Genomic DNA, 53713 nt, shown 5'->3' with positions numbered 1-53713 from the left:
GTTCAGCACCCACTCGTCCTTGGCCTCGTCGTAGACGGCCCGGGTGCGCATGGCGGCGACGTCGGAGCCGGCGTCGGGCTCGGAGGAGCAGAAGGCGGCGACCTTGACGTCGTTCGCGTCGCCGTACATCTGCGGCACCCAGGTGCCGATCTGCTCCTCGGTGCCGTTGGCGAGGACGCCGACGGCGGCAAGGCCGGTGCCGACGATGGAGAGGGCGATGCCGGCGTCGCCCCAGAAGAGCTCCTCCATGGTCATCGGGACGCCGAGGCCGGTCGGGTCGAAGAACTGCTGGGCGTAGAAGTCGAGGGAGTAGATTCCGAGCTTGGCCGCCTCCTGGATGATCGGCCAGGGGGTCTCCTCACGCTCGTCCCACTCGGCGGCGGCCGGCCGCATGACGTCCGCGGCGAAGCCGTGGAGCCAGTCACGGACTTCCTTCTGGTCGTCGTTGAGCTCGAACGTGAACTCGGCCATGTTCCCTCCCAGCAGTACGTTACTTGCGGTAACACCCAGTCTGTTACCGACGGGTACAGCTGTCAACCTGCGGGTCCTCCCGGGCGAAGGGGGCTCGGGCGGTTCGGCACAGCATGCCGGTCGGGTGTTACGTTGCGACAGCCTCAGGTCATCGCACGGGCGGGGAGACACGCTTATGGACATCGCACACCGGACCACCGACCAGCAGAAGAGCGCCGAGCAGCGGCGGCGCGAACTGCTGGAGGCGGCGGACCGGGTCGTGCTCCGTGACGGCCCCAAGGCATCCATGAACGCGATCGCGGCCGAGGCGGGCATCACCAAGCCGATCCTCTACCGCCACTTCGGCGACAAGGGCGGCCTCTACCGCGCCCTCGCCACCCGTCACACCGACGCCCTCCTCGCCTCGCTGCGGGCCGCGCTCGACGCCCCCTCCGACCGGCGCCGCCGGGTCGAGTCCACCCTCGACACCTACCTCGCCTCCATCGAGGCGATGCCGCAGGTCTACCGCTTCCTCATGCACCCCGCCGAGGAGTCCCACCAGGCCGAGCAGGGCTTCGACGTCGGCCGCCACTCGGCGCCGCTGCTGCGCCGGATGGGCGAGGAGCTCGGCCAGGTCATCGCCGAGCGCGTCGACCTCGGCCCGGCCGCCGAGGCGCAGGCCCGGATCTGGGGCCACGGCATCGTCGGCATGATGCACGCCGCCGGCGACTGGTGGCTCGGCGAACGCCCCTGCTCCCGCGCCGAACTCGTCCAGGCCCTCGCGGACCTCCTCTGGGGCCGCCTCGCCGACGCCGACGACCGCGCGGACGGCCCGGGCTTCTGACCGCACCCGCCCGGCCCGAAGGGGCACCCGGGCGGTACGGCCCCGGGCTACGCCTCCAGCGCGGACGCGCCCTCGCCCCAGGGCTGCTTGCGGATCGCGCGGAGCAGGCGTGATCTGCGCCACCCCGTGACGTGCTCCGCGTAGACGTGGCCGTCCAGGTGGTCCATCTCGTGGAGGAGGCAGCGGGCGAAGAACCCCGTGCCCTCGATCCGGACCGGGGTGCCGTCGGTGCGGACGCCCTCGACCACCGCGCGGTCGAAGCGGGCCACCGGCGCCTCCAGACCCGGCAGCGAGAGGCAGCCCTCGGGGCCGCGGTACACGTCGCCGTCCGCCTCGACCAGACGCGGGTTCACCACGTGCCCCAGGTGACGGACCTCCTCGTCGTCCGGGCAGTCGTAGACGAAGACCCGCAGCCCCACGCCCACCTGGTTCGCGGCGAGACCGACGCCGTGCGCCGCGTACATGGTGGCGAACATGGACTCCACCAGCCGGTCGAGTTCGGGGCCGAACTCGGTGACGGGGGCGCAGGGCCCGTGCAGCACGGGATCGCCGAGCAAGGTCATCGTCCGGACGATGCCGGAGCTGCCGGGGATGGGGCGGTTTCGCATGGCCGTAAGCGTACGGTCCGCCGTGACCTCCTCATTTCATACGGTCGGCAGGGGTGCCGTGGTTCGGGCTCCTGGCCGGTTCTCGATAGGCTGAGCCCCGACCGACGCAAGGAGGATCAAGGACGATGTCAGGACACCCCGGTAATCCAGAGCCGCTGTCGCCGCGTGCCAAGCTGGCCGTGACCGCGGGCAAGGCGGCCGCCGCGGTGTCGCGGGCGGCCGGACGCGGCAGCGGATCGGTGATCGGCGGCCGGGTGGCGCTCAAGCTCGACCCCGACCTGCTGGGGCGGCTCGCGCAGCACCTGGACGTCGTCCTCGTGTCCGCCACCAACGGCAAGACCACCACGACCCGGCTGATCGCCGAGGCGCTCCGGGCCGCAGGCCCGGTGGTCTCCAACGCCCTCGGCGCCAACATGCCCGCGGGCATCACCTCCGCCCTCGCCGGCGGCGGTGACGCCAGGTACGGCGTGATCGAGGTCGACGAGAAGTACCTCGCCGGCGTCGCCCGCGACACCACCCCCAAGGCGATCGCGCTGCTCAACCTCTCCCGCGACCAGCTCGACCGCGCCGCCGAGACGCGGATGCTCGCCGAGAAGTGGCGCGAGGGCCTCAACGGCTCCAAGGCCGTCGTCATCGCCAACGCCGACGACCCGCTGATCGTGTGGGCCGCCTCCTCCTCCCCCAACGTGGTGTGGGTCGCGGTCGGCCAGGAGTGGAAGGACGACGCCTGGTCGTGCCCCTCCTGCGGCGGTGTGCTGCAGCGCCCCGGCGACGACTGGTTCTGCGGCGAGTGCGGCTTCCGCCGTCCCGCCCCGAGCTGGGCGCTCAGCGGCGACCACGTGCTCGACCCGCACGGCTCGGCCTGGCCGATCCGGCTGCAGCTGCCCGGCCGCGCCAACAAGGCGAACGCCGCCACCTCGGCCGCCGTCGCCGCCGTCTTCGGCGTGCCGCCGCAGGTCGCCCTGGAGCGCATGTACCAGGTCCAGGCCGTCGCCGGCCGCTACGACGTGGTCACCTTCCAGGACCGTCAGCTGCGGCTGCTGCTCGCCAAGAACCCGGCCGGCTGGCTGGAGACCTTCTCGCTGATCGACCGGCCGCCGACGCCGGTGATCCTCTCGGTCAACGCGCGCGGCGCCGACGGCACCGACACCTCCTGGCTGTGGGACGTGGACTACGGGCGGCTCGCCGGCCACCCGATCATGGTCATCGGCGACCGCCGGCTCGACCTGGCGGTCCGTCTGGAGGTCGCGGGTGTCGACTTCCGCGTCTGCGAGACGCTCGACGAGGCCGTCGCCATGGCCCCGCCCGGGCAGATCGAGCTGATCGCGAACTACACCGCCTTCCAGGACGTCCGCCGCCGTGTGGGCAACTGACCCCGCCCCGACTCGCAGAAGGACTCGCAACATGAGTGACAGCAGCCTGCGTGTGGTCTGGGTCTACCCGGACCTGCTCAGCACCTACGGCGACCAGGGCAACGTCCTCGTCGTCGAGCGCCGCGCCCGCCAGCGCGGCCTGGCCGTCGAGCGCGTCGACGTCCGCAGCGACCAGCCCATCCCCACCTCCGGCGACATCTACCTGATCGGTGGCGGCGAGGACCGGCCGCAGCGGCTCGCGGCCGAGCGGCTGCGGCGGGACGGGGGCCTCCCCCGGGCGGCCTCCAACGGCGCGATCATCTTCTCGGTCTGCGCCGGCTACCAGATCCTGGGCCACGAGTTCATCAACGACCTCGGGGAGCGCGAGCCGGGCCTCGGCCTGCTCGACGTGACCACGGTCCGCGGCGAGGGCGCCCGCTGCGTCGGCGACGTGCTCGCCGACATCGACCCGCAGCTGGGCCTCCCCCAGCTGACCGGCTTCGAGAACCACCAGGGCGTCACCCACCTCGGCCCGACGGCCCGCCCGTTCGCGCGGACCATCCTCGGCCGGGGCAACGGCACCGGCGACGGCACCGAGGGCGCGTACAACGACACCGTCTTCGGCACCTACATGCACGGTCCCGTGATGGCCCGCAACCCGCAGATCGCGGACCTGCTCCTGAAGCTGGCCCTCGACGTGAACGCGCTGCCGCCCACCGACGACCGCTGGTACGAGGCGCTGCGCGCCGAGCGCATCGCCTCCGCCTCGCAGCCCGCCTGACGAGCCGTCGGCAGCCCTCCGGAAGCGCACTTCTGAGCGGGCTAGCGCACATTGGATTCGTAAGTAAATACGGTGTCCAATCTGCGGACATCCGGTTCGGCCCCGCCACCCGGCAACGATAGGGTGGCGGGGATCCAGCCGGACGACGTGGTCCGGGAGTCGGCCCACGTTGCAAAGGTTTTTGGGCTATGCGCATTGGTGTGCTCACCTCCGGCGGAGACTGCCCCGGTCTGAATGCCGTCATCCGGTCCGTCGTGCACCGGGCCGTGGTCGACCACGGGGACGAGGTCATCGGCTTCCACGACGGGTGGAAGGGCCTCCTGGAGTGCGACTACCGGAAGCTCGACCTCGACGCGGTGGGCGGCATCCTCGCCCGCGGCGGCACCATCCTCGGCTCCTCCCGGGTCCAGCCCGCGCACCTCGTCGACGGCGTCGAGCGGGCCAGGGGCCACGTCGCCGACCTCGGTCTCGACGCGATCATCCCGATCGGCGGCGAGGGCACCCTCAAGGCCGCGAACCTCCTCTCCGAGGCGGGCCTCCCCATCGTCGGCGTCCCGAAGACGATCGACAACGACATCGCCTCGACCGACGTCACCTTCGGCTTCGACACCGCCGTCACCGTGGCCACCGAGGCCCTCGACCGGCTGAAGACCACCGCCGAGTCCCACCAGCGCGTCCTCGTCGTCGAGGTCATGGGCCGTCACACCGGCTGGATAGCCCTGCACTCGGGCATGGCCGCAGGCGCCCACGCGGTCGTCGTCCCCGAGCGCCCCTTCGACATCGACGAGCTGACCTCCCGGGTCGGCGCCCGCTTCGCGGACGGCAAGCGCTTCGCGATCGTCGTCGTCGCCGAGGGCGCCAAGCCGAGCGAGGGCTCCTCCATGGACTTCAAGACCGCCGGCACCGACATCTACGGCCACGAGCGGTTCACCGGCGTCGCCAACCAGCTCTCCGTGGAGCTGGAGCGCCGGCTCGGCAAGGAGGCCCGCCCGGTCATCCTCGGCCACGTCCAGCGCGGCGGCACGCCCACCGCGTACGACCGCGTCCTCGCCACCCGCTTCGGCTGGCACGCCGTCGAGGCGGCGCACCGCGGCGAGTTCGGCATGCTGACCTCGCTGCGCGGCACCGACATCGTCATGGTGCCGCTCGCCCAGGCCGTGGAGACCCTGAAGACGGTCCCCGCGGACCGCTACGCCGAGGCCGAGTGCGTGCTCTGAGCGCCCTCGCGCCCTCCGTGCGCACCCCGTGCGTCTGACACCCGCCCCCGGTCGCGAGCGCGACCGGGGGCGGTTCTAGTCTGGTGCGGACAACAAGCGCGAAACGGGCTCGGCGCGCAATGGGCTCCAGGAGTAAGCGATGGATCACAGCGGGCACGGCATGACCACGGATCTGCCGCCGTTCACGCTGGGGCGGGGCCTGGAGTTCTCTCCCGACCTGTTCTTCCTCGTCGGGTGCCTCGTGGCGCTCGGCCTGTACGGGTGGGGGGTCGCCCGGCTGCGCGGGCGCGGGGACGCCTGGCCGGTCTCCCGGACCGTGCTCTTCACCGTCGGCGTGCTGACCGTCGCCCTGGTGATGTGCACCAAGCTGAACGACTACGGCATGGTCATGTTCAGCGTGCACATGGTGCAGCACATGGTGATCTCCATGGTCTCGCCCATCCTGCTGCTGCTCGGCGCGCCGGTGACGCTGGCGCTGCGGGCGCTGCCGGTGGCCGGGCGCGGCTCGCTCGGCCCGCGCGAGGTGCTCCTCAAACTGCTGCACAGCCGGTACATGAAGATCATCACGCACCCGGTCTTCACCATCGGCATCTTCATCGCCAGCCTCTACGGGCTCTACTTCACCCCGCTCTTCGACACCCTGATGGCGTCGAAGCCCGGGCACATCGCGATGATGGTCCACTTCCTCGCGGTGGGCGTGGTCTTCTTCTGGCCGATCATGGGCGTGGACCCGGGCCCGCACCGGCCCGGCTATGTGATGCGGATGCTGGAGCTCTTCGCGGGCATGCCGTTCCACGCCTTCTTCGGCATCGCGATGATGATGGCGTCCCAGCCGATGGTGAAGGCGTACGAGAACCCGCCGGCCTCGCTCGGCATCGACGCGCTCACCGACCAGCACGCGGCGGGCGGCATCGCCTGGGCGTTCAGCGAGATCCCCTCGGTGCTGGTGCTGATCGCGCTCGTCTACCAGTGGTACCACTCCGAGCAGCGCCAGGCGGTCCGCAAGGACCGGCAGGCGGACCGGGACGGCGACAAGGAGCTGGCGGAGTACAACGCCTACCTGGCCTCCCTGCAGGCGCGCGGCCGCTGAACCGCCCCTCCCGGATCCCGCGCGGGAGTAGCGCCCGCCCCCCGCGGGGAGTCACCATGGCAGGGAGGCTTCCCTGGCCCCGGTCGGGAGGAGGGCGGGCAGATGTCCGGTTCCACGAAGGCGATGACGGTCGTCACCTGTGCCGTGCTGGTTCTGATCAGCGCGTACACGGTGGCGCTCGGGAGCAGCGGCTGGCTCTGGTTCGGCTGGATCGTGCTGATGGTGGCGACGATCGGGATGGCGGCGGCGGACAGCGCCGACTCGGTCGCGGGGCCGCGCCGGCCGCGCGCGGGCGGGGCGGGCCCGGCACCGCGCTGACGGCCCGGTCCGCTCTCACATGTGCCGGTTCGCGTAGTACTGCTCGACGAGCCGGATGAAGGTGATGTCGTCCTCGTTCTGGCCGGCCTCGAAGTCGGGCGACTCGCGGACGTGCTTCTTGGTGCAGTTCACGTGCACGGTCTCGTTCTCCCGGTCCACGCGGTCGACGAGACCGGCGGGCAGGACGACCTTGTGGCCGAGGATCCACGGCCCGGTGTCCACGACCAGGTAGGACCGGTCGACGTCCTCGGTGTGCCGGTCGACCTTGCCGATGCCGCCGTCGGTGGCCTCCACCGCCTAGCCGATCAGGGTGTCGCCCGGCACGTGGCCGGAGGATTCCGCGTAGCCCCACATGCCGGTGCTCATGACGTGCCTCCTCGCCGGGGGGATTGCCTCGTGTGGCGCGACTACCCCCGTCCGGCGCGTTCATCCGCCGGTCAGCGCGGGGCGAGGACGATCCAGACCTGTCCGGGCGCGAAGGCGAGGGGCCGGCCGTCCGGGGTGGTGAAGGAGGTGCCGGCGGCCGGGTCGGGGCGGGACCAGCGGGCCTCGTGGGCCCGTCCGTCGCGCAGCACGGTCGCCGTGCCGGAGCCGGTGGTCTCGGTGTACGGGGAGACGGCGCCGTTGACGTCGTGGAAGGCGGAGGGGCGGATGGTGACGCGCTGGACGACGACGGTGGCGGGGGCGAGCGGGCCGTCGTCGGTGGTGGCGGCGGCGCGGCCGTCCATGGCGACGCGCCAGCCGCGGTCGGCGGCGGACCAGGTGAAGGCGTAGCGGGCGGCCGGGAAGCGGACGGTCTCGGTGGTGGTGGCGGTGCCGCCGGCGGGCGCGGCGCCGAAGCGGAAGCCGACGGGCCGGACGTCGGAGGCGTCCGGTGCGGCGGCCAGGGCGCGCTCGGGGCGCAGGTAGAGGTTGTGCGGGGCGGGCCGGTCCGGGGAGCGGCGGAAGGCCGCGGGGGCGGAGGACTGGTGGACGAGGTCGAGCGGGGCGGCCTCCAGGAGCGGGTTCAGGGCGCGCTGGGCGCCGGAGTAGGCGAGCGCGGGGTTGCCGAAGGGGCGCAGCAGGGCGATGTCGGACTCGCGGGCGCTGCGCACGGGGCCGATGCCGTCGGGGAGGCGGGAGGAGTAGACGGCGAGCAGCCGGGTGACTCCGCCCTCGACCTGCTCGACGTAGACGAGGTCGGCGGCGCCGAGGCCGGTGTGGGGGCGGGCCGCGGGCACGTTGTCGATCTTCACGGCGAGGACCGGGCCGGTGCGGGCGGGCAGCCCGGTGAGCGGGGAGACGCCGCTCGGGGCGGTGGGCCGTGTCGGGGCCGGGTCCTGCGGGCCTGATTCCGAGCAGCCGTACAGTGCGGCCGCCGCCACCGCGCAGAGCAGGGCGGTGAGCAGTCGGCGGGGTCCCCGGGGTGCGGGCGCGCCTGGCATTTTCGGCCTCCCGGGCGAGTCGGGCCACTCCGACCAGTGGACCACGGGCGGGCGGGGGGCTACAACGGGCGGGACGGACGACGAACGGGGGTTTCCGGTGTTCTACCGGCTGCTGAAGCACGTACTGCTCGGGCCGCTGCTCAAGCTGCTGTTCCGGCCGAGGGTGGAGGGGATCGAGCACGTCCCCGAGGAGGGCGCGGCGATCGTCGCGGGCAATCACCTCTCCTTCTCCGACCACTTCCTGATGCCGGTGGTGCTCGACCGGCGGATCACCTTCCTGGCGAAGCAGGAGTACTTCACCGGGCCGGGGCTGAGGGGGCGGCTGACGGCGGCGTTCTTCCGGGCCGCGGGGCAGATCCCGGTGGACCGCTCGGGCAAGGAGGCGGGGCAGGCGGCGATCCGCGAGGGGCTCGGGGTGCTGGCGAAGGACGAACTCCTCGGGATCTACCCGGAGGGCACCCGCTCGCACGACGGGCGGCTGTACAAGGGCAAGGTGGGGGTGGCGGTGATGGCGCTGACGGCCGGGGTGCCGGTGGTGCCGTGCGCGATGGTCGGCACCTTCGAGATCCAGCCGCCCGGGCGGGTGGTGCCGCGGATCCGGCGGGTGACGATCCGCTTCGGGAAGCCGCTGGACTTCTCGCGCTTCGCGGGCTCGACGGACGAGCGGGCGGTGGTCCGGGCCGTCACGGACGAGATCATGTACGCGATCATGCGGCTGTCGGGGCAGGAGTACGTGGACGAGTACGCGGCCGTGGTGAAGGCCGCCGGGTCCTGAGCACGGCGGAGGGGCCGTCGCCGGGTGGCGACGGCCCCTCCTACGTCAGACGAGGGCTACGGCCGCGGGGCGGCGTGCGGGGCGCAGGTCTGGTCCGTGGCGTCGAGCTTCCCGCTCAGCAGGTAGGCGTCGACCTTGGTGTTGAGGCACGGGTTGACGAGGCTGGTGATGCCGTGCGAACCGGCGTCCTTCTCGGTGATCAGGCGCGAGCCCTTGAAGCGCTTGTGGAGCTCGACGGCGCCCTCGTACGGGGTGGCGGCGTCACGCTCGGCCTGGGCGATGAGCACCGGCGGCAGGCCCTTGCCGGTCTTCACCTGCACGGGCTTCTGGCTCGGGACCTTCCAGGTGGCGCAGGGGAGGTTCATCCAGGCGTTGGCCCAGGTCATGAACGGGTACTGCGCGTGGAGGCGGGAGTTGTCCCGGTCCCACTTCTTCCAGCTGGTCGGCCAGGGGGCGTCGGCGCACTCGACCGCGGTGTAGACGGCGTTGCCGTTCTCCGAGGCGATGTTGCCGGCGGTGTCGGTGAGGTCCGCGGCGGCGTTGTCGATGAGCGGCTGCGGGTCACCGGCGGCGTACGCGCTCCACGCCTGGGCGACGGGGGCCCACATGGAGTCGTAGTACGGGGCGCTCTGGAAGAAGCCGATGAGCTCGGCCGGGCCGACCTTGCCGCCGAGCGGCTCCTTCTTGGCGGCGGCGCGCAGGGTGTCCCACTGCTGCCGGACCTCCGCCAGGGTGGAGCCGAGGTGGTAGGTGGCGTCGTTCTGGGCGACCCAGGTCATCCAGTCGGTGAGCCGGCCCTCGAAGGCGATGTCCTGGCCGAGGTTGGCCTCGTACCAGATCGAGCGGGTCGAGGGGTTCACGACGCTGTCCAGGACCATGCGGCGGACGTGCGTCGGGAAGAGGGTGCCGTAGACGGCGCCGAGGTAGGTGCCGTAGGAGACGCCGACGAAGTTGAGCTTCCGCTCGCCGAGGGCGGCGCGGATGACGTCGAGGTCGCGGGCGGTGTTCGGCGTCGTCATGTACGGGAGCATGTCGCCGCTCTTCTCGAAGCAGCCCTCGGCGTACTCGGCGGCGAGCTTGCGCTGCGCGCGCTTGTCGGCCTCGCTGTCGGGGACCGGGTCGAGCTTGGGTCCCTTGACGAACTCGGTCGGGTCGACGCAGGAGATGGGGGCGGACTTGCCGACGCCGCGCGGGTCGAAGCCGACGAAGTCGTAGGCCTTGGCGACGTTCGTCCAGACCTTGTGGTTCGTGGTGACGCGGCGCGGGAAGCGCAGGCCGGAGCCGCCGGGGCCGCCGGGGTTGTAGAGCAGCGCGCCCTGGCGCTCGGCGGGGGTGCCGGTGGCGCCGATCCGGTCGACGGCGATCTTGATCGTCTTGCCGTCGGGACGGGCGTAGTCGACGGGGACGGTGACCCAGCCGCACTGGATCGGCTTCTCCAGGCCCCAGTCCTCGGGGCAGTCCTGCCAGTCGATGCCGGCGCGGGCGGCCCGGTCCGCGGCGAGCGCGACTCCGTAGGCCTCGGCGTCGCGGCCGTGGCGCTCGCCGCTGTCGGCACTGGCCGCCGGAGCCGCGAGCGCGCCCGCGACGAGCGTGGCGGCGATGAGCGTGCCGGCGGAGCCGAGCACTGCCGTACGTCGTCTCAAAGGTCCTCCCCCTGTAGGTGGTCGTCTGTTCGAGTGATCCTTTCGTCAACGAGGGCGCCACGTCAGTCCGAACACAGGTTTCTTTGCCGAACCCATAACCGGATCGGGGTGTCCGCTGAGCGGTACACCCCGATCCGTCTCATTCGGGGGCGAGTTCGGCCAGGGCGGCGTCGAGGATCCGGCGCAGGGCGAGCGCGTCGGGGGCCACGGCCGTGACGAGCGCCGCCGGACCGGCGAGCGGGGTCAGCACCGCGTGCGCGCCGAGCGGACGCGCCGCCGGCGGCTCCTTCCCGTAGTCCGGTTCGACGACCAGGAGCTGGCCGGTGGCGCGGTGACCGGCGAGGACGGCGCCGCCGTCCCAGCCGCCGGGCGCGCCGGGGCCGTACGCCAGCTCCTGGTCGAGCAGCGGCCGGCCGGCGCGGCGGACGGTGAGCCGGGAGAGCAGGGTGCCGGGCGGCTCGCCGTGCCGGCCGAGGACCTGCTCCTCGCGCAGCACCAGGCGGGCGGTGGGGGCGAGCTCGACGGTGGTGCGCACCCGCAGGTGGGAGCCGTGGGCGCTGACGAGCTGTTCGGGCAGCCAGCGCAGGGTGGCGTCCGCGCCGACCCGGAGCCGGATCCCGTACTCCGCCGGCGCGGGGTCCCGGCCCGGCAGGGCGAGCGTGGCGGCGGCCGAGTCGACCCGCAGCCGCGCCCCGTCCCGTACCTCGGTCTCGAGGGCGAGCCGGTCGCCGCCGAGCGGGGCGCTCATCGCGCCGACCACCGTCACCCGCGACCAGCCGGGGGCGGCGCGGGTGCGGCGCACGGCGAGCGGCCCGTCGCTCTCCAGGACCGGCAGGGAGCCGTCGGCCCCGGCGGCGATCCGGGCGGTGGCGCGCAGGCTCATGCGGTGGGCGCCGGGGCGGCCGTCCAGGCGGCGAGCCGCTCGCGCAGCCACGCGGCGACCGGGCCGACGCCCTCCTCGGACCGCAGCGAGGTGAAGACGACGGGGAGTGCGCCGCGCTGCTCGGCCGCGTCGCGGGCCATCCGGCCGAGGTCGGAGCCGACGTACGGGGCGAGGTCGGTCTTGTTGACGACGAGGAGGTCGGCGGTGGTGACGCCGGGGCCGCCCTTGCGGGGGATGTCGTCGCCGCCGGCGACGTCGATGACGAAGACCTGCGCGTCGACGAGGCCCCGGGAGAAGGTGGCGGTGAGGTTGTCGCCGCCGGACTCGACGAGGATCAGGTCGAGCGGGCCGACCGTGTCCTCCAGCTCCTCGACCGCCTCCAGGTTGGCGGAGATGTCGTCGCGGATGGCGGTGTGCGGGCAGGCGCCGGTCTCGACGGCCTGGATGCGTTCGGGCGGCAGCACGGCCTCGCGGAGCAGGAACTCGGCGTCCTCCCGGGTGTAGATGTCGTTGGTGACGACGGCGAGCGAGAGCGTGTCGCGCAGGGCGCGGCAGAGCGCGGCGACGGTGGCGGTCTTCCCGGAGCCGACCGGGCCGCCGAGGCCGACGCGCAGGGCGCGCCGGGTGCCGTCGGGCCGGTGGGCGTCGGCGGAGACGGCGCCGTGGTGGGTGTGTCCGTGGTCGAGGTGCATGGGGGTACTCCCGTGTTACGAGGCGAAGAGGCGGACGGGCCAGGCCGCGTGCTGTTCGGCGGTGATGTCGAGGAGGGGCGCGGAGGCGGCGGGCAGCGCGTCGACGCCCTCGCGGGCGGCGGCGGTCGCCCGGGCGGCGACCTCGTCCATCTCCGGGGCGAGCCGGGCGAGGACGGCGGTCGCCTGGTAGGGGTCGAGGCCCAGGAGCCGTACGGTCGCGGTGGCCGGCCCGCCGACCGCTTCGTACGCGGCGCAGTGCGCGGCGTCCTCGGGGCCGAGCCCGGCGGCCCGCGCGGTCGCGCCGAGGACGACGGGCTGGTGCGCGCCGCGCGGGAACGCGGCGGCGAGGGCGTCGAGTCCGGGTCCCGGCCAGGTGGCCCGGGCGGCCCGCATCAGCTGCCGCCCGAGCCGGCGGGCGGCGGCGCGCAGCGCGGGCGAGGGGGTGCGGGCGTCCGCGGCGGCGTCGAGCTCGTACGGGTCGAGGCCGAGGGCCGCGCCGGCGGCGAGGCCGGCCGCGGTGAGTCCCGCGGTGTGCAGCCGCCCGCGGCAGAAGGCCTCCAGGCTCGCGGCGTCGCGGACGCGGCCGGCCTTGACGGCGGCCTCGGCGCCGCCGGAGTGGGCGTGCCCGCCGGCGGGGAACCGTCCGTCGGCGAGCACGAGGAGGGCGGAGCGCGTCATCAGAAGAGGAAGTAGCGCTGGGCCATGGGCAGTTCCGCGGCGGGGGCGGGTTCGACCGCTTCGCCGTCGATGGTGACGGTGAAGGTGTCGGCGTCGACCTCGACGCGGGGCACGGCGTCGTTCTCCCGCATGTCCGCCTTGGTGACGCGGCGGGTGGAGCGGATCGGGGTGAACTCCTTGGCCAGGCCCAGCTTCCGCGGCAGGTCGTCCTCGATCGCGGCCTCGGCGGTGAAGTTGACCGATCCGGCGGCGGCCGCCCGGCCGAGCGCGCCGAACATCGGCCTGGGCAGCACCGGTTGGGGCGTGGGGATGGAGGCGTTGGCGTCGCCCATCTGCGCGTACGCGATCTGGCCGCCCTTGAGGACGACGAGCGGCTTCACGCCGAAGAAGGCGGGCTCCCACAGGACGAGGTCGGCGAGCTTGCCCGGTTCCACGGAGCCGACGAGGTGGTCCATGCCCTGGGCGACGGCCGGGTTGATCGTGTACTTGGCGACGTAGCGGCGCGCCCGGTGGTTGTCGGCGCGGCCGTCGCCGGGGAGCGCGCCGCGCCGCCGCTTCATGACGTGGGCGGTCTGCCAGGTCCGCAGGATCACCTCGCCGACCCGGCCCATGGCCTGCGAGTCGGAGGAGATGATCGAGATCGCGCCGAGATCGTGGAGGACGTCCTCGGCGGCGATGGTGGAGGGCCGGATCCGGGACTCGGCGAAGGCGAGGTCCTCGGGGACGGCGGGGTTGAGGTGGTGGCAGACCATCAGCATGTCGAGGTGTTCCTCGATGGTGTTGACGGTGTGCGGCCGGGTCGGGTTGGTCGAGCTGGGCAGCACGTGGGGCTCGGAGACCACGGTGATGATGTCCGGCGCGTGCCCGCCGCCCGCGCCCTCGGTGTGGTACGCGTGGATGGTCCGGCCCGCGATGGCGGCGAGGGTGTCGCCGACGAATCCGGCCTCGTTGAGGGTGTCGGTGTGGATGGCCAGCTGGACGCCGGTCTCCTCGCAGACGCCGAGGCAGGCGTCGATGACGGCGGGGGTGGCCCCCCAGTCCTCGTGGATCTTGAAGCCGAGGGCGCCGCCGCGCAGCTGGGAGTGCATCGCCTCGCGGGACATGGTGTTGCCCTTGCCGAGGAGGCCGATGTTGACGGGGAAGGTGTCGAGGGCCTCGAACATCCGGGCCGTGTGCCAGGGGCCGGGCGTGACCGTGGTGGCCTTGGTGCCCTCGGCGGGGCCGGTGCCGCCGCCGACGAGGGTGGTGATGCCGGTGGCGAGGGCCTGCTCGACCACGGTCGGGGAGATGAAGTGGATGTGGGTGTCGACGCCGCCGGCGGTGACGATCCGGCCGTTGCCGACGATCACCTCGGTCTCGGGGCCGATGACGAGGCCGGGGTGGACGCCGTCCATGGTGTCGGGGTTGCCGGCCTTGCCGAGGGCGGTGATCCGGCCGTCGCGGATGCCGATGTCGGCCTTGACGATCCCCCAGTGGTCCAGGACGACCGCACCGGTGATCACCGTGTCGGGGGCGCCCTCGGCGCGGGTGGTGCGGGCCTGGCCCATGGACTCGCGGATGACCTTGCCACCGCCGAAGACGGCCTCCTCGCCGGCCCGGCCGGGTCCGCCGCAGCGGTCCTCCTCGATCTCGACGAGGAGGTCCGTGTCGGCGAGCCGGATGCGGTCGCCGGTGGTGGGGCCGAACAGGTCGGCGTAGACGGCACGGTGGAGGTCAGGCACGGGCGTCTCCGTTCGGGACCGCGGCGGCGAGGGGGCCGGTCGCGGTCGTCGCGTCCAGCGGGCCGGCGGTCTCGCCGCGCAGGCCGGGGACGATCCGGTGACCGGCGATCGGCACGAGCTCGACCTCGACGGGGATGCCGGGCTCGAAGCGGACGGCGGTGCCGGCGGCGATGTGCAGGCGCAGGCCGCGCGCGGCCGCGCGGTCGAAGTCGAGACCGGGGTTGACCTCGGCGAAGTGGTAGTGGGAGCCGACCTGGACGGGCCGGTCGGCGGCGTTGAGGACGGTGAGGCGGGTGACGGGGCGGCCCTCGTTGAGGGGCACGGGCCCGTCCGCGTACAGGATCTCTCCGGGGATCATCGGCGCGGCCCCCGTCAGACGATCGGGTCGTGGACGGTGACGAGCTTGGTGCCGTCGGGGAAGGTGGCCTCCACCTGGACGTCGTGGATCATCTCGGGGATGCCGTCCATGACGTCCTCGCGGGAGAGCACCTTGCGCCCGGAGGCCATGAGCTCGGCGACGGTGCGACCGTCCCTGGCGCCTTCCAGGATGTGCGCCGTGATGAGGGCGACGGCCTCGGGGTGGTTGAGCCGCACCCCGCGCGCACGGCGCCTCTCCGCCACGTCGGCGGCCACGTGAATGAGCAGGCGCTCCTGCTCGTGCGGGCTCAGCTGCACTCTTCCACCTCACAGTCGTCCACCGGGCCGCACCCGGACAGCTGCGGACCCTACCGACCGTCAACACGCTGTTGAACGGCGGAGATGCGGTGGACGGCCGGACATTGCACGTTAGGGCGGAAGTTTTTCCGGCGCGTTAACTCCGGCTTTGCGATTCCATGATCGTCGGACCGGTCGGCCGGCGGCGGACCGACGGACCGGTGGCGTCGGAACGGTGCCGCGTCAGCCGGTGCCGGGGGCGCGGTGGTGGGCGGCGATGCCGAAGCGGCGCTGTTCACCGGTGGCGGAACCGAGACCGCCGGAGAGCCCGGTCCCGGAGACGGAACGGATCACCGGCTCCTCGACGGCGTCCCGCGCCTCGGCCTCCAGTTTTTCGAGTCGCTCCAGGTCGGCGGCGGAGACCAGGGCGACGAGCGGCTTCCCGTGCCGGGTCACGACCACGCGCTCGTCGCCGTACACGACGCGGTTGATGAGGTCGGCGAGCTCCGCCCGCGCTTGCGTCACCGGGATCTCGTAGGTCATGCTCCTCAGCTTACGGCCTGTACGTCCTGTACATTTTTTACAGAAGGAGGCACCCCTGATGGACGCACGTCACGTACTGCCGGAGTTCTCGGAGCGGACCTCGTACGGCACCCGGACCCTCGATCCCTACGCGAAGCTCCTGGAGAACCGGATCGTCCTCCTCGGCACGACCGTCGACGACGTCGCCGCGAGCGACGTGATCGCCCAGCTCCTCCACCTGGACCACGCGGATCCGGGGCGGGACATCGCGCTCTACCTCAACTCCCCCGGCGGCTCGATCACCGCGACGACCGCGATCCACGACACCATGCGCAGCCTGGCGAGCGACGTGGAGACCACCTGCCTCGGCCAGGCCGGCTCCACGGCGGCGGTCCTGCTCGCCGCGGGCGCGCCCGGCAAGCGCATGATGCTGCCCGGCGCCCGGGTCACCCTGCGCCAGCCGATCCTCGACGAGCCGCTCGCCGGCCGGCTCTCCGACCTGGACCTCCAGGCGCGCGAACTGCTGCGGCTACGCGACGTGATGACCGGACTCCTCTCCGCGTACACCGGCCGGGAGGCGGCCGAGGTCGCCGCCGACACCGAGCGCCTGACCGTCCTCGACGCGCCGGCGGCGCTCGCGTACGGCCTGGTCGACTCGATCGTCGGCACGCGTCGGGCCGACTCCGGCACGCCGACGGCACGGTGAGACCGCGATGGTGCCGGAGCTTCCGCCGCTGCCCGCCCTGACGCGCGCCGAGGGGCAGTTGATCGACGCCTACCTCGAAGTCGTCGACCTTCTGGGGAAGATCAATCCATCCAGGGGATCGCATACCTATGGGGCCCTGCGGGCCGCGCAGGCCCTGGTCGGGCGGGCGGAGGCGCTGCGCGAGGCCCTGACGCTCATGCATATGCGGGGCGAGAGCGAGGTCCACTCCGAGACATTGGCCTGCGCGCTGCGGGTGTTGGACGGCGAGCGGCGGGCCGCCCGCGTCACCGTGCCCGGCACGCGGGCCAGTTGACATTCCGACGTGTCGTGTCGAGCCCCGGACGGCCGACACGGGACGCAGGATCCATCCCCCGTCCGGCGTAGTCGCGCGACCGACAGATGAAGTGTGCGAGTTGCGCAACAGGTGTACGCATTTGGCGGAATCAGGCATTCCGATGCTGGTACGGGGCTCGTCGGCCAAACCTACGACGATCACGAAACCCTCTTGTCCACCCGTATGGATCAGTCGTGAGGAGCCTCACATAACGTCGTTTCCGCTCGGTTTTCGACCGAACCGTGGGTCAAGATCCTCGACGACGACAAGCCCCCGCCATCCAGGCGGGGCGGTCCGGGCGGACGCCGAGTCCTGCCGCCGTCCCGGACGTCTGGTCGACAGGATTGGACCGGCAGGAGTGGAGGACCCGAGCAGTACGGGTCGATCGCGCCGTATCCCCGGCGCGGCCGTCCCTTGGGGTGAAGCCGCAGCCGCGGCCGGGCATCTTCGCCTGCCCGAACCCGACAGGTCATCCTTCACAGGCGGCTGACGAAGGGTTGCGCATGACTGCGCAGATGCATGTCCCGTCCCTGCTGTCCCGGGCCGGAGCCGTCTCGGCTCTCACCCTCGCCGCCGTCGGCGGCACGCTCCTCGCACCGGGAGCCGCACCCGAGGCCCAGGCGGCCACCTCCCACGCGACGCAGGCCCTGAACGTGGCGGCGTCCAAGAAGGGCGCGCCCTACCGGTACGGCTCGGCGGGCCCCACCCGCTTCGACTGCTCCGGGCTCACGCTCTACGCCTACAAGAAGGCGGGAAAGACGCTGCCGCGCACCGCGCAGCAGCAGTACAACAAGACCCGGCACATCTCCGCCGCCGGCCGACAGAAGGGGGACCTGGTCTTCTTCCACTCGGGCGGCAGGGTCTACCACGTGGGGATCTACGCCGGCAGCGGCAAGATCTGGCACTCGCCCAAGACCGGCTCCTGGGTGAAGCTCGACCGGATCTGGTCCTCGAAGGTCTACTACGGCCGCGTGCGCTGACCCACCGGGCGCCCGCGGTGGTGTCCCCGGGGTGCGGTGGCGCCGCCGCACCCCTCACCGCGGGCGCTCTTCCCGCGCACGCCTCCGGAAACCGGGACGCCCCTTCCGGGACCCGGCTCCTAGGATGCGGCCATGACACTCGATCAGGAACTCGTCGACGCCGCCGTGGCCCAGCTGGACCGCCGCTGGTCCCCCGAGGAGCCCGGCGGGGCCGCCGCCGTCCGTCTCGACGACGGGCGGATCCTGACGAGCGTCGGTTTCGACAACATCCACGCGAGCGTCACCCTGTGCCAGGAGACCGGCGCCTACTGCCAGGCGTACACCCTGGACCGCGCGGTGACCGCGTCCGTCTGCGTCTTCCGCGACCCGGAGGACGGCCGTTACGTCATCCTGCCGCCGTGCGGCGTCTGCCAGGAGCGCCTCGCGCTCTGGGGGCCCGACGTGGAGGTCGGCGTGCCCGACCCCGAGGACCCCACCCGCTGGATCGCCCGCAGGCTCGAAGAGGTCAACCCCTACTACTGGGCTCCCCACTTCGCCGGCGGCTCATGGCCCTCGACGCGGCAGCACGCCGAGTGAGCGGTCCGGCCCCGGCGAACCGGTTCAGCAGGCCGGAACGGCCGCCGCGGCCCAGGGCAGCGTGATCCACACCGTCTTGCCGCCCTCGGCGGTCGCCGTCACCGAGAGCCGTCCGCCGGCCTCGGCGGCGAGGACCCGGATGATCACCATGCCGCGGCCGTTGTCCTGCTGGACGGCGGCCGGGAGCCGGCGCGGGAAGCGCGGATGGCTGTCGGTGACGCCGATCCGCAGCACCTCCTCGCGGTCGAGGCGGAGCTCGACGGTGAAGGTGGGCGACTGCCCGAAGGTGTGCAGCACCGCGTTGGTCGCCAGCTCCGAGACCATCAGCCGGATCGAGTCCGCCGTGTCGCCGCCGTCGTCCAGACCCCAGCGGCCGAGCGCCTCCGCCACGAACCTCCGCGCCGTGGCGACCGCGCCGGGCTCGCTGGGCAGAGTGACGGATGCTTCCTGGTGATCTGCCATGGCGACGTCGTCCCTTTCCCGCCGGGGGCGTCGCCCCGGCTCGCGCTCCGCGTCAGCCTGCCACCGATCGGGCACCCGGGTGGGTCGTTCTCCCGAGATATGCCCCGTTCTGTCGCCCGAAGCGGTGAACTCCGGGCCTGTCGACGGCGCGTGGGCGGGATCGGGAGCCCGCTGTGTGCGGGTGGTCAGCGCGCCCCGGCCGGCGCGGTCCGCACGATCGTGGCGACCGCGCGCCCGATCTCCGCGTCCGTGAGGTCCGCGCGGGCCGTCAGCCGCAGCCGCGAGATGCCGTCCGGCACCGACGGGGGCCGGAAACAGCCCACGGACAGGCCCTGTTCGCGGCAGTCGGCCGCCCAGCGCAGGGCCTCCTCGGGCCCCGGCGCGTGCACCGAGACCACGGCCGCGTCCGGACGGGCCGAGACGAACCCGGCCTCGGTGAGCGTCCGGTGGAGCGTGCCGGCGACCGCCCGGGCCCGTGCGGCGAGCCCCGGGTCCGCGGCGATCAGCCGCAGGCTCGCGAGGGCCGCGCCGGTGGCCGCCGGGGCGAGCCCGGTGTCGAAGATGAAGGTGCGCGCCGCGTTGACCAGGTGCTCGATCACCCGGGCCGGGCCGAGGACCGCGCCGCCCTGGCTGCCCAGCGACTTGGAGAGGGTGAGGGTGGCGACCACGTCCTCGTCGCCCGCGAGTCCGGCGCCGTGGAGCGCGCCCCGGCCGCCCGCGCCCAGGACGCCGAAGCCGTGCGCGTCGTCGACCACGAGCCCGGCGCCGTACGCGCGGCAGGCGGCGGCGAGTTCCTCCAGCGGGGCGCGGTCGCCGTCGACGGAGAAGACGGAGTCGCTGACGGCGAGGGCCCGCCGCCCCTCGTGCGCCTCCAGCGTCTTGCGTACGGCCTCGGGGTCGGCGTGCGGGACGATCTCGGCATCGGCGCGGGCGAGCCGGCAGCCGTCCACGATCGAGGCGTGGTTGGCGGCGTCGGAGACGATCAGCGCCCCGGGGCCGCCGAGCGCGGTGAGTGCGGCGAGGTTGGCGGTGTAGCCGGAGGAGAAGACGAGGGCGGCCTCGAAGCCGCAGAAGGCGGCCAGTTCCTCCTCGAGCGTGGTGTGCAGCCGGGTCGTGCCGGTGACGAGCCGCGAGCCGGTCGCGCCGGCGCCCCAGCGGCGGGCGGCCTCGGCGGCCGCGCCGGTCACCTCGGGGTGCCGGGTGAGACCGAGGTAGTCGTTGCTCGCCAGGTCGAGGAGGTCCGACTCGGCCGGGCGCGGACGCAGGGTCCTGACCAGGCCCGCCTCGGCCCGGCGGCGGGCCTCCGCCCCGGTCCAGTCGAAGGCGGCGCGGCGCGCGGGCGGGGTCGGCTGGGCCTGGGGCATGCGGCGTTCCTTCGGTCGGCACCTGGTGCGGTCGCCTCGGGCCGCACCCGTACGGCGCCTGGGGTCGACGCCTTTTGTAGGCAGCGCACAGACCCTAACGGCAGAACGCCGAGGTCGGGATGTGGTCATACACACACCTCGATCACGCCCGTTTGTTCAGATCCTCCTTGGCCAGGGGGTGTGCCGTAGGCAAGGATCAACCCTTATGGACCTGCTGAACACGCTGGTGGAGAAGGGGCTGCGGCGCGAGACGCCGACCCGTGAAGAAGCGCTCGCCGTCCTGGCGACCTCCGACGACGATCTGCTCGATGTGGTGGCGGCCGCCGGGAAGGTGCGCCGTCAGTGGTTCGGGCGGCGGGTGAAGCTGAACTACCTCGTCAACCTGAAGTCCGGGCTGTGCCCGGAGGACTGCTCGTACTGTTCTCAGCGACTCGGTTCCAAGGCCGACATCCTCAAGTACACCTGGCTGAAGCCGGACGAGGCGTCCGAGGCCGCGGCGGCCGGCATCGCCGGCGGCGCCAAGCGCGTCTGCCTGGTGGCGAGCGGCCGCGGTCCGACGGACCGCGACGTCGAGCGGGTCGGCAGGACCATCGAGGCGATCAAGGAGCAGAACGAGGGCGTCGAGGTGTGCGCCTGCCTCGGTCTGCTCTCCGACGGCCAGGCCGAGCGGCTGAAGACGGCCGGCGCGGACGCGTACAACCACAACCTCAACACCTCCGAGGGCACGTACGGCGAGATCACCACCACCCACACCTACGCGGACCGGGTGGACACCGTGCAGAAGGCGCACGCGGCGGGCCTCTCGGCCTGCTCGGGCCTGATCGCGGGCATGGGCGAGACCGACGAGGACCTGGTCGACGTGGTGTTCGCGCTGCGCGAGCTGGACTCGGACTCGGTGCCGGTCAACTTCCTGATCCCCTTCGAGGGCACGCCGCTGGCGAAGGAGTGGAACCTGAGCCCGCAGCGCTGCCTGCGGATCCTCGCCATGGTCCGCTTCGTCTGCCCCGACGTGGAGGTCCGGATCGCGGGCGGCCGTGAGGTGCACCTGCGGTCGATGCAGCCGCTGGCGCTGAACATCGCCAACTCGATCTTCCTCGGCGACTACCTGACCAGCGAGGGCCAGGCCGGCAAGACCGACCTCGACATGATCGCGGACGCCGGCTTCGAGGTGGAGGGCGCGGGCACCACCACGCTCCCCGCCCACCGCGCCGACGCGCTCGCGGCGGCCGGCGGCGGCTGCGGTTCGCACGCCCAGGGCGGCGGCTGCGGTTCCGAGGCGGCGGCCGGCTGCGGCGGCCACGGGGAGGCGGCCGGCGGCTGCGGCCCGTGCGGCGGTCACGCGGCGGCTCCGGCCCTGACTCCGGCCGAGGTGCCGGCCGAGGTGCCGGCCTCGGCGTCGGAGGCCCGGACCGACCTGGTGGCGGTGCGCCGCCGCGGCGCCGGCACGGACCTCGCCCCGAACGCGTAACGGGTGACGATGCGCAACGACGAACTCCTCGCCCTGGACCGGGCGCACGTGTGGCATCCGTACGGCCCCATGCCGGGCCGTGCGGAGCCGCTGGTGGTCGCGTCCGCGTCCGGGGTGCGGCTGCGGCTCGCCGAGCCCGCCGAGGGACACGCCGAACTGATCGACGGCATGTCCTCGTGGTGGTCGGCCGTGCACGGCTACAACCACCCGGTGCTCAACGAGGCGGCGCGCGGGCAGCTCGACCGGATGAGCCACGTCATGTTCGGCGGGCTCACCCACGAGCCCGCGGTACGGCTCGCGGCGCGGCTCGTCGAGATCACGCCGGAGCCGCTGCGGCACGTCTTCCTCAGCGACTCCGGCTCCGTGGCGGTCGAGGTCGCCACCAAGATGTGCCTGCAGTACTGGCGTTCGCTCGGCCGCCCCGCCAAGCGGCGGCTGCTGACCTGGCGCGGCGGCTACCACGGCGACACCTGGCAGCCGATGTCGGTGTGCGATCCCGAGGGCGGGATGCACCAGCTGTGGTCCGGCGTGCTCCAGGAGCAGGTCTTCGTGCCCGAGCCGCCGGCCGTGTACGAGGAGTCGTACGCCGAGCTCCTCCGTGCCGCCGTGGCGCGGCACGCGGACGAGCTGGCCGCGGTGATCGTGGAGCCGGTCGTGCAGGGCGCGGGCGGCATGCGCTTCCACGACCCCGGGTACCTGCGGGTGCTGCGGGAGGCGTGCGACGCGCACGACGTGCTCCTCGTCTTCGACGAGATCGCGACCGGCTTCGGTCGCACGGGCACGCTGTTCGCCGCCGACCAGGCCGGGGTCTCCCCCGATGTGATGTGCCTGGGCAAGGCGCTGACGGGCGGTTACCTCTCGATGGCCGCGACGCTGTGCACGGGCGCGGTGGCCGACGGCATCTCGCAGGGCGAGGTGCCGGTGCTCGCGCACGGGCCGACGTTCATGGGCAACCCGCTGGCCTCGGCGGTCGCCTGCGCCTCCATCGACCTGCTCCTCTCCCAGGACTGGGCGCTGGAGGTCAAGCGGATCGAGGGCGGGCTGCGCGAGGGCCTCGCCGGCGCCGAGTCGATCCCGGGCGTCCGCGACGTGCGGGTGCTCGGCGCGATCGGCGTCGTCCAGCTCGACCACGAGATCGACATGGCGGCGGCGACCCGGGCGGCGGTCCGCGAGGGCGTGTGGCTGCGTCCCTTCCGGGACCTCGTCTACACGATGCCGCCGTACGTGACCGAGGACGCCGACCTGGCCCGGATCTGCGCGGCGGTGCGCGCCGCCGCGGCCGCGGGCTGAGCGGCAGGAGAGGAACAGCATGAGCATCGTCGTCGTCAGCGGCACGGGGACGGAGATCGGCAAGACGGTCGTCACGGCGGCCGTCGCCGCCGCGGCGGTCGCCGCCGGTCGTTCGGTGGCGGTCCTGAAGCCCGCGCAGACCGGGCTGGCGCCCGGGGAGCGGGGCGACGCGGACGAGGTCGTACGGCTCTCGGGCGCGAAGACCGCCGCCGAGCTGGCCCGCTACCCGGAGCCGCTGGCCCCGGGCACGGCCGCCCGGCGCGCGGGGATGGCCCCGGTCGGTCCCGAGCGGGTCGCGGAGGCGGCACGGGCGCTCGACGCCGAGCACGACCTGGTGCTCGTCGAGGGCGCGGGCGGGCTGCTCGTCCACTTCGACGACGACGGCGCCACGCTCGCCGACGTCGCGCGGCTGCTCGGCGCACCGGTCCTCGTGGTGGCACCGGCCGGGCTCGGGACCCTGAACTCGACCGCGCTGACCGCCGAGGCCCTGCGGGCGCGCGGCATCGGGCACCTCGGCGTCGTCGTCGGCAGCTGGCCGGCCGAGCCGGACCTCGCCGCCCGCTGCAACCTCGCCGACCTCCCGGAGGCGGCCGGAGCGCCCCTGCTCGGCGCGGTCCCGGAGGGCTCGGGCGCCCTGTCCCCGGCGGCCTTCCGCGCGGCGGCGGCCGACTGGCTCGCCCCGGCGCTGGGCGGCACCTGGGACGCGGTCGCGTTCGCCCGGGAAGCCGGCGCCTGACGTGAGCGCGCGTCCCCTCGTCCTAGGGTGAGGGGATGCGCGCACACGTACAGGAGCTCGTCTACGACTGCGGCGATCCGGCCGTGCTGGTCCGGTTCTGGGCGGGGCTGCTCGGCGGGGAGCCCGTGGACCGGAGTCCCGACTGGTCGTATGTGGAGCCGCCCGGTTTCGTGCGGGTCGCCTTCCAGCGGGTGCCCGAGGGCAAGACGGTGAAGAACCGGCTGCACCTCGACGTGGAGGTGGAGGATCCGGAGGCGGCGGCCGACGAGGTGGCGCCGCTCGGGGCGGTCCGCGTCGGCGGTCTCGTCACCGACGAGCAGGGCTCCTTCCAGGTCATGCGGGACCCGGAGGGGAACGAGTTCTGCTTCGTCACGGGGTGACGGCCGAAGTGACGCCGGGGTGCCGGCGGGGGTGCCGGCCGGGCGCGTCCACGGTGCGGAATGTGCTGGCTCGGCTCCGTACCCGCGTGATGGGATCGGGCCGTGATCGACATAGAGCTCCGTGCCGCCGTGCCCGCCGACGCCGAGGCCGTCCTCGCCTTCTGGCGGGAGTCCGCCGAGGGCACCTCCATCACCGACGACCTCGCCGGGGTGAAGCGGCTGCTCGACCGTGACCCCCAGGCGCTGATCCTCGCCGTCGACGGCGACCGGATCGCCGGTTCCGTGATCGCCGGCTGGGACGGCTGGCGGGCCTCGCTCTACCGGCTCGCCGTGCTCCCCTCGTACCGCAGGCGCGGGATCTCCAAGGCGCTGCTCGCCGCGGCGGAGGAACGGTTCGCCGCCCTGGGCGGGCGCCGCGCGGACGCGATGGTCCTGGAGGAGAACGAGCGGGCGCACCACGCGTGGGGCGCGGCGGGCTACGGGCGGCAGGACCAGTGGCGCCGCTGGGTCAAGCCCCTCACCGACTGATCGACCAGCCGCTTTGCCGATCCTTTACCATGGGATCTCCCTCGGACGGCAAGAGACCGACCGGGACGACCGAAAGGTGTGAACGTCCGCCCATGGGCGAGCCTCCCAGTAGCCGACATCGACACAGACGCGATCGACACAGCCGAGATCGCGCACTCCGTGCCCCGCTGACTGATCATGGGACGGAGGTGAACCGATGACCGAAGTGCTTCTGCTCCTGGTGGCGCTGCTGCTGTCGCTGGCGTGCGGCGCGTTCGTGGCGGCGGAGTTCTCGCTGACCACCGTCGAACGGGGCGAGCTCGAAGCGGCCGTGGAGCGCGGCGAGCGCGGCGCCGCCGGCGCCCTCAAGGCCGTCAAGTCGCTCACGTTCCAGCTCTCCGGCGCCCAGCTCGGCATCACCGTCACCAACCTGGTCGTCGGCATGCTCTCCGAGCCCTCGATCGCCGCGCTGATCAAGGGCCCCGTCGAGGCGCTCGGCTTCTCCGAGTCCGTGGCCTCCTCGATCGCCCTGGTCATCGGCACGGCCCTGTCCACCGTGGTCCTCATGGTGGTCGGCGAGCTGGTCCCCAAGAACTGGGCGATCTCCTCGCCCCTGGCGGTCGCCAAGGTCGTCGCGACCCCGCAGCGCGTCTTCACCGCCGCGTTCAAGCCGCTGATCAGCCACCTCAACAACACCGCCAACCGGATCCTGCGCCGCCTCGGCATGGAGCCGGCCGAGGAGCTGGCCTCCGCCCGCTCCCCGCAGGAGCTGGTGGCGCTCGCCCGCCACTCGGCGAAGGAGGGCGCCCTGGAGGCGGACACCGCCGAGCTGTTCGTCCGCACCCTGAACCTCGCCGAGCTGACGGCCGAGAACGTCATGACCCCGCGCGTCCAGGTGACCGCCCTGGAGGTCCAGGCCACCGCCGAGGACGTCGCGAACGCCACCCGCGCCACCGGTCTCTCCCGCTTCCCCGTCTACCGGGGCAACCTCGACACCGTCGTGGGCATCGCCCACATCAAGGACGTCCTGGCGATACCGGCGGACGAGCGGCGGCTGCGCCGCGTCGGCGACATCGCGCGCGAGCCGCTGCTCGTGCCCGAGACGCTGACCGTGGACAAGCTGCTCGACCGGCTGTCCGGCAAGCAGACGATGGCCGTCGTCATCGACGAGTACGGCGGCACGGCCGGCGTCGCGACCCTGGAGGACATCGTCGAGGAGGTCGTCGGCGAGGTGCGCGACGAGCACGACCCGCACGAGACCCCCGACCTGGCGCGCGCCGGGACGGACGAGGACGGCCGCCTGCTCTGGTCGGCCGACGGAGCCGCCCGCACCGACCAGCTGGAGCGCATCGGCCTGCGGGTGCCGGACGGGCCGTACGAGACGCTCGCCGGCGTCCTCGCCACCGGCCTGGGCCGCATCCCGGCCGTCGGCGACACGGTGGAGATCGACGGCTGGCGCCTCGACGTGGTCGACGCCTCCGGGCGGCGCGCCGCGCGCGTCCTGATGCACGCGCCGCTCCCCGAGGACCGGGACGAGACGGGGGAGGACCACCGATGACCGCGATCCAGCTTCTGATCGGTCTGCTCACGCTGGTCGTGAACGCCTTCTTCGTCGGCGCCGAGTTCGCCCTGATCTCGGTCCGGCGCAGCCAGATCGAGCCGCTCGCCGAGTCCGGCGACCGCCGCGCCCGCAGCGTCGTCTGGGGCCTGGAGCACGTCTCCGCGCTGCTCGCGGCGGCGCAGCTGGGCATCACGCTGTGCACCCTGGTGCTCGGCATCGTGGCCGAGCCGGCCATCGCGCACCTCCTGGAGCCCCTCTTCGACGCCGTCGGCGTGCCGCACGGCCTGGTCCACCCGATCTCCTTCGTGATCGCGCTGGCCGTGGCCACCTATCTGCACATGCTGCTCGGCGAGATGGTCCCGAAGAACATCGCGCTCGCCGAGCCGGCGAGGACGGCGCTGCTCCTCGGCCCTCCGCTGGTCGCCCTGGCCCGCGCCCTGCGGCCGGTGATCTTCACGATCAACGCCTTCGCCAACACGCTGCTCAAGCTGTTGCGGGTGGAGGTGAAGGACGAGGTGTCGGCGACCTTCTCGGACGACGAGCTGGCCAGGATGGTCACCGACGCGAGCGACGCCGGGCTGCTCGACGACCGTGCGACGGAGCGCCTGCACGACGCCCTGGAGCTGGGCCGCCGCCCGGTCAGGGACGTGGTCATGCCGGTGGAGAAGGTGCGGTACGCGCGCGTGGGCACCACTCCGGAGGAACTGGAGGCGCTCTCCGCCGAGTCCGGCTTCTCCCGCTTCCCGGTCGTGGACTCCGACCGCCGGATCCTGGGCTACCTCCATGTGAAGGACGCCCTGGACATCACCCCGCGCGACCTGCCGTTCCCGGTGTCGGCGCTGCGGCCGATCGCCCGCGTGCGGGCGGCGACGCCGCTGGACGACGTGCTGACGGCCATGCGCCGCAGCCGGACGCACCTGGCCGGCGTGCTCGACGAGGACGGCAAGCTGGCCGGTCTGGTGACGATGGAGGACGTCCTCCGCGAGCTGGTGGGGCGCCCCTTGGCGCCGTGACGCCTGCCCCCCTCGTACGAAGGGCCCCGGGAACTCGGTTCCCGGGGCCCTTCCCGTCGCGCGGCGCGGGCCGGGGCGCGCCGGTCGGGGCGCCGGTCAGAGCGCGCCGGCCGCGAGCCAGTCGTCGAGGAGGCCGCGGTCGCCGGCGAGGGTGAAGCGCGGGTCGTCGGCGCCGTACCGCCGGTGCAGCAGGAGCAGCAGGTCGCCCGTGTCGGCCGTGACCGTCGCGGTCGGCCCGGTGCCGCCGCCGCCCCGGCTCCAGGCGAAGCCGCCGCCGCCCAGCACCAGCGTCCAGACGGCGCCGCTGTCACGGGCGTCCAGGCGCAGCACGGCGCCGTCGCGGTCCAGGTGGGCGAGCGGCTCGGCGATCCAGGGGATGTGGGGCGCGGTGGCGAGGTAGTGGTCGAGGGCCTCGGCGGCCGTGCCGGGGGCGAGCGGCCGGGCGGTGCCGGTGAGCGCGATCTCGGCGTCGGCGAGGTGGACGACGGTCTCGGCGAGGACGTGGCGCGGGTAGTGGCGGACGTACGGCTCCGCTCCCGGTGACCAGACCGGCGCCGCGGGGTCGGCCGCGCGGGCCGCGGCGGCGAAGCCCTCGGCGCGGGCGGCGAACCAGCCGGGGTACGCGGCCGGGTCGGCGGGCGCGTCGAGGGCGAGGTCGCCGGTGCGGACCCGGGTGGCGGGGCGGGCGGTCACCAGGTGCGCGGCCCAGCCGTGGACGGTGCCGAGGTGGCGGGTGAGGTCGCCGAGGGTCCAGCCGGGGCAGGTCGGGACGGGCGTCGCCGGGTCGGCGTCGCGGACGGTGTCCGCGTACCGCCGGGCGTGGTCGGCGACGGCGTCGACGGCGGCGAGGTGGGGGTCCTCGTCGAGCCCGAAGCCCCCGGGGACCAGGAGCAGGTCCTCGCGCCGGGGCCCGGGCGGCTGCCGGAGGGCGGCCTCGCGGAAGAGCCGGTCGAGGGCGTGCCGGTCGGCGGCGCCGAGGCCGCGGAGGACGTACCCGGTGTCCTCCAGCCACCGCACGGCGGTGTCGGGGTCGAGGACGTCCTCGTCGCTGGTCTCGACCGCGGTCACCAGCCCGGCCAGCGCTTCGGCCAGGGCGTTCAGGAGCGCGTCGCTCATCGGGTTTCCCCTCCCGGGTTCTCCGAGGCGGCCACGCATACCGCGCGGTATGATCGGCTCCGCCATGGAGATCAATGCCACGTACAACAGTCTCGTCGCCGTCGGGGACAGCTTCACCGAGGGTATGTCGGACCTGAGGGCCGACGGTTCCTACCGGGGGTGGGCGGACGTCCTCGCGGGCCGGCTCGCGGACCGCGCGCCGGGCTTCCGCTACGCCAACCTCGCCGTGCGCGGCAAGCTCATCGGCCAGATCGTCGAGGAGCAAGTCCCCCTGGCCGCAGGGATGAAGGCCGATGTGGTGACCCTCGTCGGCGGGCTCAACGACACCCTCCGGCCCAAGGTCGACATGGGCCGCGTGAAGGGCCTCCTCACCGAGGCCGTGGAACGCCTCACACCCGCCTGCGGGCAGCTCGTCCTGATGCGCAGCCCCGGCAGGAACGGCCCGGTGCTCGATCGCTTCCGCCCCCGGATGGAGGAGCTCTTCGCGCACATCGACGGGCTGGCCGCCCGGCACGGCGCCCTCGTCGTCGACCTGTACGGGGCGCCGGTCCTGGCCGACCCCCAGCTGTGGGACGTGGACCGGCTCCACCTCACCGCCGAGGGCCACCGACGGGTCGCCGAGGCGGTGTGGCAGACGCTGGGGCTCGCCCCCGGGCACGACTGGCGCGAGCCGCTGCCCCCCGCCGCGCGGCCCGGCTGGGTCACCCGGCGGGTCGAGGACGCCCGGTTCGCGAAGGAGCACCTGGGCCCGTGGATCGGCCGCCGGCTCACCGGGCGCTCGTCCGGCGACGGCCGCCCGCCCAAGCGGCCGGAGCTGCTGCCGTACGGGACGCGGTCCGAGGTCCGACCGGGCGGCGGGGGCCCGGCGGCGTGACCTGGGTCTCGTAGCAAGCTCCAGCCCGGACCACGGCGCTGGCCTGCAGAAATCACCAGTAAACTCTGGACACGTGACTGCTGCGACTGTGAAGCCCCGTATCCCCAACGTCCTGGCCGGCCGCTACGCCTCCGCGGAGCTCGCCGTCCTCTGGTCCCCCGAGCAGAAGGTGAAGCTGGAGCGCCAGCTGTGGCTCGCCGTGCTGCGTGCCCAGAAGGACCTCGGGATCGAGGTTCCGGACTCGGCGATCGCCGACTACGAGCGCGTCCTCGACCAGGTCGACCTCGGCTCCATCGCCGAGCGCGAGAAGGTCACCCGGCACGACGTGAAGGCCCGCATCGAGGAGTTCAACGCCCTCGCCGGCCACGAGCACGTCCACAAGGGCATGACCTCCCGTGACCTCACGGAGAACGTCGAGCAGCTCCAGATCCGCCTCTCCCTGGAGCTGGTGCGGGACCGCACGGTCGCCGTCCTCGCCCGCCTCGGCAAGCTGTCCGCCGAGTACGGCGAGCTGGTCATGGCCGGCCGCTCGCACAACGTCGCCGCGCAGGCCACCACCCTCGGCAAGCGCTTCGCGACCGGCGCGGACGAGCTGCTCGTGGCGTACGCCCGCCTGGAGGAGCTGCTCGGCCGCTACCCGCTGCGCGGCATCAAGGGCCCGGTCGGCACCGCCCAGGACATGCTCGACCTGCTCGGCGGCGACGCCGGCAAGCTCGCCGACCTGGAGCAGCGGATCGCCGGTCACCTCGGCTTCGCGCACGCCTTCACCTCGGTCGGCCAGGTCTACCCGCGCTCGCTCGACTACGACGTGGTCACCTCCCTGGTGCAGCTGGCCGCCGCGCCGTCGTCCATCGCCAAGACGATCCGCCTGATGGCCGGCCACGAGCTGGTCACCGAGGGCTTCAAGCCCGGCCAGGTCGGCTCCTCCGCGATGCCGCACAAGATGAACACCCGCTCCTGCGAGCGCGTCAACGGCCTCATGGTCATCCTGCGCGGTTACGCCTCGATGACCGGCGAGCTGGCCGGCGACCAGTGGAACGAGGGCGACGTGTCCTGCTCCGTGGTCCGCCGCGTGGCCCTGCCGGACGCCTTCTTCGCGCTGGACGGCCTCCTGGAGACCTTCCTCACCGTGCTCGACGAGTTCGGCGCCTTCCCGGCCGTCGTCGCCCGCGAGCTCGACCGCTACCTCCCCTTCCTCGCCACCACCAAGGTCCTGATGGCCTCGGTCCGCGCCGGTGTGGGCCGCGAGCTCGCCCACGAGGCGATCAAGGAGAACGCGGTCGCCTCGGCCCTCGCCATGCGCGAGCAGGGCGTCGAGCGCAACGAGCTGCTCGACAAGCTCGCCGCCGACGAGCGCATCCCGCTGGACCGCGCGCAGCTCGACGAGCTGATGGCGGACAAGCTCTCCTTCACCGGTGCCGCCGCCGACCAGGTCGCGACCGTCGTCTCCCGGATCGAGGAGCTCGCCAAGCAGCACCCGGAGGCCGCCGCCTACACCCCCGGCGCGATCCTCTGACCCGGACCCGCCGGTTCACCCGCGAGGAACTGGAGGCCGCCCGCGACCGCGTCGTCCCCGACGTGGCCGAGGGCGGCCTCGCCGTTCTGTTCTGCGGCATCAACCCGGGCCTGATGACCGCCGCCACCGGGCACCACTTCGCCCGCCCCGGCAACCGCTTCTGGCCGGTGCTCCACCTCTCCGGCTTCACCCCGCGCCTGCTGCGCCCCGACGAGCAGGACGAGCTGCTCTCGTACGGGCTCGGCATCACCAACGTCGCCGCCCGGCCGACCGCGCGCGCCGACGAGCTGAGCCGCGAGGAGTACGTCGAGGGCGGCCGGATCCTCACCGGGAAGGTCCTGCGGCTGAAGCCCCGCTGGCTCGCGGTCGTCGGCGTCACCGCGTACCGCACGGCCTTCGGCGAACCGAAGGCGGCGATCGGCCCGCAGGAGCGGACCATCGGCACGACCCGGATCTGGGCGCTGCCCAACCCCAGCGGGCTGAACGCGCACTGGACGGCGGCGACGATGGCCGAGGAGTACGCCCGCCTCAGGGAGGCCGCGGGCCTGCCGCCGGCCGCCGCTACGGCGGATCCACCTCGGTGACGACGGCGAGGAGCTGGAACGGCAGCTCCTTGTCCCACTGCGAGACCCCCAGCCCTATCCAGCGGGCACCGACCCGCCACAGCACCAGGTCGGGGACGTGCGCGCACAGCACCCCCCAGGGCTCGGGCAGCTCCTCCCCCTCCATGCCCCGGGCGTGCAGCGACCACAGGCTCATCCGGTCCGGCGCGCCCCAGCGGACCGTGAGCACGGCGGCCAGTCCGTCGCGCTCCGCCTCGTACTGCTCTTCGACCGTCTCCCGGCGCTCGACGTCGGCCTCCCGGAAGTCCTCGCTGGTGGCCAGCGCGGCGACATGGAAGCCGGGCCCGCTGTCGAGGTCGCCGGAGCGCTCCGGCGAGGCGGGGAACGCCCGCGACCGCAGCAGGTCCAGCTCCGACAGGAGACGCGTCGTCGTCATGGGCCCAGTAAACCGCCCCCCACCGACAGTTGGCGCCGCGTCAGCCCGTACCCGGTGGCGATCCCGGATCCCGGCGTGGATCTCGGGGCGGACACGGCCCGGACTCGGCCCGGGGGCGACTGTCGCCGCTTCCGGAACCATTGAGTACCATCCGGCTGAGATGGGCACGAGCTGGGAGGACACACGGTGGGGCGGCTGACCGGCGGGGATCCGTCTCTGCTGCGGCGGATCAATTCCGCGGTGGTACTCCATGCGCTGCGCGGCTCCGACGCGCGCACCCTCACGGACCTGACCCGGATCACCGGCCTGTCGCGGCCGACCGTCGAAGGCGTCGTCGAGGGCCTCATCGAGGGCGGTCTGGTCGTCGAGGCGGCGCCCGAGGAAGGCGAGGCCCGGCGTCAGGGCCGGCCCGCCCGCAGGTTCCGCTTCCGCGCCGAGGCCGGCCATCTGCTCGGCATCGAGATCGGTCCGCACCGCGTCGCTGCGCTCCTGTCCGGCCTGGACGGCCGGATCATCGGCGCCGGTGCCCGCGAGGTGTCGGAGACCGCGCCCGAGGACGAGCGTCTCGACAAGGTGCGCGCGGTCGTCGCCGACGTGCTGCGCAGGGCCGGGGTGCCCCGGCCCAGTCTGCGGGCGGTCGGCGTCGGCACCCCCGGCATCGTGGAGGCCGACGGGACGGTCCGGCTCGGCACCGCGCTCCCCGGGTGGACGGGCCTCGCGCTCGGCGAGCGGCTGCGCCGCTCCTTCCGCTGCCCGGTGATCGTGGAGAACGACGCCAACGCGGCGGCCGTCGCCGAGCACTGGAAGGGCGCCGCGACCGACTCCGACGACATCGTCTTCGTCCTCGCCGGGCTGAGCCCCGGGGCGGGCTCGATGATCGGCGGCCGGCTGCACCGCGGATACGGCGGCGCGGCCGGCGAGATCGGCGCGCTGCACCTGCTGGGGCGGGGCGTGACGCCGGAGCACCTCCTGTCGACGACGGACGAGCCGCTGCACCCGCTGGACGAGCAGGCGGTGGCGGAGGTCTTCACGCTGGCGAGGCGGGGCGACGCGCGGGCCCAGGCCGCCGTGGAGCGGTTCACCCAGCGGCTGGTGCACGACGTCGGCGCGCTCGTCCTGGCGCTCGATCCGGAGCTGGTCGTGGTCGGCGGCTGGGCGGCCGGCCTGGACGGGGTGCTCCCGCCGCTCCGCGAGGAGTTGGCGCGTTTCTGCCTGCGACCGCCGAGGGTGGTGCTCTCGCTGCTCGGCGAGGCGGCCGTCGCGACGGGCGCGCTGCGGCTCGCCCTCGACCACGTCGAGGAGCAGCTGTTCGCGGTCGAGGGCGGGGTGACGGCCCGCCGCTGAGCGTGCCCACGCGCGTGCGTACGACGAAGACCCGGCCTCGGTGAGGCCGGGTCTTCGTCGTACGGATCGGGGCGGCGTGCGGCCCCTCGGGTCAGGAGGCCATCGCCAGGTCGGCGGAGTCGCCGAAGGTGAGGCGGCAGGTGTCGGCACGGTAGGTGGCGACGGAGACGGCCGCGGTACGGCCTCCGGAGAGGTAGCGGGTCGTCACGACGAGGACCGGCGAACCCGGCAGCCGGTCGAGCTCCTTGGCGTCGTCGGCGCGCGCGGACCCCAGCTCCACGGAGCGGTCCTGGCCGTCGAGGGCGAGGTGCTGGAGCTCGCGCAGCACGGCGGGGGCGCTCGCGGCGCCGTCGGCGTCGGCGGTGAGCCCGGCGACCGAGGCGGCGGGCACGTAGAGCAGCTCGGCTGCGACGGCCTGTCCCTGGCTGAGGCGCACCCGGCGCACCACGTGCACGGACTCGCCGGCCGGGGTCTCCAGGAGGCGGGCGACGGCGGCGGGCGCCGTGCCGAGGACGGAGTCCTGGGCCTGCCAGGCGTCGTCGCCGACGCCGGGCCAGGCCTGCTGCGTGGTCGAGACGTCGACGCCGACGCGCGGGGGCGCGACCGTGGTGCCGACACCGCGGCGGCGCTGGAGGCGCCCTTCCAGCTCCAGCTGCTCCAGGGCCTGGCGGAGCGTTGCCCTGGCGACGCCGAAGCGGGCCGCGAGCTCGCGCTCGTTGGGCAGGATCTCGCCGACCGCGAAGTCGGAGTCGAGAGCTTCGCCGATCACCGTCTTGAGGTGCTGGTACTTCGGTTCCTGAACCGCTTCCAGCTGTGTGGTCCCCACCCTGTCCTCCGAATTCGCCGTGTCCCGCGGCGTTTCCGCGCCCTTGTTTATTAAAGGTTCCTGCACTAACTCTGCGACGATAAGGCGAGCCACCACCTTGGTCAAGACCAATCCTCTGCCGAACGTCCGGAAATGTGACCCTCTGACCTTGATCGTTCACAGGACGTTCGCACCTTCGTGAGGCGCGCGCAGCACAAGGCCCCGCCCGCCGGATCGGCGGGCGGGGCCCGAACGCGTCGTGCACGGCTCTTGAACTGGCGACTACCGACCGGTAATCCTTGCTGACAGGACGTCTAAGAGGATGCGCGAGGGAGCCGCCATGCCTGCACGGATCGTGTTCGAGTTCGAGACCCCTCGGGGTCCGCGCACCACGTCCCTGACGTACGAGCGCCGCGGGGCGGGCGAACCACTGCTCCTGCTCCACGGCATCGGCCACCACTGGCAGGCCTGGGAACCGGTCCTCGACGTCCTGGCCGCCGAGCGGGACGTCATCGCCGTCGACCTGCCCGGCTTCGGCGTCTCCGAGGGCCTCCCGCCCGGCTGCGCCTACGACCTGGCCACCGTGACCCCGGTGCTCACCGCCTTCTGCGCGGCCCTCGGCGCCGAGCGCCCGCACGTGGCGGGGAACTCGCTCGGCGGACTGCTCGCCCTCCAGCTCGGCCGCGAGAAGGCCGTCCGCTCGGTCACCGCCCTCTCCCCCGCCGGATTCTGGTCCGAGGCCGAGCGCCTCTACGCCTTCACGACCCTGCGCGCGATGCGCGCCTCGGCCCGGGCGATGCCCGTCCCGCTCATCGGCCGGCTCTCCCGGACCCCGGCCGGCCGCACCCTGCTCACCAGCACCATCTACGGCCGGCCCGGCCGCCGTTCACCCGAGGCGGCCGCCGCCGAGACCATGGCGCTGCGCGAGGCCACCGGCTTCGACGAAACCCTCGCGGCCGGCCGCGGCGTCCTCTTCCACGACGACGTCCCGTCCGTGCCGGTCACCGTCGCCTGGGGCAGCCGCGACCGGCTGCTCCCGCGCCGCCAGGGCGTCCGCGCCAAGCGGACCCTGCCCGGCGCCCGCCTGGTGCGGCTGCCCGGCTGCGGCCACGTCCCGATGAACGACGACCCCGCGCTCGTCGCGCGCGTCGTCCTCGACGGCAGCGCCACCGGCTGAGCCGGCCGCCGCCTTCCGTCGCGTCAGCAGCCCGGTGCCGAGCGCGGCCCCGGCACCGACCAGCAGACCACCGGCCGCCTGCGGCAGCCCGAGCGCCGCCTGGCCGACCACGGCGGCGCTCAGCGCCGCCGCCACCGGGATGGCGCCGGTGTAGAGCGTGGCGCGCTCCATGCCGATCCGCTCGACCCCCATGTAGAAGAGGACGAAACCGACGACGGTCGCGAGCACCGCCTGCCACAGCAGCGCCCCCGCCTCCACCCCGCTCGGCATCCGCACGAAACCGGTCCCGTCCACGGCGAGCCCGAGCAGCGCGGCCTCCACGGCCCCGACCCCGCAGACGGCGACCGTGAGCAGCCGGGGCCCGAGCGGGCGCAGCACCGGCACCGCGAGCACGGTGAAGCCGACCTCGCCCGCCAGCGCCGCCACCGACCAGCCGAGCCCGGCCGGGTCGGTGCGCCCCCACCCCTGCACGGTGAAGGCGCCCGCGGCGACGAGCAGCGCCCCGTACAGGACCGGTGGCGCGGGCCGCCGTCCTTCGAGGAGCGGGACGAGGACGGCGACCACGATCGGCGCGCAGCCGACGACGACCCCGGGGACGGCGGGTTCGGCGGTGCGCTCGGCGGCGAGCACCGCGAGGTTGAAGCCGACCATGCCGACGGCGGCCAGGACGGCGATCCGCGTCCACTGGCGGACGCCGAGGAGCCGGAGCGGGGCGAGTCCGCCGCGGCCGAGGAGGGGCAGGAGGAGGAGACAGGCGGCGCCGTACCGGAGGGCCTGCCCACCCGCGTACGGGTAGTCGCCGAGCAGGCCGTTGGCGGTGAAGGAGGCTCCGACGAGGGCGTAGGCGAGGGCCACGAGCAGGACCCCGCGCAGGGCGTTCGCGTTCATGCTCCTGACGCTAGGGAGCCGGGCGGTCCCGGTTAAGGTCCACTTCCATGACGTCATCGGGGACCACTTCGGGCGAGGCCGGAACGCCATCGGAGACCGCCTCGGGCGCGGCCGGGACGCCGGGGACCGCCTCGGGCGCGGCCGGGACGCCGGAGACCGCCTCGGGCGCGGCCGGGACGCCCGCTCGGGACAGCGGGGCGCAGCCTGCCTGGGAGGTGCTGCTTCCGGCGGCTGGGGCTCCTGCCCGGCGGCGGGGCCGGGCCCTTCAGGAGGCCTTGCGCGAGGCGGTGCGCTCCGGGCGGCTCGCGGCCGGCACCCGGCTGCCGTCCAGCCGCGCGCTCGCCGCCGACCTGGGGGTCTCCCGCGGCCTGGTGACGGAGGCGTACGAGCAGCTGACGGCCGAGGGCTATCTGCGCAGCGACCGGGGCTCGGGGACCTGGGTCGGCGGCACGGTGCGCACGGGGCGGGCGGCTGCGGCCGCGGGTCCCGGCGGTCCCCCGGTGCCCGCGCCCGGGGTGTTCGCCGACTTCCGGCCCGGCACCCCCGATCTGTCGCTGTTCCCGCGCACGGCCTGGGCGGCGGCGCAGCGGGCGGTGCTCGCCGGGCTGCCGCACGGCGCGCTCGGCTACCCGGACCCCCGCGGGCTGCCCGTGCTGCGCGCCGCGCTCGCGGCGCTGCTCGCCCGGCGGCGGGGCGTGGTGGCCGACCCCGACCGGCTGGTGGTGTGCTCCGGGGTGGCGCAGGCGACGACGCTCCTGGGCACGGTGCTGCGGACGCGCGGGCATCGCGCGGTGGGCGTGGAGGACCCCGGCAGCCCGGAGCACGACCGGCTCTTCGCGGCCACGGGCCTGGACGTGGTGCCCCTGCCGCTCGACGGGGAGGGGCTGCGTCCCGGCCCGCTCGCCCGGGCGGACGTACGGGCCGTGGTGGTGACGCCGGCGCACCAGTTCCCCTCGGGGATCGCGTGGTCGGCGGAGCGGCGCGGAATGCTCCTGGACTGGGCGCGGACGGTGGACGGCCACGTCCTGGAGGACGACTACGACGGCGACTTCCGGTACGACCGGGCGCCGGTCGGCGCGCTGCAGGGCCTGGACCCCGAGCGGGTCGTGTACGCGGGCTCGGTGAGCAAGTCGCTCGCGCCGGGGCTGCGGCTCGGCTGGATGGTGCTGCCCGGGGCGCTGCTCGACGAGGTCGTCGAGCGGAAGCGGACCATGGACCTCGGGCATCCGTCGCTGGACCAGGCGGCGCTGGCGCACCTGGTGACGAGCGGGGGGTACGACCGGCAGCTGCGCCGCTGCCAGCGGGCGTACCGCGAGCGGCGGGACGCCCTGCTCGCCGCCCTCGAACGGCACTTCCCCGGGACGTCGGTGACCGGCATCGCGGCGGGGCTGCACGTCATCGCGCGCCTGCCGGCCCGGTACGGGCCCCCGGACCGGTTCGTGGCGAGGGCGGCGGAAGCCGGGGTGGTGCTGCGCCCGCTGGAGGAGTACGGGACGGCGCGGCCGGTGGACGGGGCGGTGCGGCTCGTGATCGGGTACGCGCACCTGGCGCCGGCGGTGATCGCGGAAGGGGTACGGCGGGCGGCGGAGGCGCTCGGCGGCCGGTGAGCGGGCGCCGGGGCGAGCTGTTCACGCGGGGTTCGCGCGGGCGCCGCTCCCGGCGGCTAGGCAGGGGACGGCCGGTGCGAACCCGCGCACCGGTGACCGGCCTTGACGTCCGGCAGCCGTGACGTCCGGTCGCCCTGACGCGCCCTCGGAGGCTCCGTATGACCATGAACCCGCCCGGTTCCGACCCCGCCGCCCCGTCGCCCGCCTCCGCGCCCGCTCCCGCTCCCGCGCCCGCTCCGGTGCCCGCGCCGGCGCGCCGCGGCGTGCTGCGGGGCTCGCTCGCGGTCTCCGCCGGACTCGCCCTGGGCGGCGCGGGGTTCGCGGCGCCGGCCTTCGCCCTGTCCGGCCGCCCCGAGGCGCGGTGGGGCGTCCAGGCCGGCGACGTCACCGCCCGTTCGGGGCTCGTGTGGGTGCGGTCGGACCGGCCGGCCCGGATGATCGTCGAGACCTCGGCGACGGAGTCGTTCCGCCGGGTCCGCCGCCACCCCGGTCCCTTCCTCGGTCCGGGCACCGACTTCACGGGGACGACGCCCCTCCACGGCCTGCCGGCCGGCGAGCGGATCCACTACCGGGTGGTCCTCGCCGACCCGCACGATCCGCGGCGCACGAGCGAGGCGCTCACCGGCTCCTTCCGGACGGCCCCGGAGCGGCGCCGCGACGGCGTGCGGTTCCTCTGGTCCGGCGACATCGCCGGACAGGGGTGGGGCATCAACCCGGACATCGGCGGCTTCCGCGCCTTCGAGGCGATGCGCCGCCTGGACCCCGACTTCTTCCTGTGCAGCGGCGACGCCGTCTACGCCGACGGGCCGCTGCAGCCGTCGGTGACGCTCCCCGACGGGCGGGTGTGGCGCAACCTGATGACGCCGGAGAAGGCGAAGGTCGCGGAGACGCTCGACGAGTACCGGGGCACCTTCCGCTACAACCTGCTCGACCGGAACGTCCGGGCCTTCAACGCGCAGGTGCCGACGGTGGCGCAGTGGGACGACCACGAGGTGCGGAACAACTGGTACCCGGGGCAGATCCTGGACGACCCGCGCTACACCGAGAAGGACGTCGACGTGCTCGCCGCCCGGGCCTCCCGCGCCTTCTCCGAGTACTACCCGGTCTCCACGCTGCGTCCCGGCGCGGGAATCGGGAGCGGCGGCCGGATGCACCGGGTGGTGCGGTACGGGCCGCTGCTCGACGTCTTCGTGCTCGACATGCGCTCGTACCGCAACGCCAACTCGCCCGGCCGGCAGGCCGACGACACCACGGGCATCCTCGGGGCGGAGCAGCTCGCCTGGCTGAAGCGGGAGCTGGCGGCGTCCCGGGCGGTGTGGAAGGTCCTCGCCGCCGACATGCCGATCGGGCTGGTCGTCCCGGACGGGGCGACCGCCTTCGAGGCGATCGCGCAGGGCGATCCGGGCGCGCCGCTCGGGCGGGAGCTCCAGATCGCCGAGCTGCTGCGGTTCGTCAAGCACCGGCGGATCACCGGGACCGTCTGGCTGACCGCGGACGTCCACTACACCTCCGCGCAGCACTACGCGCCGGAGCGGGCCGCCTTCCAGGACTTCGCGCCCTTCTGGGAGTTCGTGTCGGGCCCGCTGGCCGCGGGCGGCTTCCCGGCCAACAGGCTCGACGGCACCTTCGGCCCGGAGCGGGTCTTCGTGCGGGCGCCCGAGCGGGCGAACGTGTCGCCGATGGAGAGTCCGCAGTACTTCGGCGAGGTGGACATCGACGGCGGCAGCGGGGAGCTGACGGTGCGGCTGCGCGCGGACGACGACGCGGTGCTGTTCACCCAGGTGCTGCGGCCGGGGCTGGTGGGGCAGTAGGCTCCCCGGACAGGACTCCGTCAGGGGACCGATCACGACATGACAGAAGTGGCTCGAATCGGTCAGAATTGCTCCAGATCGCCACTTAACCCGCCAGTCACAAAGCGTTCGTGATCACGCAACACCACTCGGTCACAGTGAAGCCATGACCGACGTGACGTCCTCGAAGAGCACCCGCCGCCCGCACCACTGGCGGCACGACCTGATCGAGCTCGCGGCCCTGTTCACCGCCGTGGTGGTGGCCGACACGATCGCCAAGACCATCGTCAAGGGACCCGAAGGCCCCTACCTGCTGGTCTTCTCGGCGATCGCGCTGGTCGCCACCGCGGGCTTCCACACCTGGTGGGCACGGAGGCACAGCCATGCCCCACCCGGACCGACACCCGCGGCCGCACCGGCGCCCGCCCCGGTCCGCGGATCCGCCCCGGACGGCGCGCCGGAGTCCACCGGTACGGCCCTGTGGCGCCTGCGGACGACGGTCGACGACACCCCCGGCAGCCTGGCCGCGCTGTGCACGGTGCTCGCCCGGCTCGGCGTCGACATCCTGACCCTCCAGACGCACCCGCTGACCGTGGGCACGGTCGACGAGTTCCTGCTCCGCGCCCCGACCGGCCTCTCCGCCGCCGACCTCGCCCGCGAGACCGCCGCCGCCGGCGGACGCGACACCTGGACCGAACGGGCCGACGCCCACGACCTCGTGGACACCCCCACCCGCGTCCTGGGCCTCGCCACCCGCACCGCGCTCGACGCCGCCGAACTCCCCCTCGCGCTGCGCCGCCTCCTCGGCCGCTGCACCCTGCACTCGATCCCGGCGGTCTCCCTCACCGGTCGGCCCACCGGCGAGGAGGCCCCCGTCGAGGGCGTGCTGGAGGAGACGGTGATGAAGCTGCGCGACCCCAGCGGGGGCACGCTGCTCATCGAGCGGCCCCATCTCCCCTTCACGCCGACCGAGTTCGCCCGGGCCCGCGCGCTCGTCGAGCTCGACGCGCGGCTCGGCCCCCGCGTCCCCCGCAGCCAGGACGTCTTCACCCTCCCCGAGGGCAACGAGATCACCGTCCGCCGCGCCGACCAGCGCGACCGGCCCGCCGCCCGCGCCCTGCACGAGCGCTGCTCGGCCCGCACCCTGGGTCTGCGCTACCACGGGCCGGTCGGCGACGCGGACCGGTACCTCGACCACCTGCTGAGCCCCCGCTTCGGCCGCACCCTCGCCGTGCAGACCGCCTCCGGACGGCTCGTCGCCCTCGGCCACCTGCTGTGGGACGGCGACGAGACCGAGGTGGCGCTGCTCGTCGAGGACGACTGGCAGCGCCGCGGGATCGGCTCCGAACTCCTCGGCCGGCTGGTGGCGATGGCGGAGGAGGCCGGGTGCGAGAGCGTCTACGCCGTGACCCAGGCGTCCAACACCGGCATGGTCGCGGCGATGCGGGCGCTCGGCCTGCCCCTCGACTACCAGATCGAGGAGGGCACCCTGGTGATCACCGCCCGGCTCGACCCGACAGCGCGACGGAGTGAGCAGACGCGTCCGCAGGCCCGTCGGAGCGAGCGCTGAGCGCTTCGGTGAGGTCGCGCCACAGGTCCTCGACGTCCTCCAGGCCCACCGACATCCGCAGCAGCCGGTCGCTGACGCCGGACGCCCGGCGGTCGCCCTCGTGGACGATGCGGTGGCTGATGGACGCGGGGTGCTGGATCAGGGTGTCGACGCTGCCGAGGCTGACCGCCGGGGTGATGAGCCGGACGCCGGCGATCACCTCGTGCGGGTCGCCGTACACCTCGAAGGAGATCATCGCCCCGCCGATCGCCGGGTAGTGGACGCGGGCGATCCGCGGGTCGGCGGCCAGCCGGCGCACCAGCTCGGCGGCGGCCGCCGAGGCGGCGCGCACCCGGACCGGGAGGGTGGAGAGCCCCCGGAGCAGCAGATAGCCGGCGAACGGGTGGAGCACCCCGCCGGTGGCGAAGCGGACCCGGCGCAGCTCGCGGGCGAACTCCTCGTCGCAGGCGACGACGCCGCCCATGACGTCGCCGTGTCCGCCGAGGTACTTGGTGGCGCTGTGCAGGACGATCCGCGCGCCGAGGCCTGCCGGGCGCTGCAGGACCGGGGTGGCGAAGGTGTTGTCGACCAGGAGCGGCACCGAGCCGCAGGAGTGGGCGACGGCCCGGATGTCGACCTCGGCCAGCGTCGGGTTGGCCGGGGACTCCACCATCACGAGGCCGGTGTCGGGGCGGATCGCGTCGGCGACGCCCGCCGGGTCGGTCCAGGTGACCTCGGTGCCGAGCAGCCCGGCGTCCAGGAGGTGGTCGCTGCAGCCGTAGAGCGGGCGGACCGCCACGACGTGCCGCAGGCCCTGGCTCGCCCGGGCCAGGAGGACGGCGGTCAGGGCGGCCATGCCGCTGGCGAAGGCGACGGCGGCCTCGGTGCCCTCCAGGCGGGCGAGGGCGTCCTCGAAGCGGGCCACGGTCGGGTTGTCGAGCCGGGCGTAGACGGGCGGGCCGTCGGGCCGGGCGCCGGTCGCGGCGAACTCGTCGATCCGGGCGGCCTCCGCCCGGGCGTCGAACGAGGGGTAGGTGGTGGACAGGTCGAGCGGCGGGGCGTGCAGCCCGAGCGCGGCGAGGTCTTCCCGGCCGGCGTGCACGGCTTCGGTGGCGAGCGCCTTCGGGGTGGCCGAAGGGGCGTGATCCATGGCGTCCATGGCCCGCACTGTGAACGGATACCGGAAGGTAGCGGTGAATCTCCGTGCTACGTTCGACGGATGGCCGAATCTGTCGTACTGGACGCGGTCGATCTGCACATTCTCCGCCTTCTGCAGAACGACGCCCGGAGCACCTACCGCGAACTCGCCGCCGAGGTCGGCGTGGCCCCCTCCACCTGCCTGGACCGGGTGGCCCGGCTCCGTCGCACCGGGGTGATCCTGGGCCACCAGCTCCGACTGGATCCGGCCAAACTCGGCCGCGGCCTGGAGGCGCTGCTGCTCGTCCAGGTCCGGCCCCACCGGCGCGAACTGATCGGTCCTTTCGTCGACCGGATCCGGGCCCTGCCCGAGTCCCGGGCGCTCTTCCACCTCACGGGACCCGACGACTACCTGGTGCACGTGGCCGTCGCCGACCCCGCCGACCTGCAACGACTCGTCCTGGACGAGTTCACCTCGCAGCGCGAGGTGGCCCGGGTCGAGACCCGGCTGATCTTCCAGCAGTGGGAGTGCGGCCCGCTCCTCCCGCCCGGCGCGGGAGCGTCCTTGTCAGCCGTGTGAGGACCGGACGAGGGTGACGGGAGCCCGGCGCAGGCACCAGGATGAGTCACATGCCAGAGAGTTCCCGCAGCCACCTGCCCCGTCAGGTCGCCGACGCCTTCGTCGACGACCTCATCGCCCTCGACCCGATCACCGGCACCCACCTGGGCGTCCGGGAGAGCGCCGGACGCCTCCCCGACTTCTCGCCCGAAGGCCAGGAGGCCGTGGCCGAGCTCGCCCGCCGGACCCTCGCCCTGCTCGACGAGGCCGAGCGGACCCCGGGCGCGGACAGCGACGCCGAGCGGCGCTGTGCCCGCCTGCTCCGGGAGCGGCTCACCGCCGAACTGGCCGTGCACGAGGCCGACGAGGGCCTGTGCGCGGTCAGCAACATGCGCTCGCCCGTGCACAGCGTCCGGATCGCCTTCACCGTGATGCCCACCGAGACCGAGGACGACTGGGCGGCCGTCGCACAGCGGATGCGGGCCGTCCCGGCCGCCCTGGAGGGCTACCGGGCCTCGCTCGCGCGCGGTCTGGAGCGCAAGCTGTACGGCGGGCCGCGCGCCACCGCCACCTTCGTCGACCAGCTCGCCGATTGGGCGGGCCGTGACGGCGGGCCGGGCTGGTTCGAGCAGTACGCCGCCGAGCGCCCGGACTCCCTGCCGGCGGAGCTGCGCGGCGAGCTCGCCGCGGCCGCCGCGGAGGCGAGCGCCGCCCTCGCCGCGCTGCGGGACTGGATGCGCGACGTGTACGCCCCCGCCGTCGCGGGCGCCCCCGACACCGTGGGGCGCGAGCGCTACCGGCGCTGGAGCCGCTACTTCAACGGCACCGACCTGGACCTCGACCGGGCGTACGCGTACGGCTGGGCCGAGTACCACCGGCTGCGCGCCGAGATGGTGACCGAGGCCGACCGGATCCTGCCCGGCTCCGACCCGTGGGAGGCCCTCGCCCACCTCGACGAGCACGGCACCCACATCGAGGGCGTCGACGAGGTCCGCGAGTGGCTCCAGCGGCTCATGGACGAGGCGATCGACGCGCTGGACGGCACCCACTTCGAACTCGCCGAGCGGGTGCGGAAGGTGGAGTCCCACATCGCCCCGGCGGGCGGCGCGGCCGCCCCGTACTACACCGGCCCCTCCGAGGACTTCTCGCGCCCCGGCCGGACCTGGCTGCCGGTCGACGGGCAGACCCGCTTCCCGGTCTACGACCTGGTGTCGACCTGGTACCACGAGGGCGTCCCCGGGCACCACCTCCAGATCGCGCAGTGGGCGCACGTCGCCGACCGCCTCTCCCGCTACCAGGCCACCATCGGCATGGTCAGCGCCAACGCCGAGGGCTGGGCGCTGTACGCGGAGCGGCTGATGGACGAGCTCGGCTTCCTGCCGGACGCGGAGCGCCGGCTCGGGTACCTGGACGCGCAGATGATGCGGGCCTGCCGGGTGATCGTGGACATCGGCATGCACCTGGAGCTGGAGATCCCGGCGGACTCGCCGTTCCACCCGGGCGAGCGGTGGACGCCGGAGCTCGGGCAGGAGTTCTTCCAGGCGCACAGCAGCCGGCCGCCGGCGTTCGTGGAGAGCGAGCTGACCCGCTACCTGTCGATGCCGGGCCAGGCGATCGGCTACAAGCTGGGCGAGCGGGCGTGGCTGCTGGGCCGCGAGCGGGCCCGCGAGGCGCACGGCGAGGCCTTCGACGCTAAGGCCTGGCACATGGCCGCGCTGAGCCAGGGGCCGCTGGGCCTGGACGATCTGGTGGACGAGATCTCCCGGCTCTGATCGGAACCCGCGGGAGGTTTCCCCGGCGGCCGGCTTGATCCGCCGGGGAAACCCCTGTTGGCTCTGATCCCATGAACGGTCCCCCGCACGACTACACGCCGGACGCCACCGACTGGCGGATCCTCGACGCCCTCCAGGCCCAGGGCCGGGCCAGCTACGCCGACCTCGCCCGCGCCGTCTCGATGTCGCCCTCGGCGGTGACCGAGCGGGTGCGGCGCCTGGAGGACGCCGGGGTGATCACCGGCTACACCGCCGTGGTCGACCACGAGCGGCTCGGCCTGCCGATCCTCGCCTTCGTACGGCTCCGCTACCCCACCGGCAACTACAAGCCCTTCCACGACCTGGTCGCCGTCACCCCCGAGGTCCTGGAGGCGCACCACGTCACCGGCGACGACTGCTTCGTGATCAAGGTCGCCGCCCGGTCGATGCGCCACCTGGAGGAGATCTCCGGGAAGATCGGCACGCTGGGTTCGGTCACGACCAGCGTCGTCTACTCCTCGCCGCTCCCCCGCCGCTCCGTCAGTCGCTGAGACCGTCCCCGCCGGCGCGCAGGCGCACCGAGGAGCCGTGCCGGTCCTTGGCGACCTGCAGCTGGGCGGGGATCCGGCGGCGCAGGTCGGCGACGTGGCTGACGATGCCCACGCTCCGGTCCCGTTCGCGCAGCGAGTCCAGGACGTCGAGGACCTCGTCGAGGGTCTGGTCGTCGAGGCTGCCGAAGCCCTCGTCGATGAAGAGGGTGTCGAGGCGGACGCCGCCGGCCTCGTCGGTGACGACGTCGGCGAGGCCGAGCGCGAGGGCGAGCGAGGCGAAGAAGGTCTCGCCGCCCGAAAGCGTGGCGGTGTCGCGTTCGTTGCCGGTCCAGGCGTCGACGACGTGGAGTCCGAGGCCGCTGCGACGGGTGCCCGCGCGCGCGTCGGAGTGGACGAGGGTGTAGCGGCCCGAGGACATCCGCTGGAGGCGGGCGGAGGCGGCCGCGGCGACCTGTTCGAGCCGGGCCGCGAGGACGTACGACTCCAGGCGCATGCGGCGCTCGTTCTCGGCGGAGGTGCCGGCGGTCAGCCCGGCGAGCCGGGCCACCCGGTCGTGCTCGGTCCGCAGCGGGCCCAGGCGGCGCACCTCGGCCTCGGCCTGACGGGCGAGGGCGGCGAGACCGGTGACGCGTTCGCGGGCCGCGGTGAGCGCCGCGCCGGCGGCGCGCAGGGCGCGCTCGGCCGCCGCGTGGGCGGCCTCGGCCCCGGCCGGGTCGACGGGCGGCAGCACGGCGGCCTCGGCGACACCGGGCTCGGCGAGCCGGTCGGCGACGGTGGCGGCCTCGGCCTGCCAGACGTCGAGCCGGTGCTGGCAGGCGCGGCGGCGGTGCTCGTCGAGGAGGGCGGCGGCGGCCTCGCCCGGGGTGGTGAAACCGGCCCGGTAGGCGGCGTCGGCGAGGTGGGCGTCCGCCTTCTTCAGGCGGTCGGCGGCGAGTTCCTCGGCGCGTACGGCCCCGGCGGCGCCGACCAGGAGGGCGATGCGGCGCTCCAGGAGCCCGGCGTGTTCGGCCACGGTGGCGAACGCGCCGCGGCCCCGCGCCAGCTCCTCGGCGAGCGCGGCCCGCTGCCGTTCGAGGCCTTCGCGGTGGGAGGTGCGGGCGGCGACGCGCCGCTCCGCGTCCCGCTGGGCGGCGACCCGCTCCTCGTGCTCGCGCTCGGCCCGGGCGAGCGCCTCGCGCGCCGCGTGGGTGCGGCCGGCGAGCGCGTACGCCTCCGCATGACGAGCGGTCAGTTGCGCAGCGTCATCGGCGAGTTCGACGACGGTCGGCTGGTCCTCCGAGGCTCCGGAGGCACCCAGGGAACGCACCTCGTCGCGGGCGGCGGCGAGCGCCTCGCGGGTGCCGGCGAGCGACCGCTCGGCGGCCCGGCCGCGCTCGTCGGCCTCGGTGTAGCGGGCGTACGCGGCCTCCTCCGCGGCCCGGCCGACGTGGTCGGCGGTGGGGGCGGTGGGGGCGGGATGGCTGGTGGAGCCGCACACCTGGCAGGGGTCGCCGTCGGTGAGGGTGGCGGCGAGTTCGGCGGCGATGCCGCGCAGCCGGCGGGACTTGAGGTCGAGCCAGGTCTCGTGGGCCGCGTTGCGGCTCTCGCGGGCGGTCGCGTACCGCTCCTCGGCGCGGGCCAGGTCCTCGGCGAGGGCGTCGCGGCGGCGAGCGGCGGCGAGCCGGAGGCGGAGGGGTTCCAGCCGGCCGGCGAGCTGCTCGGCGCGGGTGACGGCCTCCTGCGCGGAGTCGACGGCCTGCTGGAGCGCCGCGCGCCGCGGCTCCCAGTCGGCGAGCCAGCCGGCCGCCTCCTGGAGGGCCTCCTCGTCGGCGCGGGCCTCCCGGTCGAGGAGGACGCGCTCGGCGGCGAGTTCGGCGGCGCGGCTCTCGGCGCGGCGGGCGGCGGCGAGCCCGCCGAGCTCCTCGCGGAGCCGGTTCTCCAGGGTGGAGAGGCGCTCGGCCGGGGACTCGGCGAGCTCGGGGGGCAGTTCCGCGCGGGCCGCGTCACGGTCGGCGAGCGCCCCGGCGTGTTCGCGGGCGGCCTCGTGGCGCAGCGCGAGCGCGGGGGCCACCCGGTCGGCCTTGAGGGCGAGGTCGAGGGCCTGCCGGTCCCGGTCCCGCTCCGGAACACGGGCGGTGAGCGCCTCCTGGCGGCGCAGCGCCTCGGCGTGCCGGGCCTGCCGGGCGGCGAGGTCACGGGCCTCCGCCGCGGCGGCGCGGGCGAGGCCCTCGGCGCGCTCGGCGGCGGCGAGGCGTACGCCGGCGATGTCGGCGGCCTCGCGGGCCTCGGTGCGGGCGACGGCGCCCCAGCCGAGGACGGCGTCGGCGAGGCCCGGTTCGCCGGGCCTGCCGTCGACGGGGGTGCGCGCGGCGGGGAGCCCCCCGGCGGCCTGCGCCATGCGGTGGGCGAGGGCGAGGAGGCGGGCGTCGCCCTCCTCGACCCGGTGGGCGGCGACGCGGCGGAGTTCGGCGAGGCGTTCCTCGACGGCGGCGAAGCGGCGGGTGTCGAAGAGGCGGCCCAGCAGCTTGCCGCGGGCCTCGGCGTCGGCCCGCAGGAAGCGGGCGAAGTCACCCTGCGGAAGCAGCACCACCTGGCAGAACTGGTCGCGGCTCATGCCGAGGAGCTGGGTGATCTCCTCACCGATCTCCTGGTGCGACCTGGAGAGCCCGGTCCACGCGCGCGTGGCCGGGTCGTACTCGCGCAGGGTGCTCTGCGCCTTCTCCGTGGTGAAGCCGCCGCCGCGCTTCTTGGGGCGCGGCTGGGCGGGGCTGCGCCGGATCTCCAGACGCCGCCCGCCGACGGTGAGGTCGAGCAGCACCTCGGTGAGGGTGTCCACCGGCGCGTGGTCGCTGCGGAGGGTGGATCCGGAGGCCTGGCGGGCGCCGGGCACACTCCCGTACAGGGCGAAGCAGACCGCGTCGAGGACGGAGGTCTTGCCCGCGCCGGTGGGTCCGTGGAGGAGGAAGAGCCCGGCGGCGGACAGGGCGTCGAAATCGACGGTCTGGGTGGTCCCGAAGGGGCCGAAGGCGGTGATCTCCAGCCGGTGCAGCCTCATCGGCCGGCCTCCCGCTCGGTGGTGGCCGCCTCGACGCGGACGTCGTCGAAGGCGCCGTACAGCACGGTCCGTTCGGCCGCGTCGAGGGCGCCGCCGGCCCGGACGTGGCTCACGAAGTCCTCCGCGATCTGCTGGTCGCTGCGGCCGCGGAGCCGCTGGGCGTAGGAGGCGAGGGAGTCGGTGTCGGCGCGCTCGGGGTCGAAGACGAGGCTGAGCGTGTGCGGGAAGCGCGCGGTGAGGCGGGCCATCGGATCGTGGGGCCGGACGGCGTCGGTGAGGGTGGCCTCGATCCAGGAGTCCGCGTGCCGCTCGTGCCCGGGGTCGTCGAGCAGCTCGTCGAGCCGGCCCCGGAGCCGGGCGAGAGGGCGGGGCACCGGGCAGTCGACGCGCTCGGCGGCGGCGATCGCGCCGTCGCCGTCCAGGTCGACCAGCCACATGGTCTTGCGGTGATCGGCCTCGGAGAAGGAGTAGGCGAGCGGCGAACCGGAGTAGCGCACCCGCGGAGTGAGCGTCTGGGAGCCGTGGAGGTGGCCGAGGGCCACGTAGTCGACGCCGTCGAAGACGGCGGCGGGGACGGCCGCGACGCCGCCCACGGTGATGTCGCGCTCGCTGTCGCTGGGCGCGCCGCCCGCGACGAAGGCGTGCGCCAGGACGACGGAACGCGTCCCCTCGGGGCGCGTGGCGAGGTCCGCCCGGACCCGGTCCATCGCCGCGGCCAGCACCGCCTCGTGCCCGGACCTCGCCGCGCCGAGCTGCTCCCGGACCAGCGCGGGCTCCAGGTACGGCAGGCCGTAGAGGGCGACCTCGCCGTGCGCGTCCGCGAGGACGACGGGGGTGCCGATGCCGGCCGGGTCGGTCCTCAGGTGGATGCCCGCGCGGCCGAGCAGTCCGGCGCCGACGCCGAGGCGGCGGGCCGAGTCGTGATTGCCGGAGATCATGACCGTCGGCACGCCGACCTCGGCGAGGCGGTGCAGCGCCCGGTCGAACAGCTCGACGGCGGGCAGCGGCGGCACGGCCCGGTCGTAGACGTCCCCGGCGACGAGGACGGCGTCGACCTCGCGGTCACGGACCGTGGCGACGAGATGGTCCAGGAAGGCGGCCTGGGCTTCGAGCAGGCCGACGCGGTGGAAGGACCGGCCGAGGTGCCAGTCCGAGGTGTGCAGGAACCTCACGTCGTCGTCCCACCCCGCATGCGCGTGCTGCTCCTCGCCCCTGGTGCTGGATCCAAGATTCTGGATCCAGGATCTTGTGTCGCGGCTACTGGATATTGGATCCCGGATCCGGAGTTTGTGTCCTGGATGTTGGATCCAAGATCCAGGATCCAGAATTCCGGCGCCTGGATCCCGGCTGCGGGATCGGGGCCGCGGGATCCCGGACTCTGGATCCCGGATCGCGGATCCCAGATCTTGGATCTTGGATATTGGATCCCGGACTCCGGATCCGTTCCTGTGTCGTCCACCCACCACGCTAACCCGGCGGGGAGGGTGGCCGGGGCCACACCGGGGAGTTGCCGGCCGGAAGCGGACTCACGCGTCGCCGTACGCCTCGCCGCCGAGTTCCACGGTGGCCGTGCCGGCCGTCACGTCGGCGAGCCAGGCCCGGAAGGCGGGTACGTCGGCGTCGGGGAGGCCGATCTCGAGGGTGACGGCCTCGGCGTAGCGCACCTCGCGCACGGCGCGGCCGGTGGAGCGGAGGTCGTTCTCCAGCTTGCCGGCCCGCTGGTGGTCGACGGTGACGGTGGCGAGCCGGAAGCGCTGCCGGGTGATGGTCCCGAGGGTGTCGAGGGCCTCGCCGACGACGCCGCCGTAGGCGCGGATGAGGCCGCCCGCGCCGAGCTTCACTCCGCCGTAGTAGCGGGTGACGACGGCGGCGACGTACCGCATCTCGCGGCGCAGCAGCATCTGGAGCATGGGGACGCCGGCGGTGCCGCCCGGTTCGCCGTCGTCGCTGGCCTTCTGGACGGAGGCGTCGGCGCCGAGCACGTAGGCGAAGCAGTTGTGGGTGGCCGTCGGGTGTTCGCGGCGGATCCGGGCGACGAACTCCTGTGCCTCGTGCTCGTCGGCGACCGGCGCGAGCGCGCAGAGGAAGCGCGAGCGGTTGATCTCGGTCTCGTGGACGCCCTCGTGGGCCAGCGTGCGGTACTGCTCCTGCATCCCGCCAGCCTACGTGCCGTACGGGTCCCGGTCGGCGCCGCCCGGTCCCGGGGGGCCCGCGACGGGCGGGGTGGCCCCGGGCGTGTCGGGGAGGCCGGCGAAGGGGAGGGCGCGCAGGGCGAGGGCCCAGCCGAGGCGGGCCTCGCCGGATTCGGCGGAGCGGCCGGTGAGCTCGGCGACGCGGCCGACGCGGTTCAGGACGGTGTTGCGGTGGCAGTAGAGGAGGTCGGCCGCGCGGGAGGCGGAGCAGCCGTGGTCGAGCCAGACGCGGAGGGTGGTGAGGAGCGCGGTGCGCTCGCCGCCGGTGGCGAGGACGGGACCGAGGTGGACGGTGACGATCCGCTCGGCGATGTCGGGGCGGCCGCCGAGCAGGATCTCGGCGAGGCGGTCGTCGAAGACGGCGGCCTCACCGCTGCCCGCGGGGAGGGTGCGGAGGGTCTGTTCGGCGAGCCGGAGGGCGCGGCCCGCCTGGGAGAGGCGTTCGAACTCGGGCGAGACGCCGGCGGTGGCGCCGGTGCGTTCGCGCAGCGCGTCGAGGAGCCGGAGCAGCGCCGGGTCGGGCCGGGCGCCGGGCGGGGCCGGGGTCCGGCCGGCGGGGGCGTCGCGACGCGGGAGGCGGACGACGCCGGCGTACCGGCCGGAGCGCGGGCGCCAGAACGACCAGAGTCCCTGGGCCTCCAGGACGGGCGCGGGCTGCGGCGGCGCGGCCGGGTCCTGGGTGGCGACCACGACGACGTACCGGTCCTGGGCGGGCACGCCGAGGGCGGCGGCCGCGGCGGCCGCGACGGTGGGGTCGTCGGCACGGCCGTCGAGCAGCGCGTCGAAGAGGGCGGCCCGGCGGGTGTCCCGCTGGTTCTGGAGCTCCAGCTGGGCGAGCCGGTAGGCGTCGGCCATCGCGACCGAGTAGCGGTCGATGGTCTCCCAGACGGCGCCGGCGACGTCGAGCTCCAGGTCGCGGCTGTCCGCCTCGCGGCCGGCCCGGGTGCGCAGGTGCTCGGCCATCACCTGCCACAGGACCCGGCCGCCGCGCCGGTACGCCTGGAGGACGACGTCCAGCGGGACGCCCTGTTCGGCGCGGCGGCGGCCGGTCTCGCGGGCGGCGCCCTCGAAGTCGCCGCCGGTGGGGGCGAGGCCGCCGAAGTCCTCCAGGGCGCGCAGCATGTTGTCCCGGCAGATCGCCCACAGGTCCTCGCGGGTGACGGGGTCGCCGGCGGCGTAGGTGCCGGAGTGGGCGCGGATGTCCTCGACGGCCCGGTCGGTGAGCCGGTCGACGTCGGCGAGCAGCGCGGCGGCGAGGGAGCGGCGGAGCGCGCCGGAGCCGCCGGCGGAGTCCAGCCGGGTGTGCGCGCCGGAGCCGCCGGCCGGGCCGGGCCGGGCGGGCGCCCCCTGCGCGGCGTGCGGGTCGGCCGGACGGCCGGTCGTCGGACCAGAGGCTCCTGAGGTTCCGGGGGTGCCTGAGGTTCCGGGAGCGCCTGAGGTTCCGCAGGCTGCCGAGATTCCGGAGGCTCCTGGGGTTCCTCCTCGGGTTCCGGGGGCTCCGGGGGCTCCGGGCGGGCTGGACGTCATGGCCCGCACCGTAACGCCGCGGTTTGGCGATTGCCACGCCCGGATGGCGGCCGGGTGGCCGATGCCCAGCTCGGACCGTCGCATGGTGGGCGTCTGCACATGGTGCGGGCGTGGTCCGGCGATCGATTCTGGGCCGTGTCACGGAATGTTGACATCGCCGTCAACTCCACGTCTTGGGAGCGTGTCATGTCACTGAGCGTCGCCGGCGTCCTCGGCGAGTCCGCCCGCCACTTCCCCGACCGGATCGCCGTCGTCGAGGGCGCGAGCCGGTTCACCTACCGCGAGCTGTGGGACGCGGCGCTGCGCTGCGCCGCCGGGCTGCGCGAGGCGGGGGTGAAGCCGGGCGACCGGGTGGCGGTGCTGCTGCCGAACACCGTCGAGTTCCTGCGCGTCTACTACGGCGCGCTCGCCGCGGGCGCCACGGTCGTGCCGGTGCACGCGCTGCTCGTCGCCGACGAGGTGCGCTTCGTCCTCGAACACAGCGGGGCCACGGCGATCGTGAGCGGCGGGCCGCTCTGGGCGGTCGCCGACGAGGCGGCGCGGGCGGCCGGGGTGCGGGCTTTCCAGGGCGCGCCGTCGGCGCCGGAACCGCTGGCGGCGGCGGAGCCCGCCGAGCCGTCCGACACGGCGGTGATCCTCTACACGAGCGGCACCACGGGCCGCCCCAAGGGCGCCTGCCTCACCCATCTCAACATCGTCATGAACGCGGCCGTCACCGCGCAGGACCTGCTCGGTCTCGGCGCGGGCGACGTCGTCCTCGGCTGTCTGCCGCTGTTCCACAGCTACGGGCAGACGTGCGCGATGAACGGTTCGCTGCGGCAGGGCGCCACGCTGGTGCTGCTCCCGAGGTTCAGCGGCCCCGCGGCCCTCGACGTGATCACCGACGAGGGCGTGACGGTGTTCATGGGCGTGCCGACGATGTACCACGCGCTGGTGGAGGCGGCGGCCGCCTCCCAGCGGCGCCCGGAGGCGCTGCGGGCGGCGGTCTCCGGAGGCGCGGCGCTGCCGGTCGCGGTCCTGGAGCGTTTCGAGGAGGCCTTCGGGACGCCGGTCCTGGAGGGGTACGGCCTGACGGAGACCTCGCCGGTGGCGACGTTCAACCAGCCGCACCTGGGCCGGCGGCCCGGCACGGTGGGGCATCCGGTGTGGGGCGTGGAGGTCGGGGTGGCCGACGCGGCGGTCGAGGACGGGATCCGGCTGCTGCCGGACGGGACGGTCGGCGAGGTCGTGGTGCGGGGGCACAACGTCTTCGCCGGGTACCTCGACGATCCCGCGGCGACGGCGGCGGCGGTCGTGGACGGCTGGTTCCGCACCGGCGACCTGGGGGTCCGCGACGAGGACGGCTTCCTGCGGATCGTGGACCGGAAGAAGGACCTGGTGATCCGGGGCGGGTTCAACATCTATCCGCGCGAGGTCGAGGAGGTCCTGGTCCGGCACCCGTCGGTGTCCGAGGTCGCCGTGATCGGCGTGCCCGACGAGGCGAGGGGCGAGGAGGTGTGCGCGGTGGTGGTCCGGCGCGAGGGCGCGGTCCCCGTCACGGAGGCGGAGCTGGTCGACTGGGCGCGGGAGCGGCTCGGCCGCCACAAGTACCCGCGCCTCGTCCGCTTCGTCGACGCCCTGCCCCTGGGCCCGACCGGCAAGGTCCTCAAGCGCGCCCTCGTGGAGCCCCGGCCGTGACGGCGCCCGAGGCGGGGCCCGAGGCGGCATCCGAGGCGGCGCCCGAGGTGGTTCTCGCGGCCGGGCGGGTGCGGGGCGCGTTCGTGGCCGACGGGGTGGCCCGCTTCCTCGGAGTGCCGTACGCGCGGGCTCCGTTCGGGGCGCTGCGGTTCCGTGCCCCGGAGCCTGTGGAGCCGTGGGAGGGGGTGCGGCCGGCGACGGAGTTCGGACCGACCGCGCCGAAACGGCCCTACGCCCCGCCGCTGGACGCGCTGTTGCCGGACCCGACGGTCGAGGGCGACGACTGCCTCAACGTCAACGTCTGGGCGCCCTGGAACCCCGGATCCGGGACGGAGCCCGAGACCGGGACCGGGACCGGGACCGGGACCGCATCCACGTCCACGTCCACGTCCACGTCCACATCCACATCCACATCCGCTTCCGAATCCGCATCCCCATCCACATCCACGTCCAAGACCGGCACCCGGAACGGCCGGCCGGTGATGGTGTGGATCCACGGCGGTTCGCTGCTCCACGGCTCCAACGCCGTCCCCGTCTACGACGGCGCCGCGTTCGCGCGCGACGGCGTGGTCCTCGTCTCCGTCAACTACC

The 53713-nt window shown here is 74.3% G+C and carries 53 protein-coding genes, 1 pseudogene and 1 riboswitch (2 of these 55 cut by a window edge); of the genes and pseudogenes, 31 read left to right on the top strand and 23 right to left on the bottom strand.

Annotated features, from left to right (window positions below):
- Positions 1-471: the beginning of an acyl-CoA dehydrogenase family protein gene (locus AB0E19_RS28255; protein ID WP_362185002.1), read on the bottom strand. Its footprint begins 747 nt before the window's first position; 471 of the gene's 1218 nt are visible here — the first part of the coding sequence; the start codon lies at positions 469-471; its stop codon lies off the left edge, out of view.
- 175 nt (positions 472-646) lie between these two features.
- On the opposite strand from AB0E19_RS28255, the gene AB0E19_RS28250 reads away from it, so the two are divergent.
- A complete protein-coding gene (locus tag AB0E19_RS28250; protein WP_362185001.1) occupies positions 647-1294 on the top strand; it encodes a TetR family transcriptional regulator in 648 nt (215 codons plus the stop codon).
- 47 nt (positions 1295-1341) lie between these two features.
- Here AB0E19_RS28250 and def read toward each other — a convergent pair whose 3' ends face one another.
- Positions 1342-1902 (bottom strand): peptide deformylase, encoded by a 561-nt coding sequence (gene def, locus AB0E19_RS28245; protein WP_362185000.1) that lies wholly within the window; start codon positions 1900-1902, stop codon positions 1342-1344.
- Between the two features lie 125 nt (positions 1903-2027).
- Here def and AB0E19_RS28240 point away from each other — a divergent pair, with 125 nt between their 5' ends.
- From AB0E19_RS28240 to AB0E19_RS28220, 5 genes are all read left to right on the top strand, one after another.
- Positions 2028-3275 carry a MurT ligase domain-containing protein gene (locus tag AB0E19_RS28240; RefSeq protein ID WP_362184999.1) on the top strand — a complete coding sequence of 416 codons (1248 nt, stop codon included), beginning with the start codon at positions 2028-2030 and terminating at the stop codon, positions 3273-3275.
- A 31-nt stretch (positions 3276-3306) separates the two neighbouring features.
- The gene (locus tag AB0E19_RS28235; RefSeq protein ID WP_360606730.1) at positions 3307-4035 is read left to right on the top strand and encodes a glutamine amidotransferase; all 729 of its coding nucleotides are present in this window, start codon (positions 3307-3309) and stop codon (positions 4033-4035) included.
- Between the two features lie 188 nt (positions 4036-4223).
- Positions 4224-5252: a 6-phosphofructokinase gene (locus AB0E19_RS28230; RefSeq protein WP_362184998.1), complete on the top strand. Its 1029-nt coding sequence runs from the start codon at positions 4224-4226 to the stop codon at positions 5250-5252.
- Between the two features lie 139 nt (positions 5253-5391).
- Positions 5392-6342: a cytochrome c oxidase assembly protein gene (locus tag AB0E19_RS28225; RefSeq protein ID WP_362184997.1), complete on the top strand. Its 951-nt coding sequence runs from the start codon at positions 5392-5394 to the stop codon at positions 6340-6342.
- 102 nt (positions 6343-6444) lie between these two features.
- Positions 6445-6660 carry a hypothetical protein gene (locus AB0E19_RS28220; protein ID WP_362184996.1) on the top strand — a complete coding sequence of 72 codons (216 nt, stop codon included), beginning with the start codon at positions 6445-6447 and terminating at the stop codon, positions 6658-6660.
- Positions 6661-6675: 15 nt separating this feature from the next.
- Here the strand turns inward: AB0E19_RS28220 and AB0E19_RS28215 are convergent, their stop codons facing one another.
- Together AB0E19_RS28215 and AB0E19_RS28210 are read right to left on the bottom strand one after the other, a co-directional pair.
- Positions 6676-6954, bottom strand: a complete 279-nt coding sequence (locus AB0E19_RS28215) for a PRC-barrel domain containing protein (protein ID WP_362184995.1) — start codon at positions 6952-6954, stop codon at positions 6676-6678.
- Between the two features lie 143 nt (positions 6955-7097).
- Positions 7098-8084, bottom strand: a complete 987-nt coding sequence (locus AB0E19_RS28210; protein ID WP_362184994.1) for a DUF3048 domain-containing protein — start codon at positions 8082-8084, stop codon at positions 7098-7100.
- Between the two features lie 97 nt (positions 8085-8181).
- Here AB0E19_RS28210 and AB0E19_RS28205 point away from each other — a divergent pair, with 97 nt between their 5' ends.
- Complete coding sequence (locus AB0E19_RS28205; protein WP_362184993.1) at positions 8182-8859, top strand: lysophospholipid acyltransferase family protein; 678 nt, start codon at positions 8182-8184, stop codon at positions 8857-8859.
- 56 nt (positions 8860-8915) lie between these two features.
- Here AB0E19_RS28205 and AB0E19_RS28200 read toward each other — a convergent pair whose 3' ends face one another.
- The 8 genes from AB0E19_RS28200 to AB0E19_RS28165 all read right to left on the bottom strand — a co-directional run bounded on the left by AB0E19_RS28200 (position 8916) and on the right by AB0E19_RS28165 (position 15673).
- Positions 8916-10502 carry an alpha/beta hydrolase gene (locus tag AB0E19_RS28200; RefSeq protein WP_362184992.1) on the bottom strand — a complete coding sequence of 529 codons (1587 nt, stop codon included), beginning with the start codon at positions 10500-10502 and terminating at the stop codon, positions 8916-8918.
- Between the two features lie 139 nt (positions 10503-10641).
- Complete coding sequence (locus AB0E19_RS28195; RefSeq protein WP_362185029.1) at positions 10642-11385, bottom strand: urease accessory protein UreD; 744 nt, start codon at positions 11383-11385, stop codon at positions 10642-10644.
- Positions 11382-12077, bottom strand: coding sequence for an urease accessory protein UreG (gene ureG / locus AB0E19_RS28190; RefSeq protein WP_362184991.1), 696 nt, complete (start codon positions 12075-12077; stop codon positions 11382-11384). Before ureG ends, AB0E19_RS28195 begins: the two co-directional genes overlap by 4 nt.
- Positions 12078-12092: 15 nt before the next feature.
- On the bottom strand, positions 12093-12755 hold the full coding sequence (locus tag AB0E19_RS28185; RefSeq protein ID WP_362184990.1) for an urease accessory UreF family protein: 663 nt from the start codon (positions 12753-12755) through the stop codon (positions 12093-12095).
- Positions 12755-14476, bottom strand: coding sequence for an urease subunit alpha (locus AB0E19_RS28180; RefSeq protein WP_362184989.1), 1722 nt, complete (start codon positions 14474-14476; stop codon positions 12755-12757). The genes AB0E19_RS28185 and AB0E19_RS28180 overlap by 1 nt, the downstream gene beginning before the upstream one ends.
- A complete protein-coding gene (locus AB0E19_RS28175; protein WP_362184988.1) occupies positions 14469-14834 on the bottom strand; it encodes an urease subunit beta in 366 nt (121 codons plus the stop codon). The genes AB0E19_RS28180 and AB0E19_RS28175 overlap by 8 nt, the downstream gene beginning before the upstream one ends.
- Positions 14835-14848: 14 nt before the next feature.
- Positions 14849-15151 (bottom strand): urease subunit gamma, encoded by a 303-nt coding sequence (locus AB0E19_RS28170; protein ID WP_362184987.1) that lies wholly within the window; start codon positions 15149-15151, stop codon positions 14849-14851.
- A gap of 222 nt (positions 15152-15373) precedes the next feature.
- Positions 15374-15673: a type II toxin-antitoxin system Phd/YefM family antitoxin gene (locus AB0E19_RS28165; RefSeq protein ID WP_362184986.1), complete on the bottom strand. Its 300-nt coding sequence runs from the start codon at positions 15671-15673 to the stop codon at positions 15374-15376.
- A 58-nt stretch (positions 15674-15731) separates the two neighbouring features.
- Here AB0E19_RS28165 and AB0E19_RS28160 point away from each other — a divergent pair, with 58 nt between their 5' ends.
- The 4 genes from AB0E19_RS28160 (at position 15732) to AB0E19_RS28145 (ending at position 18248) form a co-directional block, all read left to right on the top strand.
- Positions 15732-16358 (top strand): ATP-dependent Clp protease proteolytic subunit, encoded by a 627-nt coding sequence (locus AB0E19_RS28160; protein ID WP_362184985.1) that lies wholly within the window; start codon positions 15732-15734, stop codon positions 16356-16358.
- A gap of 7 nt (positions 16359-16365) precedes the next feature.
- A complete protein-coding gene (locus AB0E19_RS28155) occupies positions 16366-16671 on the top strand; it encodes a hypothetical protein (RefSeq protein ID WP_362184984.1) in 306 nt (101 codons plus the stop codon).
- A 314-nt stretch (positions 16672-16985) separates the two neighbouring features.
- Positions 16986-17192, top strand: a riboswitch (cyclic di-AMP (ydaO/yuaA leader).
- 3 nt (positions 17193-17195) lie between these two features.
- Complete coding sequence (locus tag AB0E19_RS28150; RefSeq protein ID WP_362184983.1) at positions 17196-17672, top strand: C40 family peptidase; 477 nt, start codon at positions 17196-17198, stop codon at positions 17670-17672.
- A 132-nt stretch (positions 17673-17804) separates the two neighbouring features.
- Positions 17805-18248 carry a cytidine deaminase gene (locus tag AB0E19_RS28145; RefSeq protein ID WP_362184982.1) on the top strand — a complete coding sequence of 148 codons (444 nt, stop codon included), beginning with the start codon at positions 17805-17807 and terminating at the stop codon, positions 18246-18248.
- A 24-nt stretch (positions 18249-18272) separates the two neighbouring features.
- On the opposite strand, the gene AB0E19_RS28140 is transcribed toward AB0E19_RS28145, so the two are convergent.
- Positions 18273-18710: an ATP-binding protein gene (locus AB0E19_RS28140; RefSeq protein WP_362184981.1), complete on the bottom strand. Its 438-nt coding sequence runs from the start codon at positions 18708-18710 to the stop codon at positions 18273-18275.
- Positions 18711-18895: 185 nt separating this feature from the next.
- On the bottom strand, positions 18896-20074 hold the full coding sequence (locus AB0E19_RS28135; protein WP_362184980.1) for an 8-amino-7-oxononanoate synthase: 1179 nt from the start codon (positions 20072-20074) through the stop codon (positions 18896-18898).
- Positions 20075-20279: 205 nt separating this feature from the next.
- Between AB0E19_RS28135 and bioB the strand changes: the two genes are divergently transcribed.
- The 7 genes from bioB (at position 20280) to AB0E19_RS28100 (ending at position 27029) form a co-directional block, all read left to right on the top strand.
- A complete protein-coding gene (bioB, locus tag AB0E19_RS28130; protein ID WP_362184979.1) occupies positions 20280-21542 on the top strand; it encodes a biotin synthase BioB in 1263 nt (420 codons plus the stop codon).
- A 9-nt stretch (positions 21543-21551) separates the two neighbouring features.
- Entirely contained in the window at positions 21552-22832 is a 1281-nt protein-coding gene (locus tag AB0E19_RS28125; RefSeq protein WP_362184978.1) for an adenosylmethionine--8-amino-7-oxononanoate transaminase, read from the top strand.
- A gap of 19 nt (positions 22833-22851) precedes the next feature.
- A complete protein-coding gene (gene bioD / locus AB0E19_RS28120) occupies positions 22852-23568 on the top strand; it encodes a dethiobiotin synthase (protein ID WP_362184977.1) in 717 nt (238 codons plus the stop codon).
- Between the two features lie 35 nt (positions 23569-23603).
- A complete protein-coding gene (locus tag AB0E19_RS28115) occupies positions 23604-23948 on the top strand; it encodes a VOC family protein (RefSeq protein ID WP_362184976.1) in 345 nt (114 codons plus the stop codon).
- 102 nt (positions 23949-24050) lie between these two features.
- Entirely contained in the window at positions 24051-24476 is a 426-nt protein-coding gene (locus AB0E19_RS28110; protein WP_362184975.1) for a GNAT family N-acetyltransferase, read from the top strand.
- Between the two features lie 196 nt (positions 24477-24672).
- The gene (locus AB0E19_RS28105; RefSeq protein WP_362184974.1) at positions 24673-26013 is read left to right on the top strand and encodes a hemolysin family protein; all 1341 of its coding nucleotides are present in this window, start codon (positions 24673-24675) and stop codon (positions 26011-26013) included.
- Positions 26010-27029 (top strand): hemolysin family protein, encoded by a 1020-nt coding sequence (locus tag AB0E19_RS28100; RefSeq protein WP_362184973.1) that lies wholly within the window; start codon positions 26010-26012, stop codon positions 27027-27029. Before AB0E19_RS28105 ends, AB0E19_RS28100 begins: the two co-directional genes overlap by 4 nt.
- 96 nt (positions 27030-27125) lie before the next feature.
- Here AB0E19_RS28100 and AB0E19_RS28095 read toward each other — a convergent pair whose 3' ends face one another.
- Positions 27126-28145, bottom strand: coding sequence for a maleylpyruvate isomerase N-terminal domain-containing protein (locus AB0E19_RS28095; RefSeq protein WP_362184972.1), 1020 nt, complete (start codon positions 28143-28145; stop codon positions 27126-27128).
- Between the two features lie 64 nt (positions 28146-28209).
- Between AB0E19_RS28095 and AB0E19_RS28090 the strand changes: the two genes are divergently transcribed.
- The 3 genes from AB0E19_RS28090 to mug all read left to right on the top strand — a co-directional run bounded on the left by AB0E19_RS28090 (position 28210) and on the right by mug (position 31119).
- The gene (locus tag AB0E19_RS28090; RefSeq protein ID WP_362184971.1) at positions 28210-29019 is read left to right on the top strand and encodes an SGNH/GDSL hydrolase family protein; all 810 of its coding nucleotides are present in this window, start codon (positions 28210-28212) and stop codon (positions 29017-29019) included.
- Between the two features lie 73 nt (positions 29020-29092).
- Entirely contained in the window at positions 29093-30535 is a 1443-nt protein-coding gene (purB, locus tag AB0E19_RS28085) for an adenylosuccinate lyase (RefSeq protein WP_362184970.1), read from the top strand.
- Positions 30536-30597: 62 nt separating this feature from the next.
- Positions 30598-31119 (top strand): G/U mismatch-specific DNA glycosylase, encoded by a 522-nt coding sequence (gene mug / locus AB0E19_RS28080; RefSeq protein ID WP_362184969.1) that lies wholly within the window; start codon positions 30598-30600, stop codon positions 31117-31119.
- Here the strand turns inward: mug and AB0E19_RS28075 are convergent.
- Entirely contained in the window at positions 31097-31534 is a 438-nt protein-coding gene (locus AB0E19_RS28075; protein ID WP_362184968.1) for a hypothetical protein, read from the bottom strand. The two genes, mug and AB0E19_RS28075, sit on opposite strands and share 23 nt — an antisense overlap.
- Positions 31535-31720: 186 nt before the next feature.
- Between AB0E19_RS28075 and AB0E19_RS28070 the strand changes: the two genes are divergently transcribed.
- Entirely contained in the window at positions 31721-32878 is a 1158-nt protein-coding gene (locus AB0E19_RS28070) for an ROK family transcriptional regulator (protein ID WP_362184967.1), read from the top strand.
- Between the two features lie 91 nt (positions 32879-32969).
- Here the strand turns inward: AB0E19_RS28070 and AB0E19_RS28065 are convergent, their stop codons facing one another.
- Complete coding sequence (locus AB0E19_RS28065) at positions 32970-33704, bottom strand: GntR family transcriptional regulator (protein WP_362184966.1); 735 nt, start codon at positions 33702-33704, stop codon at positions 32970-32972.
- Between the two features lie 319 nt (positions 33705-34023).
- Between AB0E19_RS28065 and AB0E19_RS28060 the strand changes: the two genes are divergently transcribed.
- Positions 34024-34860: an alpha/beta fold hydrolase gene (locus tag AB0E19_RS28060; protein ID WP_362184965.1), complete on the top strand. Its 837-nt coding sequence runs from the start codon at positions 34024-34026 to the stop codon at positions 34858-34860.
- 51 nt (positions 34861-34911) lie between these two features.
- On the opposite strand, the pseudogene AB0E19_RS28055 reads toward AB0E19_RS28060, so the two are convergent.
- Positions 34912-35748, bottom strand: a pseudogene (locus AB0E19_RS28055) (DMT family transporter); the annotation flags it as partial.
- 215 nt (positions 35749-35963) lie between these two features.
- On the opposite strand from AB0E19_RS28055, the gene AB0E19_RS28050 reads away from it, so the two are divergent.
- The 3 genes from AB0E19_RS28050 to AB0E19_RS28040 all read left to right on the top strand — a co-directional run bounded on the left by AB0E19_RS28050 (position 35964) and on the right by AB0E19_RS28040 (position 40715).
- The gene (locus tag AB0E19_RS28050) at positions 35964-37355 is read left to right on the top strand and encodes a PLP-dependent aminotransferase family protein (protein WP_362185028.1); all 1392 of its coding nucleotides are present in this window, start codon (positions 35964-35966) and stop codon (positions 37353-37355) included.
- 158 nt (positions 37356-37513) lie between these two features.
- Positions 37514-39166 (top strand): alkaline phosphatase D family protein, encoded by a 1653-nt coding sequence (locus AB0E19_RS28045; protein WP_362184964.1) that lies wholly within the window; start codon positions 37514-37516, stop codon positions 39164-39166.
- A gap of 145 nt (positions 39167-39311) precedes the next feature.
- Positions 39312-40715, top strand: coding sequence for a GNAT family N-acetyltransferase (locus tag AB0E19_RS28040; protein ID WP_362184963.1), 1404 nt, complete (start codon positions 39312-39314; stop codon positions 40713-40715).
- Here AB0E19_RS28040 and AB0E19_RS28035 read toward each other — a convergent pair.
- Complete coding sequence (locus AB0E19_RS28035; protein ID WP_362184962.1) at positions 40642-41853, bottom strand: PLP-dependent transferase; 1212 nt, start codon at positions 41851-41853, stop codon at positions 40642-40644. The two genes, AB0E19_RS28040 and AB0E19_RS28035, sit on opposite strands and share 74 nt — an antisense overlap.
- A gap of 60 nt (positions 41854-41913) precedes the next feature.
- On the opposite strand from AB0E19_RS28035, the gene AB0E19_RS28030 reads away from it, so the two are divergent.
- The 3 genes from AB0E19_RS28030 (at position 41914) to AB0E19_RS28020 (ending at position 44692) form a co-directional block, all read left to right on the top strand.
- Positions 41914-42411, top strand: coding sequence for an Lrp/AsnC family transcriptional regulator (locus AB0E19_RS28030; RefSeq protein ID WP_360606804.1), 498 nt, complete (start codon positions 41914-41916; stop codon positions 42409-42411).
- A 41-nt stretch (positions 42412-42452) separates the two neighbouring features.
- Complete coding sequence (locus AB0E19_RS28025) at positions 42453-44162, top strand: DUF885 domain-containing protein (protein ID WP_362184961.1); 1710 nt, start codon at positions 42453-42455, stop codon at positions 44160-44162.
- 71 nt (positions 44163-44233) lie between these two features.
- On the top strand, positions 44234-44692 hold the full coding sequence (locus AB0E19_RS28020; RefSeq protein WP_362184960.1) for an Lrp/AsnC family transcriptional regulator: 459 nt from the start codon (positions 44234-44236) through the stop codon (positions 44690-44692).
- Here the strand turns inward: AB0E19_RS28020 and AB0E19_RS28015 are convergent.
- From AB0E19_RS28015 to AB0E19_RS28000, 4 genes are all read right to left on the bottom strand, one after another.
- Positions 44682-47726 carry an SMC family ATPase gene (locus AB0E19_RS28015; protein WP_362184959.1) on the bottom strand — a complete coding sequence of 1015 codons (3045 nt, stop codon included), beginning with the start codon at positions 47724-47726 and terminating at the stop codon, positions 44682-44684. The genes AB0E19_RS28020 and AB0E19_RS28015 overlap by 11 nt on opposite strands.
- Entirely contained in the window at positions 47723-48898 is a 1176-nt protein-coding gene (locus AB0E19_RS28010) for an exonuclease SbcCD subunit D (protein WP_362184958.1), read from the bottom strand. Before AB0E19_RS28010 ends, AB0E19_RS28015 begins: the two co-directional genes overlap by 4 nt.
- A 354-nt stretch (positions 48899-49252) precedes the next feature.
- The gene (locus AB0E19_RS28005) at positions 49253-49879 is read right to left on the bottom strand and encodes a YigZ family protein (protein WP_362184957.1); all 627 of its coding nucleotides are present in this window, start codon (positions 49877-49879) and stop codon (positions 49253-49255) included.
- A gap of 9 nt (positions 49880-49888) precedes the next feature.
- The gene (locus AB0E19_RS28000; protein WP_362184956.1) at positions 49889-51445 is read right to left on the bottom strand and encodes a helix-turn-helix domain-containing protein; all 1557 of its coding nucleotides are present in this window, start codon (positions 51443-51445) and stop codon (positions 49889-49891) included.
- Positions 51446-51631: 186 nt separating this feature from the next.
- Here AB0E19_RS28000 and AB0E19_RS27995 point away from each other — a divergent pair, with 186 nt between their 5' ends.
- Both AB0E19_RS27995 and AB0E19_RS27990 read left to right on the top strand, forming a co-directional pair.
- The gene (locus tag AB0E19_RS27995; RefSeq protein ID WP_362184955.1) at positions 51632-53122 is read left to right on the top strand and encodes a long-chain fatty acid--CoA ligase; all 1491 of its coding nucleotides are present in this window, start codon (positions 51632-51634) and stop codon (positions 53120-53122) included.
- 47 nt (positions 53123-53169) lie between these two features.
- A protein-coding gene (locus AB0E19_RS27990) for a carboxylesterase family protein (protein ID WP_362185027.1) crosses the window boundary here: on the top strand, positions 53170-53713 show its beginning. 1052 nt of this gene lie beyond the right edge of the window; 544 of the gene's 1596 nt are visible here — the first part of the coding sequence; it begins with the start codon at positions 53170-53172; its stop codon lies off the right edge, out of view.

The sequence above is a fragment of the Streptomyces sp. NPDC047974 genome, assembly GCF_040653375.1.
In the GTDB taxonomy this organism is placed as follows: domain Bacteria; phylum Actinomycetota; class Actinomycetes; order Streptomycetales; family Streptomycetaceae; genus Streptomyces.
This window is presented reverse-complemented; position numbering and strand designations above follow the sequence as displayed.

What these genes read in the sequence shown, in the direction of transcription:
- AB0E19_RS28250 (WP_362185001.1), top strand. Translation starts at nt 647, where the DNA reads ATGGACATCGCACACCGGACCACCGACCAGCAGAAGAGCGCCGAGCAG.
- def (WP_362185000.1), bottom strand. Translation starts at nt 1,902, where the DNA reads ATGCGAAACCGCCCCATCCCCGGCAGCTCCGGCATCGTCCGGACGATG.
- AB0E19_RS28240 (WP_362184999.1), top strand. Translation starts at nt 2,028, where the DNA reads ATGTCAGGACACCCCGGTAATCCAGAGCCGCTGTCGCCGCGTGCCAAG.
- AB0E19_RS28235 (WP_360606730.1), top strand. Translation starts at nt 3,307, where the DNA reads ATGAGTGACAGCAGCCTGCGTGTGGTCTGGGTCTACCCGGACCTGCTC.
- AB0E19_RS28230 (WP_362184998.1), top strand. Translation starts at nt 4,224, where the DNA reads ATGCGCATTGGTGTGCTCACCTCCGGCGGAGACTGCCCCGGTCTGAAT.
- AB0E19_RS28225 (WP_362184997.1), top strand. Translation starts at nt 5,392, where the DNA reads ATGGATCACAGCGGGCACGGCATGACCACGGATCTGCCGCCGTTCACG.
- AB0E19_RS28220 (WP_362184996.1), top strand. Translation starts at nt 6,445, where the DNA reads ATGTCCGGTTCCACGAAGGCGATGACGGTCGTCACCTGTGCCGTGCTG.
- AB0E19_RS28210 (WP_362184994.1), bottom strand. Translation starts at nt 8,084, where the DNA reads ATGCCAGGCGCGCCCGCACCCCGGGGACCCCGCCGACTGCTCACCGCC.
- AB0E19_RS28195 (WP_362185029.1), bottom strand. Translation starts at nt 11,385, where the DNA reads ATGAGCCTGCGCGCCACCGCCCGGATCGCCGCCGGGGCCGACGGCTCC.
- ureG (WP_362184991.1), bottom strand. Translation starts at nt 12,077, where the DNA reads ATGCACCTCGACCACGGACACACCCACCACGGCGCCGTCTCCGCCGAC.
- AB0E19_RS28185 (WP_362184990.1), bottom strand. Translation starts at nt 12,755, where the DNA reads ATGACGCGCTCCGCCCTCCTCGTGCTCGCCGACGGACGGTTCCCCGCC.
- AB0E19_RS28175 (WP_362184988.1), bottom strand. Translation starts at nt 14,834, where the DNA reads ATGATCCCCGGAGAGATCCTGTACGCGGACGGGCCCGTGCCCCTCAAC.
- AB0E19_RS28165 (WP_362184986.1), bottom strand. Translation starts at nt 15,673, where the DNA reads ATGACCTACGAGATCCCGGTGACGCAAGCGCGGGCGGAGCTCGCCGAC.
- AB0E19_RS28160 (WP_362184985.1), top strand. Translation starts at nt 15,732, where the DNA reads ATGGACGCACGTCACGTACTGCCGGAGTTCTCGGAGCGGACCTCGTAC.
- AB0E19_RS28155 (WP_362184984.1), top strand. Translation starts at nt 16,366, where the DNA reads ATGGTGCCGGAGCTTCCGCCGCTGCCCGCCCTGACGCGCGCCGAGGGG.
- AB0E19_RS28150 (WP_362184983.1), top strand. Translation starts at nt 17,196, where the DNA reads ATGACTGCGCAGATGCATGTCCCGTCCCTGCTGTCCCGGGCCGGAGCC.
- AB0E19_RS28145 (WP_362184982.1), top strand. Translation starts at nt 17,805, where the DNA reads ATGACACTCGATCAGGAACTCGTCGACGCCGCCGTGGCCCAGCTGGAC.
- AB0E19_RS28140 (WP_362184981.1), bottom strand. Translation starts at nt 18,710, where the DNA reads ATGGCAGATCACCAGGAAGCATCCGTCACTCTGCCCAGCGAGCCCGGC.
- AB0E19_RS28135 (WP_362184980.1), bottom strand. Translation starts at nt 20,074, where the DNA reads ATGCCCCAGGCCCAGCCGACCCCGCCCGCGCGCCGCGCCGCCTTCGAC.
- bioB (WP_362184979.1), top strand. Translation starts at nt 20,280, where the DNA reads ATGGACCTGCTGAACACGCTGGTGGAGAAGGGGCTGCGGCGCGAGACG.
- AB0E19_RS28125 (WP_362184978.1), top strand. Translation starts at nt 21,552, where the DNA reads ATGCGCAACGACGAACTCCTCGCCCTGGACCGGGCGCACGTGTGGCAT.
- bioD (WP_362184977.1), top strand. Translation starts at nt 22,852, where the DNA reads ATGAGCATCGTCGTCGTCAGCGGCACGGGGACGGAGATCGGCAAGACG.
- AB0E19_RS28115 (WP_362184976.1), top strand. Translation starts at nt 23,604, where the DNA reads ATGCGCGCACACGTACAGGAGCTCGTCTACGACTGCGGCGATCCGGCC.
- AB0E19_RS28105 (WP_362184974.1), top strand. Translation starts at nt 24,673, where the DNA reads ATGACCGAAGTGCTTCTGCTCCTGGTGGCGCTGCTGCTGTCGCTGGCG.
- AB0E19_RS28100 (WP_362184973.1), top strand. Translation starts at nt 26,010, where the DNA reads ATGACCGCGATCCAGCTTCTGATCGGTCTGCTCACGCTGGTCGTGAAC.
- AB0E19_RS28095 (WP_362184972.1), bottom strand. Translation starts at nt 28,145, where the DNA reads ATGAGCGACGCGCTCCTGAACGCCCTGGCCGAAGCGCTGGCCGGGCTG.
- AB0E19_RS28090 (WP_362184971.1), top strand. Translation starts at nt 28,210, where the DNA reads ATGGAGATCAATGCCACGTACAACAGTCTCGTCGCCGTCGGGGACAGC.
- AB0E19_RS28075 (WP_362184968.1), bottom strand. Translation starts at nt 31,534, where the DNA reads ATGACGACGACGCGTCTCCTGTCGGAGCTGGACCTGCTGCGGTCGCGG.
- AB0E19_RS28060 (WP_362184965.1), top strand. Translation starts at nt 34,024, where the DNA reads ATGCCTGCACGGATCGTGTTCGAGTTCGAGACCCCTCGGGGTCCGCGC.
- AB0E19_RS28045 (WP_362184964.1), top strand. Translation starts at nt 37,514, where the DNA reads ATGACCATGAACCCGCCCGGTTCCGACCCCGCCGCCCCGTCGCCCGCC.
- AB0E19_RS28040 (WP_362184963.1), top strand. Translation starts at nt 39,312, where the DNA reads ATGACCGACGTGACGTCCTCGAAGAGCACCCGCCGCCCGCACCACTGG.
- AB0E19_RS28035 (WP_362184962.1), bottom strand. Translation starts at nt 41,853, where the DNA reads ATGGACGCCATGGATCACGCCCCTTCGGCCACCCCGAAGGCGCTCGCC.
- AB0E19_RS28030 (WP_360606804.1), top strand. Translation starts at nt 41,914, where the DNA reads ATGGCCGAATCTGTCGTACTGGACGCGGTCGATCTGCACATTCTCCGC.
- AB0E19_RS28025 (WP_362184961.1), top strand. Translation starts at nt 42,453, where the DNA reads ATGAGTCACATGCCAGAGAGTTCCCGCAGCCACCTGCCCCGTCAGGTC.
- AB0E19_RS28020 (WP_362184960.1), top strand. Translation starts at nt 44,234, where the DNA reads ATGAACGGTCCCCCGCACGACTACACGCCGGACGCCACCGACTGGCGG.
- AB0E19_RS28015 (WP_362184959.1), bottom strand. Translation starts at nt 47,726, where the DNA reads ATGAGGCTGCACCGGCTGGAGATCACCGCCTTCGGCCCCTTCGGGACC.
- AB0E19_RS28005 (WP_362184957.1), bottom strand. Translation starts at nt 49,879, where the DNA reads ATGCAGGAGCAGTACCGCACGCTGGCCCACGAGGGCGTCCACGAGACC.
- AB0E19_RS28000 (WP_362184956.1), bottom strand. Translation starts at nt 51,445, where the DNA reads ATGACGTCCAGCCCGCCCGGAGCCCCCGGAGCCCCCGGAACCCGAGGA.
- AB0E19_RS27995 (WP_362184955.1), top strand. Translation starts at nt 51,632, where the DNA reads ATGTCACTGAGCGTCGCCGGCGTCCTCGGCGAGTCCGCCCGCCACTTC.